Source organism: Pseudomonas sp. B7(2017) (assembly GCF_002112745.1).
In the GTDB taxonomy this organism is placed as follows: Bacteria; Pseudomonadota; Gammaproteobacteria; order Pseudomonadales; family Pseudomonadaceae; genus Aquipseudomonas; species Aquipseudomonas ekonensis.
Genome location: NZ_NEIP01000004.1, coordinates 388,763 through 445,414, shown reverse-complemented (window position 1 = coordinate 445,414; position 56,652 = coordinate 388,763). Strand labels below are relative to the sequence as shown.

Sequence of the window (56,652 nt, the reverse complement as noted above, 5' to 3'; positions counted from 1 at the left end):
CCCGGCAGCACGCCGATCAGGGTGGTGCACACGCCCATCAGCAGCAGCGAGGCCACCAGCGTCGACTTGCGCCCGATGCGGTCGCCGAAATGGCCGAACAGCGCCGAGCCCAGGGGGCGGGCGAGGAACGCGATGCCGAAGGTGAGGAAGGCCGACAGCATCTGCGCCGTGCCGGAGGTCTGCGGAAAGAACACCGGTCCGATCACCAGCGCGGCGGCGGTGGCGTAGACATAGAAGTCGTAGAACTCGATGGCGGTGCCGATGAAGCTCGCCGTGGCCACGCGGGCGGTTGAGTTGGCCGGCTGGGCGGCGTCGGTTTCGCGGTAAGCGGTATGGGTCGTCATGCGGTGATCCCTGACAGTCATGAGCTCCATTGGAGCGAATTATTATGGTCGAACACCCAGGGATGTGGGATGGGGCGCGAGCGCTGTTTCAGGTAGGAACAGTCGTCGGTGTGGTGCGGACATTGCCGGTGGTCAGGCCGGAACCTGTCGGTTGCCGGGTAGGCGCGCGGTTCGGCGGGGCTGGGTAAGCGCCCCGATTATAGGAAGCCGGCTAACGATCAAACAAGAGGACAAGATCCTGAAGGGAGTCTGGCCCCTGTGGTGGTCAGACCGGCGCCGTTGCCGCGCTGGTGTGCCAGATCAGCACCTTGCTCACCCGGTTTTCCTCGGTTTCGAGGATCTCCAGCCGGTAGCGGCCGATCTTCAGGCACACCGCGCTTTCCGGGATGCTTTCCAGGGCTTCGGTCACCAGGCCGTTGAGGGTGCGCGGCCCGTCGCTCGGCAGGTGCCAGCCCAGGCACTTGTTCAGTTCGCGGATCGAGGCGGCGCCGTCGATCACCATCCGTCCGTCGGCCTGGGGGTGGATGTGCGGGTTGTCGAGGCTGTGCTCGCTTTCGAATTCGCCGACGATCTCTTCCAGGATGTCTTCCAGGGTGACGATGCCGAGCACTTCGCCGTACTCGTCCACCACCATGCCCAGGCGCCGCTGCTGCTTGTGGAAGTTCAGCAACTGCAGTTGCAGCGGGGTGCTTTCCGGCACGAAGTACGGCTCGTAGCTGGCGGCCAGCAGGGCGTCGCGGGTCAGTTGGCCGTTGTCCAGCAAGTGGCGGATCTGCCGGGTGTTGAGCACCGCTTCCACCTGGTTGATGTCGCTGTGGAACACCGGCAGGCGGGTGCGTTTGTTGTGGCGCAGTTGCTCGGTGATCTCCTCGATCGAGTCGTCGAGGTTGATGCCGTCGACGTCACTGCGGGGCACCAGGATGTCATTGACGGTGATGTTGTCCAGCGCGTGGATGCCCGCGACCGGGTGGGGCCGGCCGGCGGGGTGGTCTGTGGCCTCGCGGTCCGCCGGGGTGTCGTCCTCGCTCTGCTGCACGACCTGGGCCTTGCGTTCCAGCGGCCGCATCAGCAACCGGCTGGCGGCGGCGAACAGCCAGGCGAGTGGGTAGACGATCTTCAGCGGCACCGGCAGCAGCGCGTTGCCGAACGACAGCACGGCGTCGGGGTAGCGGCGGGCAAGGGTGCGCGGGAAGTGGTCGGCGAAGATCAGCAGCGCCGCGACGGCGCCGAGGCTCGCCGCCCAGGGGCCGTTCTCTGCGCAGAGAAAGATCGCCAGCAGCGTCGCCAGCACCACGGCCAGGGTTCGGCACAGGGTGTTGCAGAAGATCAGGCTGTCGAGCGGAAATGCGAGTCTGGCCAGCGGCTTGTCGCTGGCGCGGGACGCGGTGCGCTGCGCCAGCAGGTGCTGCTGTGCGGTTTCGACGGCGGTGAACAGGCCCGACCACAGAATCAGCAGGATGAACGCCGCGATCATAGGCCCTATGGGCAAACCGTCCATTTATGTCGCCCGTCAGATGTGCAGGATGTATTCGCGGACCAGTTTGCTGCCGAAGTACGCAAGCATCAGCAGGCAGAAACCGGCCAGGGTCCAGCGGATCGCCTTGTGGCCGCGCCAGCCCAGGCGGTTGCGGCCCCACAGCAGCACGCTGAACACGATCCAGGCCAGGCAAGCCAGCAGAGTCTTGTGCACCAGGTGCTGGGCGAACAGGTTCTCGACGAACAGCCAGCCGGAGATCAGCGACAGCGACAGCAGCGTCCAACCGGCCCACAGGAAGCCGAACAGCAGGCTTTCCATGGTCTGCAGCGGCGGGAAGTTGCGGATCAGCCCGGACGGGTGCTTGTGCTTGAGCTGATGGTCCTGCACCAGCAGCAGCAAGGCCTGGAACACCGCGATGGTGAACATGCCATAGGCGAGGATCGACAGCAGGATGTGGGCCAGGATGCCTGGCTCTTCGTCGATCACCTGCACCGTGCCGGTCGGGGCGAACTGGGCCAGCAGCACCGTGACGGCGCCGAGGGGGAACAGCAGCACCAGCAGGTTCTCCACCGGGATCCGCGAGCAGGCCAGCAGGGTCAGGGCGATGACGGCGGCGGCGATCAGGCTCGAGGCGCTGAAGAAGTCCAGGGCCAGGCCGACCGGGGTCAGCAGATGGGCGAGCAGGCTGGCGCCGTGGGCCAGCACGGCCAGCACGCCGAGCGTGACCAACCGGCGCTTGTCGGCCTTGGCGCCGGTGGCCAGGCGGGTGCCCTGATAAAGGGTCGCAGCGGCGTACAGAAGGGCGGCGGCGAGGGTAGTCAGCAAACTGGGTGACAAGGGGAGCATAAGTCCTGTTAGGCAAGCCCGAAAGGCGCTGAGTGTGGCATAGATCGGCCACGGCACGAAAGACCGCATGACCCGACGGCGAGGTGTCCGCCGGCCGCAGTCTTCGCTATAATCCGCCGCCTGCCCACGCCGCAGGCTCGCCGGCCACCTGTTTGATTCCGGTTCGGGCCGCCATTATCCCGGTCTACACAGGGCCTGAAAGGATCGCGCAATGTTTGAAAACCTAACCGACCGTCTCTCGCAGACGCTGCGCCATGTCACCGGCAAGGCGAAGCTGACCGAGGACAACATCAAAGACACCCTGCGCGAAGTGCGCATGGCGTTGCTCGAAGCCGACGTCGCCCTGCCGGTGGTCAAGGACTTCGTCAATTCGGTCAAGGAACGCGCCGTCGGCACCGAGGTGTCGCGCAGCCTGACGCCGGGCCAGGCGTTCGTGAAGATCGTCCAGGCCGAGCTCGAAAGCCTGATGGGCGCGGCCAACGAAGACCTGAACCTGAGCGCGGTGCCGCCGGCCGTGGTGCTGATGGCCGGCCTGCAGGGCGCCGGCAAGACCACGACCGCCGGCAAGCTGGCGCGCTTCCTCAAGGAGCGCAAGAAGAAGTCGGTGATGGTCGTGTCGGCGGACGTCTACCGCCCGGCCGCGATCAAGCAGCTGGAAACCCTGGCCAACGACATCGGCGTGACGTTCTTCCCGTCCGACCTGAGCCAGAAGCCGGTCGACATCGCCCAGGCGGCTATTAAGGAAGCGAAGCTCAAGTACATCGACGTGGTCATCGTCGACACCGCCGGCCGCCTGCACATCGACGAAGAGATGATGGTCGAGATCAAGGCGCTGCACGCCTCGGTCAAGCCGGTGGAGACCCTGTTCGTGGTCGACGCCATGACCGGCCAGGACGCCGCCAACACGGCCAAGGCCTTCGGCGATGCGCTGCCGCTGACCGGCGTGATCCTGACCAAGGTCGACGGTGACGCCCGGGGCGGCGCCGCGCTGTCGGTGCGCTCGATCACCGGCAAGCCGATCAAGTTCATCGGCATGGGCGAGAAGAGCGAAGCGCTCGAGCCGTTCCATCCTGAGCGGATCGCCTCGCGGATCCTCGGCATGGGCGACGTGCTCAGCCTGATCGAGCAGGCCGAGCAGACCCTCGACAAGGAAAAGGCCGACAAGCTGGCCAAGAAGCTGAAGAAGGGCAAGGGCTTCGACCTCGAAGACTTCCGCGACCAGCTGCAACAGATGAAGAACATGGGCGGCCTCGGCGGGCTCATGGACAAGCTGCCGAACATCGGCGGCGTGAACCTGTCGCAGATGGGCAACGCCCAGAACGCGGCGGAGAAGCAGTTCAAGCAGATGGAGGCCATCATCAACTCCATGACCCCGGCCGAGCGTCGCGACCCCGAGCTGATCAGCGGCTCGCGCAAGCGCCGGATCGCCTTGGGTTCCGGCACCCAGGTGCAGGACATCGGCCGCTTGATCAAGCAGCACAAGCAGATGCAGAAGATGATGAAGAAGTTCTCCGCCAAGGGCGGGATGGCGAAAATGATGCGCGGCCTGGGCGGCATGATGCCCGGCGGCGGCATGCCCAAGCTCTGAAGAATCCGCGCCGGTCGTCGTACCGGCGCTGAACCCGCAAGGACGCGGGATCCACGGCAAACCCGCATACGGCGGGAGCCGACCGGCCGTTCTCAACGACGGCTCTACCGCAAATCTGCACGGCATGCCACAGGCGCCGGAAAAAGTCATTTGCAAAAGTCCGGATATTCCTTAGAATATGCGGCCTTTCGGGCACCCATGCCCGCTGTGCATTTAGATTTGCAGCACCGACTACAGGAACGATGTTCACATGCTAACAATCCGTCTTGCCCTTGGCGGCTCCAAAAAGCGCCCGTTTTACCACCTGACCGTAACCGACAGCCGCAACCCGCGCGACGGTTCCCACAAAGAACAGGTTGGTTTCTTCAACCCTGTTGCCCGTGGTCAGGAAGTTCGTCTGTCCGTAAACGAAGAACGCCTGAACTACTGGCTGAGCGTTGGCGCACAGCCATCTGAGCGCGTTGCTCAGTTGCTGAAGGAAAAAGCCAAGGCAGCAGCCTGAGCAATATGAACGCGACGCCAGAAAAAGCGGACGACCTGATCGTCGTCGGCAAGATTTTTTCGGTTCACGGCGTTCGCGGCGAGGTGAAGGTCTTTTCCTTTACCGATCCGATTGAAAACCTGTTGGGTTACCGCAACTGGACGCTTCGGCGCGAAGGCGTGGTCAAACAGGTCGAGCTGGTCAGTGGCCGTTCCACTCAAAAGGATCTGGTCGCCAAGCTCAAAGGCCTCGACGATCGTGATGAAGCCCGTCTTCTGAGCGGTTACGAGATTTGCATCCCGCGAAGCCTTTTGCCCGACCTGACTGCCGACGAGTACTACTGGTACCAGTTGGTGGGTCTGAAGGTCATCAACCAGGACGAACAGCTGTTCGGCAAGGTTGATCACCTGTTGGAGACCGGCGCGAACGATGTAATGGTGGTCAAGCCCTGCGCAGGCAGCCTGGATGATCGCGAGCGGTTGTTGCCCTATACGGAGCAATGCGTGCTGGCCATCGACCTTGAGGCAGGCGTGATGAGGGTGGAATGGGACGCGGATTTCTAAGCGATGGCGAGCCTGCGCGTAGAAGTCATCACGTTGTTCCCCGAGATGTTCTCGGCCATCAGTGAGTACGGCATCACCAGTCGTGCGGTCAAGCAGGAGCTGTTGCAGCTGACCTGCTGGAATCCGCGGGATTACACGACGGATCGGCATCACACTGTGGACGATCGCCCGTTTGGCGGTGGTCCGGGCATGGTGATGAAGATCAAGCCCCTGGAAGACGCCCTGGTTCAGGCCAAGGCAGCGGCAGGGGAAGCGGCGAAGGTGATTTACCTGTCTCCGCAAGGCCGTCAGCTGACTCAGCCGGCGGTTCGCGAGCTGGCGAAAGAGGATGCATTGATCCTGATTGCCGGCCGTTACGAAGGCATCGACGAGCGTTTCATTGAAGCTCATGTCGATGAAGAGTGGTCGATCGGTGACTATGTACTGTCTGGCGGCGAGCTGCCGGCCATGGTGCTGATCGACGCGGTTACACGACTGCTGCCCGGAGCTTTAGGGCATGCGGATTCCGCCGAGGAGGATTCCTTTGCGGATGGTCTGCTGGATTGCCCGCACTACACCCGACCGGAGGTGTATGCGGATCAGCGTGTTCCCGACGTGTTGCTGAGTGGCAATCACGCGCACATCCGGCGTTGGCGTTTGCAGCAGTCCCTTGGTCGGACCTATGAACGACGCGCCGATCTTCTGGAAAGCCGCTCGCTTTCTGGAGAAGAGAAGAAGCTGCTCGAGGAATACATCCGCGAGCGGGACGATAGTTAACAACGTATCGATGGTAGATCCGACGATTTACCTTAGGAGCACAGCATGACCAACAAAATCATCCTTGCACTCGAAGCAGAGCAGATGACCAAAGAGATCCCTACCTTTGCACCGGGCGACACCGTTGTCGTTCAGGTTAAAGTGAAGGAAGGCGACCGTTCCCGTCTGCAGGCGTTCGAAGGCGTTGTCATCGCCAAGCGTAACCGCGGCGTGAACAGTGCGTTCACCGTTCGCAAAATCTCCAACGGTGTTGGCGTAGAGCGTACTTTCCAGACCTACTCCCCGCAGATCGACAGCATGGCTGTCAAGCGTCGCGGTGACGTACGTAAAGCCAAGCTGTACTACCTGCGCGACCTGTCGGGTAAAGCAGCCCGCATCAAGGAAAAACTGGCTTAATCCAGTCTCCGATGCAGAAAAAAGCAGCCTACGGGCTGCTTTTTTGTTGTCTGTCGTTTATCCACAACCCCGCAATCCCAGGCCGTACCCATGACTTCCCGCCAGCAAGAAATCGAACGCCGCACAGAGCTTTCCGTGACCCGCGTGACCAAGGCGGTCTTCCCGCCGACCACCAACCACCACAACACCCTGTTCGGCGGCACCGCCCTGGCCTGGATGGACGAGGTGTCGTTCATCGCCGCCACCCGGTTCTGCCGCCTGCCGCTGGTGACCGTGTCCACCGACCGCATCGACTTCAACCATGCCATCCCGGCCGGCTCCATCGTCGAGCTGGTGGGTCGTGTGGTCAAGGTTGGCAACACCAGCCTCAAGGTCGAGGTGGAGGTGTTTGTCGAAAGCATGAGCTGCGACAGCCGGGAGAAGGCGATCCATGGCCAATTCAGTTTTGTCGCCATCGATGACGACAAGCGGCCGGTGCCGGTGCTGTCGGGGTTTGCCGACTGAGCCGACTGGCTCGGCGGTTGCCCGTTTCGCTGCCCGTTCATGGGCTTGACGGTTCCTTGAAGGGGCGGGCTATGAAAGACTAGCGGCCATTTTTGACGACCACTCTTTATTTGCGCGCACCATGCCAGCCATCGACCATCCGCTGATTGACCAGTTCCTCGACGCCCTGTGGCTGGAAAAAGGCCTGTCCGACAACACCCGCGATGCGTACCGCAGCGATTTGGCGCTGTTCAACGGTTGGTTGCAGGAGCAGCGCCTGGAGCTGATCGACGCCGGTCGCGAGCTGATCCTCGATCACCTGGCCTGGCGCCTGGAGCAGAACTACAAGCCTCGCTCCACCGCGCGCTTTCTCTCCGGCGTGCGGGGGTTCTACCGTTATCTGCTGCGGGAGAAACTGATCGCGGTGGATCCGACCCTGCGGGTCGACATGCCGCAATTGGGCAGGCCGTTGCCCAAGTCGCTGTCGGAGGCCGACGTCGAGGCGCTGCTGGCCGCTCCGGACTTGAGCGAACCCATCGGCCAGCGCGACCGCGCCATGCTGGAGGTGCTCTACGCCTGCGGTTTGCGGGTGACCGAGCTGGTCAGCCTGACGCTGGAACAGGTCAACCTGCGCCAGGGTGTGCTGCGGGTGATGGGCAAGGGCAGCAAGGAGCGTCTGGTGCCGATGGGCGAGGAGGCCATCGTCTGGGTCGAGCGCTACCTGCGCGACGGCCGCAACGACTTGCTCGGCGGGCGCCCCAGCGACGTGCTGTTCCCCAGCCAGCGCGGCGAACAGATGACGCGCCAGACCTTCTGGCACCGGATCAAGCACCAGGCCCAGGTCGCCGGGATCGGCAAGTCGCTGTCGCCGCACACCCTGCGCCACGCCTTCGCCACCCATCTGCTCAACCACGGCGCGGACCTGCGGGTGGTGCAGATGCTGCTCGGCCACAGCGACCTGTCCACGACCCAGATCTACACCCACGTCGCCCGCGCGCGGCTGCAAGACCTGCACGCCAAGCACCACCCGCGGGGTTGACCGGGGCCTTCTGCGGTCGTCATCGCCAGCAGGCTGGCTCCCACAGCGCGCGCGCCGCAGACACTGTGGGAGCGGGCTTGCCCGCGAAGGCGTCGGTGCAGTCGACACCGTCGCTGTCCAAGCCACAGGTTTCGGGTCGGGCCGACGTCTTGCGACAGGCGCATTCGGCCACGGAGGCCTTATGTGTTAGGCTTTGGCGGTTTGTACGATGAACGGTTATGACCCGGTGCCGCGGCACGGGCGTTCTGGCCGTTCCATCTGTCCGCCTTCAGGAGTTCCCATGCGTCTGACCCAGATTTTCGCGGCCGCCGCCCTCGCGTTGGCCAGCACCTTTGCCGTCGCCGACGATGCGGCGGAGAAAGCCATTCGCCAAAGCCTGGAAAACCTCCAGCTCGACGTGCCGGTCGACACCATCAGCGCCAGCCCGCTGCCCGGCCTGTACGAGGTCAAGCTCAAGGGCAGCCGCGTGCTGTACGCCAGCGCCGACGGCCAGTACATCGTCCAGGGCTACATGTTCCAGCTCAAGGACGGCAAGCCGGTCAACCTGACCGAGAAGACCGAGCGCCTGGGCATCTCCAAGCTGATCAACGCGATCCCTGTGGCCGAAACCGTGGTCTACCCGGCCGTGGGCGAGACCAAGTCGCACATCACCGTGTTCACCGACACCACCTGCCCGTACTGCCACAAGCTGCACGCCGAAGTGCCGGAGCTGAACAAGCGCGGCATCGAAGTGCGCTACGTGGCGTTCCCGCGCCAGGGCCTGGGCTCGCCGGGCGATGAGCAGCTGCAGGCGGTGTGGTGCTCCAAGGACAAGAAGTCGGCCATGGACAAGATGGTCGACGGCAAGGAGATCAAGGCCGCCAAGTGCGATAACCCGGTCTCCAAGCAGTTCGCCCTCGGTCAGTCGATCGGCGTGAACGGCACACCGGCCATCGTATTGGCCGACGGACAGGTCATTCCGGGCTACCAGCCTGCGCCGCAAGTCGCCAAACTGGCGCTGGGCGCGAAATAAGTCCGCATCGTCACGGTTCGCCGTGACGAGCGTGGCCCGGCGGCGACATGGCCGGGCCGTCAACAGAGAGCCGCGATTGCGCGGTTGTTTTCACGGCCGGCCTCGCGTCGGCCGTTTCATGGGGAGTTCACAGTGAAACCGGTCAAAGTAGGCATCTGTGGGTTAGGGACCGTCGGTGGCGGAACCTTCAACGTACTTCAGCGCAACGCCGAGGAAATCGCTCGTCGTGCCGGGCGTGGGATCGAAGTGGCACAAATTGCCATGCGCACGCCAAAGCCTCAGTTCCAGACGACCGGTATTGCGATTACCAACGATGTCTTCGAAGTGGCCACGAACCCTGAGATCGACATCGTCATAGAGCTGATGGGCGGCTACACCGTTGCCCGCGAGCTGGTACTCAAGGCCATCGAGAATGGCAAGCATGTGGTCACCGCGAACAAGGCTCTGATTGCCGTTCACGGTAATGAAATTTTCGCCAAGGCACGCGAGAAAGGCGTGATCGTGGCATTTGAAGCGGCGGTAGCCGGTGGCATTCCGGTGATCAAGGCGATCCGTGAAGGCCTGTCCGCCAACCGTATCAACTGGGTCGCCGGGATCATCAACGGCACCGGCAACTTCATCCTCACCGAAATGCGCGAGAAGGGCCGCACCTTTGAAGACGTGCTGGCCGAGGCCCAGGCGCTGGGCTACGCCGAAGCCGATCCGACCTTCGACGTCGAAGGCATCGACGCAGCGCACAAGCTGACGATCCTGGCGTCCATCGCGTTCGGCGTTCCGCTGCAGTTCGACAAGGCGTACACCGAGGGCATCACCAAGCTGACCACCGCCGACGTGAACTACGCCGAAGCGCTGGGCTACCGCATCAAGCACCTGGGCGTGGCGCGCAGCACCGCGGCCGGCATCGAATTGCGCGTCCACCCGACGCTGATTCCGGCCGACCGCCTGATCGCCAACGTCAACGGCGTGATGAACGCGGTGATGGTCAACGGCGACGCCGCCGGCTCGACCCTGTTCTACGGCGCCGGCGCCGGCATGGAGCCGACCGCTTCGTCGGTGATCGCCGATTTGGTGGACGTGGTCCGCGCCATGACCTCCGACCCGGAAAACCGCGTGCCGCACCTGGCCTTCCAGCCGGACTCGCTGTCGGCCCATCCGATCCTGCCGATCGAAGCCTGCGAAAGTGCGTACTACCTGCGCATCCAGGCCAAGGACCATCCGGGCGTGCTGGCCCAGGTGGCGAGCATCCTGTCGGAGCGCGGCATCAACATCGAGTCGATCATGCAGAAAGAGGCCGAGGAACACGATGGCCTGGTGCCGATGATCCTGCTGACCCACCGCGTGCTGGAGCAGCGCATCAACGATGCGATCGCCGCCCTCGAAGCCCTGGCGGGCGTGGTCGGTCCGGTCGTGCGGATCCGTGTCGAATCCCTGAATTAACAGCAGCGGCAAGCGGCAAGTCGCAAGCGGCAAGTCAAAGGCAGTTCGGCTTTTCCTTGTTGCTTGCAGCTTGAAACTCGCGGCTCAAACCGAAGGTTTGAAAACATGCGTTATATAAGTACCCGCGGCCAGGCACCGGCCCTGAATTTCGAAGACGTCCTGCTGGCCGGCCTCGCCACCGACGGCGGCCTGTACGTCCCGGAAAACCTGCCACGCTTCACCCAGGAGGAAATCGCTTCCTGGGCCGGCCTGCCGTACCACGAGCTGGCTTTCCGCGTCATGCGGCCGTTCGTCACCGGCAGCATCGCCGACGCCGATTTCAAGAAGATCCTCGAAGAGACCTACGGTGCGTTCGCCCACAGCGCCGTCGCGCCGCTGCGTCAGCTGAACGGCAACGAGTGGGTGATGGAGCTGTTCCACGGCCCGACCCTGGCCTTCAAGGACTTCGCCCTGCAACTGCTCGGCCGCCTGCTCGATCACGTGCTGCAAAAGCGCGGCGAGCGCGTGGTGATCGTCGGCGCCACCTCCGGCGACACTGGTTCGGCCGCCATCGAAGGCTGCAAGCGCTGCGAGAACGTCGACATCTTCATCCTGCACCCGCACAACCGCGTGTCCGAAGTGCAGCGCCGGCAGATGACCACGATCCTGGGCGACAACATCCACAACATCGCCATCGAAGGCAACTTCGACGACTGCCAGGAGATGGTCAAGGCCAGCTTCGCCGACCAGGGCTTCCTCAAGGGCACGCGCCTGGTGGCGGTGAACTCGATCAACTGGGCGCGGATCATGGCCCAGATCGTCTACTACTTCCACGCGGCCCTGCAGTTGGGCGGACCGGCGCGTTCGGTGTCGTTCTCGGTGCCGACCGGCAACTTCGGCGACATCTTCGCCGGTTACCTGGCGCGCAACATGGGCCTGCCGATCAACCAGCTGATCGTCGCCACCAACCGCAACGACATCCTGCACCGCTTCATGAGCGGCAACCAGTACGTCAAGGAAACCCTGCACGCCACGCTGTCGCCGTCGATGGACATCATGGTGTCGTCGAACTTCGAACGCCTGCTGTTCGACCTGCACGGTCGCAACGGCGCCGCGATCGCCGGCCTGATGGACGCGTTCAAGCAGGGCGGTGGTTTCAGCGTTGAACAGGAACGCTGGACCGAGGCGCGCAAACTGTTCGATTCGCTGGCGGTGGACGATGCGCAGACCTGCGAGACCATCGCGCAAGTGTTCGAGCAGACCGGCGAAGTGCTGGACCCGCACACCGCCATCGGCGTCAAGGCCGCACGGGAATGCCGCCGCAGCCTGGACATTCCGATGGTGATCCTGGGCACGGCGCACCCGGTGAAGTTCCCGGATGCGGTGGAAAAAGCCGGTGTAGGAAAAGCTCTCGAACTGCCTGCACATCTTTCTGATTTGTTTGAAAGAGAAGAGCGCTGCACCGTCCTGCCGAACGAGCTGAAATCCGTGCAGGCCTTTGTCAGCCAGCATGGCAACCGCGGCAAGCCGCTGTAGGCCCGAAAAGCTGTCACATTTTGAAGCCCGTCCGATGACGGGCTTTTTCATTCCTGCGTGCCACACTGCCCGGGTTTTCGCCCCAGCAAAGGACGGGTGAGTCGATCACGAAGGAAGTGGCAATGCTGTTCTACAGAAAAATGATGTCGGCGCTCGGCAGCCTGTGCCTGATGGCGCTGCTGGCCGGGTGCCAGGAAGGGAAGGCGGCGCAGCTGGCCATGCACGAGGGGGATGCTCCGCCGCCCGCCGCCCTTGAACTGGACCCCGCCGAGCGCCAGTGGATCCGCGATCATCCCGAAGTGGCGGTCGCGTCGGTGCAGTACCCGCTGTACCTGTTCCAGGACGAGCACGGTCACTGGAGCGGCTTGAACAACGATGTGCTCCAGCGCATCGGCGCGATGACCGGATTGGTGTTCGTCCATCGCGAATCGTTTTCCACCGAGCAGATGCTGGAGCGGCTGAAAAGCGGCGCGGCGGACATCAGCACGACACTGGCGATGAACGACGAGCGCAAGGCGTTCCTGGATTTCAGCCACGCCTTCGGCGGGGCGGGCTGGGTGTTTGTCGGAAAGGCCGGCGCGCCGCTGCTCACATCGCTGGAGCAGTTGGCCGGCCGGGTGCTGGTGTTGCCCGCCCGGCATGCCCTGGAGGAGGCGATCCGCCGGGAGTATCCGGCCATCCGGGTACGCTCGGTCAAGACCTACGCCGAAGCCCGGGCGCTGGTGGAGAGTGGAGAGGCGCATGCCACCATCGAGAACGAGATCGGCGCCCAACTGTACCCGTCGGGGCTGCTCAAGGTGGGCGGCGTCGTCGAGGGACGCTGGGAGGCGGATCACTTGGCGTTGCGCAAAGGCCAGCCCGAGCTGCGCGGTATTCTCAACAAGGCCCTGGAGGCCTTTCCCGCCCAAGAGCTGCGGGCCATCCGCCTGAGGTGGCTGGGCGGAATCGCGCCGCCGCCCAAGTCCGGCTTCTGCTATCCGCTCAGTTGGTGGGGATGCTGGCTCATGTTCTTCGTGGGCGTTTTCGGCGTGCTGTCGATGGTCTGGAACCGCCGGCTGAGCGCTGTGATCCGGCAGCGCCGGGACGTCGAGCGGCATCTGGGCGACCAATTGGCCTTTCAGCGGGCCTTGATCGATGCCATGCCCGATCCGGTGTTCGTGCGGGATCCGGAAGGGCGCCTGGTCATGTGCAACAAGAGCTACGAGGAGAGCCTGTCGACCCGATTCGACCGGGTGCAGGGGCGCCGGCTGATCGACGTGGACACCTTGCCGGAATCCACCGCCCGGATGCTGCATGACGAATTCATGGCGCAGATGGGGTCGCGCAAGACCCGCTTCAGCAAACGCCGGCTGCTGTTCAAGGGCGGTCTGAGGGACATCTATCAATGGACTGTGCCGTTCTACGGCGTCGATGGCCAGTTGCGAGGCCTTGTGGGCGGTTGGACAGACATCAACCAGCGCAAGGCGGAGGGCGGGTCGGGATGCCCGTGAAAAACTAGGAAACGTCCTATAAAACGCGACCACTTTTCTGATGGGCGTCTGAAGGGGGGCTGCCCTAGAGTGGACGGCACATGCGGTGAGAGTCCGCGATTGTTGCCCGGAGGTCGTCCATGCGCGCACTCAAGATCCTGATACTCGAACACAATCCTTTCCGGTTGATGGCCCTGCACCAGATGCTCAACGCCGTCGGCATCTACGATGTGCTGACGGCACCGTCGCTCGCCTCGGCGCTCCGTTCGCTCAAGTGTCGGGGCCCGGTCGACATCGCCATCTGCGATCCGCAGCTCAAGGGCGGCGACGGCCTGGCGCTGATCCGCCACCTCGCGGTCGAGAAGCGGGCGCGGGGGCTGATACAGCTGGGCAATGTCGCGCCGAGCCTGTCGGCGGACCTCGACGCGCTGTTCAAGGCCCACGAACTCGTCTTGTTGGGGCGGTTGCAGTCGCCGGTGTCGGCGGTGCTGATGCGGGGGCTGCTGGACCGTTACCTCCAAACGGCAAGGCAATCGGCGAGCGCCTGAGCGGGCGGTTATGTTCCTGTCATCTTCGCCGCGCATGCTCTGATGCATTGACGATGCGCAGGTCCGGAGGTTCTGCCGGCAGAACTTTCTTCCCGGATCGCGGGTCATTCACGGTGTACACGCCCAAGGCACTTCGCTGCCGGACGAACGAGTGGAGATCCATATGGAAAGTATCAGTCTTTTGCTGGGCGAGGCGCTGAGCCCCTATCAGGTGACGGTAACGCCGAGCGGTCAGAACGGCGATTGCCAGGTGACGCTGCAGAACCCCGAGGGCACCGTCGTGCTGAAGCGCGGATTCAACCGGGCTCAGTTGGGCGACAGGCGCCAGCTCACGGACGTCGTCGACGGCCTGCACCGCGACCTGCTGATCGCCGAAGGGCGGCTGGAGCCCTGCGTCATCGCAGCCTTGCGCAATGCTGGCGGGGTTCGTCCTCCGGCGATCTGAGCGCCTAGGCAATTTTGTGGGAACCTTCCTGCGTTCCTGTCAGTCAGACCCCATGTCAGCAGGATCAAGCATTGTGCTCCGGTGCTTGTCGCCTGCTGTCACGAGGCTTTGTTGAAGGCCACGTTTGACCCCGAGATGGCTCCCCACTTCTCGGGGTTTCTTTTTGCCCGCCGTTCAGGGTGCCGACTGCTGCCGGAAGAACAGCCGTGCCTGCTCCAGGTAGTCTTCGCGCCTGTCAGGATCCAGCCAGTCGGCGTACAACCGGTTCAGGTGCTCATGGGGGAGGGTTCGCAGCAACTGGTCGATCTCGGCGATCGCCTGCCGGCCCTGGGTGGTGTCGGTGCAGCCGACGTGGCTCGACAGGTACTTGTCCGCGCCGAGGATCGGAAAGAACAGCAGTTCGTCTTCGTCGATGCCGGCCTGGCGGGCCTGGTAGCGGATTTCCGGCCAGTAGCCCAGCACCACCTGCAACCGGCCCAGGCGCTGCATGGACAGCAGGCTGCTCACGGCATCGTTGCCGTAATGCGGGGTCAGGGCATTGGCCGGAGCCTGCCGCAGCAGGGTGTCGAGGTAATCGCCATAGCTGCGCTCGGCCACCACGCCGACCTTCCTCTCGCCGCTGGCCAGCAGTGCCGTCAGGTCGACTGCGCCGTCGGCCAGGAACGGCGTCAGCACCTCGCGGTCCCGGCGCCGAACCACCAGACCGTTGCTGACCGCCCGGACGGCCGGTATGGAGAAGGCGATCCACTGTGCCCGCTCCTTGTTCCACAGCATCGAGGGGTCGCACGCGAAGGGGTGCTCATGCAGCATCTGCAGGCCGCGGGCGCGGTTGACCCGCATCAGCGTGTGTTCGTACTGCGGCATGCCGGCGATCAGCATCGGCATCAATTGATCGATCACGCCCTGGCCCTTCTTCGGGCCTTCGAAGATGGTCAGCGGCGGCAGGTCGCGCAACAGCCAGATCAACGTGGGTTTGGCCTGGGCCCACGCCGGGAGCGCCAGCAGGAAAAGCAGGCCGAACAACCGCCACGTCCACCAGTGGCGGGCGCGGTTGTGCGTTCGGTTCATCCGGGGCTTCAGCTTAAATGGCTCCGTCTTCGCGCAGCCGGGCGATCCGTTCGTCGTCGTAGCCAAGACCCTTGAGCACCTGTGCGTTGTGTTCACCCAACTGCGGCCCGACCCATTCGGCGGTGCCGGGCGTTTCAGACAGTTTCGGCACGATGCCCGGCATCTTGAAAGGCTTGCCGTCCGGCAGGCGGGCCTGCAGGAACATTTCCCGGGCCAGGTACTGCGGATCGCTGAACATGTCTTCGGCGCTGAAGATGCGGCTGGCGGGGACCTCGGCCTCGTTCAGCTTCTCCAGCACCAGGGCCAGCGGCAGTGAATTGACCCAGCGGTCGATCACGCCGTACAGCTCGTCGCGGCGGCTGTCGCGGCCGTCGTTGCTGGCCAGCGTCGGGTCGTCGGCCAGGTCGTCGCGGCCGATGATTTGCATGAAGCGCTTGAAGATCGCATCGCCGTTGGCGCCGATCTGCACATGCTTGCCGTCGGCGCTGGTGTGGATCGACGAGGGGGTGATGCCGGGCATGATGTTGCCGGTGCGCTCGCGGATGAAGCCGAACACGTCGAATTCCGGCACCATGCTTTCCATCATGGCGAAGATCGCCTCGTACAGCGCCACATCGACCACCTGGCCGAGGCCGCCGTTGACCTCGCGGTGACGCAGGGCCATCAGGGCGCCGATCACGCCCCACAAGGCCGCGATCGAGTCGCCGATGGAAATGCCGGTGCGCACCGGCGGCCGGTCCTCGAAACCTGTGATGTAGCGCAGGCCGCCCATGGACTCGCCCACCGCGCCGAACCCCGGCTGATCCTTCATGGGGCCGGTCTGGCCGAAGCCGGACAGACGCACCATCACCAGTTTGGGGTTGAGCGCGTGCAGGGTGTCCCAGCCCAGGCCGAGTTTTTCCAGCACACCGGGACGGAAGTTCTCGATCAGGATGTCGGCCTCGCCCAGCAGCTGCTTGAGGATCGCCAGGCCGTCCGGGTGCTTGAGGTTCAGGGTCAGGGACTGCTTGTTGCGCGCCTGGACGAACCACCACAGCGACGTGCCTTCATACAGCTTGCGCCACTTGCGCAGCGGATCGCCGCCGTCCGGCGATTCGACCTTGATCACGTCGGCGCCGAACTCGCCGCAGATGCGCGAGGCAAAGGGGCCGGCAATCAATGTACCCAACTCGATGACTTTCAGACCGCTGAGCGGTTTGCTGGAGAACGGCATGCTGAATCCTGTAGGACAAGGCGTGGCGGATACAGCGTTTTAACATAGCCGGCCGTCAGACGCGCAAGGTTGATCGCCATCAATTCGTGGATTGCCTGCGGCATCGGTTAGACTGGCCGACTTTCCACGTCTCAAGAAGCCCGTCCATGGCCCAGCCGTCCACCACCTACAAATTCGAACTGAACCTCACCGACCTCGACCGCAACGTCTACGAGAGCGTGAAGCAGACCATCGCCCGTCACCCTTCGGAAACCGAGGAACGCATGGCCGTTCGGCTGTTGGCCTACGCCCTCTGGTACAACGAGAACCTGTCGTTCGGCCGTGGTCTGTCGGACGTGGATGAAGCTGCGCTGTGGGAAAAGAGCCTGGACGACCGCATCCTGCACTGGATCGAAGTCGGCCAGCCAGACGCCGAGCGCCTGACCTGGTGCTCGCGCCGCACCGAACGCACCAGCCTGCTGGCCTACGGCAGCCTGCGCGTGTGGGAAGGCAAGGTGGTGCCGGCGGTCAAGACGCTGAAGAACGTCAACATCGCCGCCGTGCCGCAGGAGGCGCTGGAAGCCCTGGCCACCGACATGCCGCGTGCGATCAAGTGGGACGTGATGATCAGCGAGGGCACGGTGTTCGTGACCGACGACCGCGGTCAGCACGAAGTCCAGCTGACCTGGCTGCTCGGCGACCGCGGCTGAGGCCTTACCGCTTCGCAATTTCCCACACATTCAAGAGAAACAGCTGTCACCCCATGCGTATCGAACCTCGCCCGTTGCCTGAAACCCTGCCTTTTCTCGGTGATCTGCCGCCGCTGCTGACCCGTCTGTACGCGGCGCGGGGCGTGCAGTCCGAGTCGGAACTGGACAAGAGCCTGGCGCGGCTGATTCCGTTCCAGCAGCTCAAGGGCATCGATGCGGCGGTGGATCTGCTGGTGACGGCGCTGGACCTTCGGCAGCGGATCCTGATCGTCGGCGACTTCGACGCCGACGGCGCGACCGCCAGCACCGTGGGCGTGCTGGGCCTTCGTCTGTTGGGGGCGGCCCATGTGGATTACCTGGTGCCGAACCGTTTCGACTACGGCTACGGCCTGACCCCGGAAATCGTCGAGGTGGCCAAGACCCGCGAGCCGCACCTGCTGATCACGGTGGACAACGGCATCTCCAGCGTCGACGGTGTGGCGGCGGCGAAGCGGGCCGGGTTCAAGGTGCTGATCACCGATCACCACTTGCCCGGCGACGAGCTGCCGCAGGCCGACGCGCTGGTCAACCCGAACCAGCCCGGCTGCGAATTCCCGAGCAAGGCGCTGGCCGGGGTCGGGGTGATTTTCTATGTGCTGATGGCCTTGCGCGCACGCCTGCGCAGCCTCGGCCGCTACGACAGCCAGCCGCAGCCGAACATCGGCGAACTGCTGGATCTGGTGGCGCTGGGCAGCGTCGCCGACGTGGTGCCGCTGGACGCCAACAACCGGATCCTGGTGCACCAGGGGTTGGAGCGGATCCGCGTCGGGCGCGCGCGGCCGGGGATCAAGGCGATCCTGGAAGTGGCCAAGCGCGATGCGTCGCGCATCACCTCCACAGACCTTGGCTTCATCGTCGGCCCGCGCCTCAACGCGGCCGGCCGACTGGACGACATGAGCCTGGGCATCGAGTGCCTGCTGACCCAGGACGCCGCGCTGGCCCGGGAAATGGCCGCGCAGTTGGACGGCATGAACCAGGACCGCAAGTCCATCGAGCAGGGCATGCAGCGCGAAGCCATGGCCCAGCTCAAGGACCTGCCGGTGGAGTCGATGCCGTTCGGCCTGTGCCTGTTCGACCCGGAATGGCACCAAGGGGTGATCGGCATCCTCGCCTCGCGGATGAAGGAGCGCTATCACCGCCCGACCATCGCCTTCGCCGATGCCGGCGACGGTCTGCTCAAGGGCTCGGGCCGTTCGGTGCAGGGCTTTCACATCCGCGATGCCCTGAGCGTGGTGGCGGCGCAGCATCCGCACTTGATCACCAAGTACGGCGGCCACGCGATGGCGGCGGGCCTGACCTTGCCGCAGGAGCACTTTCCGCTGTTCGCCGAAGCGTTCGACGCGGAGGTGCGCCGACAGCTCCGTGAAGAGGACCTCACCGGGCGCCTGCTGTCGGACGGCACGCTGGCGGTGGAGGAGTTCCACCTGGAGCTGGCCCGCGCCTTGCGCCATGCCGGCCCCTGGGGGCAGCACTTCCCGGAGCCGCTGTTCCATGGCGTGTTCCAGTTGGTCGAGCAGCGGGTGGTCGGCGAGCGGCACCTCAAGGTGGTGCTCAAGAGCGAATGCGGTTCGGTGAAGCTGGACGGCATCGCGTTCGGCATTGACCGTGACATCTGGCCGAACCCGACCATCAAGTGGGTGGAACTGGCCTACAAGCTCGACCTCAACGAGTTCCGCGGCAATGAGACCGTGCAACTGATGATCGCCCACATCGAACCGCGTTAAGCCCAGCGCCAGCAGGCTGGCTCCCACAGCAACCGTGCCGTGCACAGGGTTGTGGGAGCGGCGGCCGGGCGGGGCGGCACCGAATCGCTCGCAACTCCGCCATCCTCCCCGGATGTCGTCTAGGCTCTAAACACTGCTTGATTGGCCTTGTGACGTCTTGTCGAGTTTTTTGCCCGCGGGGGCGGGTGCTGCATCCTTTCCTGTCACTCGTCGACTTTTCAAACAGAACCCTGGAGCCTGCCCACTGAATTGAGAGGTGCCCCATGAGTCTGCTGCTTGAGCCCTTTACCCTTCGCCAACTGACCTTGCCCAACCGCATCGCCGTGTCGCCGATGTGCCAGTACTCCAGCGTCGACGGCCTGGCCAACGACTGGCACCTGGTGCACCTCGGCAGCCGTGCGGTGGGCGGCGCCGGCCTGGTGTTCACCGAAGCCACGGCCGTCACCGCCGACGGCCGGATCACCGCGCAGGACCTCGGCCTGTGGAACGACGAGCAGATCGAACCCCTGCAACGCATCACCCGGTTCATCACCGCCCAGGGCGCCGTGGCCGGCATTCAGCTGGCCCATGCCGGGCGCAAGGCCAGCACCTTCCGCCCGTGGCTGGGCAAGCACGGCAGCGTCAAGCCGGCGGACGGCGGCTGGACGCCGGTGGGGCCGTCGCCGATCGCGTTCGACCCGCAGCACACCCAGCCCCGGCAGCTCGATGAAGGGCAGATCGCCGAGGTCGTCCAGGCCTTCGTCGCGGCGGCCAAACGAGCGTTGGCGGCGGGGTTCAAGGTGGCCGAAGTGCATGCCGCCCACGGCTATCTGTTGCATCAGTTCCTGTCGCCGTTGAGCAACCAGCGCCGGGATCAGTACGGCGGCTCGTTCGAGAACCGTATCCGCCTGGTGCTGCAAGTCACCGAGGCCGTGCGGGCGGTGTGGCCGCAAGAGTTGCCGGTGTTCGTTCGGGTGTCGGCCACCGATTGGGTGGAGGACGGCTGGAACCCGGACGAAACCGTGGAGCTGGCGCGGCGCCTCAAGGCCCTGGGCGCTGATCTGGTCGATGTGTCGTCGGGCGGCACCGCCGCGAACGCCGAGATCCCCGTGGGGCCCGGCTACCAGACCCGGTTTGCCGAACGGGTGCGTAAGGAGTCGGGGATATCCACAGGCACCGTGGGCATGATCACCGAACCGGCCCAGGCCGAGCACATCCTGCGCACCTGTCAGGCCGACATCATCTTCCTCGCCCGCGAATTGCTGCGCGACCCGTACTGGCCGCTGCACGCCGACGACGACCTGGGCGGGCGCAAGGCGACCTGGCCGGCGCAGTACCAGCGCGCGACGCACCGCGACCAGCCGATCCACGAGTCTGACCTGCGGGATTGATCGCCGGTTCGCTCCGGCCTATAAAGACCCGCCGCAGGTACGGCGGGTTTTTTCTGGCCTGCCGAAACGTGAACACAAAGGATTGAGCCCCGCATGCTGAACGAACGCGCCTTGACCGAAGACGATCTGCCGCTGCTGGCGCTGATCGACCGCACCGAACTGATCGAACAGTGCTATCGCCTGGAGAACGGCGAACTGGTGCTGTACCCGGTGCACTACGACATGCGCGGCTGGCCGGAGGGCGAGGCGCAGCGCGATGCCGTGACGCTGACGGAATGCTTCAGGCGCGGCGGCTGGTTCTACGGGGTGTTCGACGGGCAGGTGCTGGTGGCGGCGGTGGTTGTGGATAACCGGGTCATCCGCAACGGGGACTTGCGCATGCGCCAGTTGAAGTTCCTGCACATCAGCCATGGTTGGCGGGGGCGCGGGCTGGGGTCGCGGCTGTTTGCCCTGGCTTGCGGGCAAGGGCGGGAAACGGGGGCGCAGGCGCTGTACGTGTCGGCCACCGAGTCGCGCAATACCGTGGAGTTCTATCTGCGCCAGGGGGGTCGGCTGGTGAAGCGGCCGGATCCTGAACTGTTCGAGCTTGAGCCGCTGGACATTCACCTGTATCGCCCGCTGGACTGAGTCGGCTGTGAGGGCCCTATCGCGGGCAAGCCCGCTCCCACAGGTCATGTGGGAGCACAACAGGGGTGAGTATCCCCCGGTCACTGTGGGAGCAACTGTGTTGATCCTGCTCTGCGGAGCCTGGACTGCCGCCATCGCCAGCAGGCTGGCTCCCACAGGGATCCCGGTCGTGCGCAAAATCCCTGCACACCCAAAAAAGCCTGTGGGAGCGGGCTTGCCCGCGATGGCGCCGGTCAGGGCGCCGCAAAGCCTCAGGTGTACTTGCGCTTGTCCGGCGCCGGCGGGAAGTACTGGTACAGCCAGGTCTCGCTCAGCGTGCGGTCGTTGGTGCGGATGAACAGGCGCAGTTCCACCGGATCCACGCTGTCGTTGGTCGGGTACCAGTCGAACAGGATCCGGTAGCCCTTGATGTCGTCCAGCGCCAGCACGCTGAAGTCCTGCACCTTGCCGTTGGAGCAGGTCACCACCGGTTCGATCCCGGTGCCCTGTGGCAGGCGCTCCAGGCCGCCGCCGGTGAAGTCCACGGCGAAGCGGCGGGCCCAGACCTCAGGGTAATGCTCGCCCGGGGCCCAGCCCTCGGTGAAGCCGCCCATGCCGGAACGGGTGGCGTGCACCCGCGCCAGCGGCGTGCCGACCGGCGGCAGGGCGCTCCAGTAGAGTTTGTAGCCGTAGTTCAGCGAGTCGCCGGCGGCCACCGGTTTCTTCGGTGTCCAGAAGGCCACGATGTTGTCCATGGTCTCGCCGGTGGTCGGGATCTCCAGCAGATCGACCGAGCCTTCGCCCCAAGGGGTCGTCGGCTCGACCCACAGGCTCGGGCGACGGCTGTACCAGTCCACGGTGTCCTGGTAGTTGGCGAACTCGTGGTCGGTCTGCACCAGGCCGAAGCCTTTCGGATCCTTGTCGGAGAACGCGTTGAACTGCAGGGTCGCCGGGTTGTTCAGCGGACGGCAGATCCATTCGCCGTTGCCGCGCCACATGGCCAGGCGATCCGAGTCGTGGATCTGCGGGTGGATGGTGTCGCACATGCGCCGCTCGTGGGTGCCGCAGCTGAACATGCTGGTCATCGGCGCAATGCCCAGTTGGTCGATGGCGGTGCGGGCGTTGACGTGGGCGTCGACCTCCATCACCACGCGCTCGGCCTGGCAATCGATGTCGAAGCGGTAGGCGCCGGTGGCGCTCGGCGAATCGAGCAGGGCGTAGACCACGAAACGGGTGGCGTTCTGGTCAGGGGTCTCGAACCAGAATTTGGTGAAGTCAGGGAATTCTTCGCGCTTCTTGGCGTAGGTGTCGATGGCCAGGCCTCGGGCCGACAGGCCGTATTGGCCGGTGGCGTCCACCGCGCGGAAGTAGCTGGCGCCGAGGAACGACACCACGTCGTGGCGGTCCAGCTCCGGCGCCTTGAACAGCTTGAAGCCGGCGAAGCCCAGGTCACCCTTGAGCTGCTGGGTGTCGACCGAGGTGTTCTCGTAGTTGAACAGCGACGGCCGGAAGTGCACCTCGCGGGCCATGCGGGTCTTGGTGTCGACGCTGTACATGCGCACCGGTTGACGGAAACCCATGCCGACGTGGAAGAACTGCACGTCGAGCTGGCCCTTGTTGTCCTTCCACAAAGAATGCTCGCCGTCGTAGCGGATGGCGTTGAAGTTCTGCGGGGTCATGGTCGCCAGGGTCGGCGGCAGCACTTGCTTGGTGTCCTGGTAGGCGCTGCTGGCCAGTTGCTTGGCCTGACGTTTGAGCGTCTCGAAATCGAAGGCCTGGGCCTCGCCGTCGGCGGCGCCGCTGCCGCTGGCGGCCCAGGCGCGGGCAGCCAACAGGCCGCTGGCGGAAAGGCCGGTGTAGGCCGCAATGGCCATGGACGCTTTGAGCAAATTCCTGCGGTGCATAAGTACAACCTGTCGTGGGCAATCCCGCGCCTTTCCTGGCACGTGCTGGATCAGAGATGAGGGTTCGGACAAGCCTTCGGCCAAACGCTGCGGACTATAAACAGATGCGCGCTAGCTTAAACCGTTCGCTTGAATTGCAAAATTCGTTGATAGCACGGCGCTAGCGTCTCAATGAAACAAGACGTTACGGTTAATTTATCCGACAGGGTTTTCTGATTTAGAGGGCATTTCTGCTTTTTTCGATTAATTACTCTAAAAACCGCTTTCCAGCGCCGATTAAATTTCTATCCTAGGGGCATGGCCGGCCACGATCCGTCGGGCCGGCGGGGGCTCAGATCGCTCCTGAAGGGAGCAGGGCGATGCGGTTTTCAGGAAATTCTTTGACGTATTGGAGAAGGACATCGTCCATGGCAAAAGCACAAGGCATCACCGAAATGTTGGGCATCTTTCCCTGTCTGGGCAGCCGGCGAAGGCGCAGGCTCAGCTCCGAGGAACTGAAACTGGTGGAGCGCTACCGCGAGCTGTCGGAAAGCGACCGGATCGCGATGCGCTACCTGGTGGACGCGATGCGCAGCGTTTCGCGGTTTTGAAACAGGAAATTGTGGCGAGGGAGCACGCTCCCTCGCCACAGGCATCCAACGGCAAACGCCGATGTTTTCAGCGCCCCACCTTCCACGCATCCCCGGCCGGTGCCTTGCCGTGGTCGTACGGCTTGCCGATCCACATGTACAGCAGGCCCAACCCCACCACGATGGCGGTGCTGAGCACCATCGCGTAGTTGATGTACCACGCCGCGTCCGGCGTGCGCGGCCAGGCCATGTTGACGATGGCGCCGACGCCGTACACCAGCGCGCCGATGTTCACCGGCCAGCCCCAGGCGCCGAGGGTGAACTTGCCGCTCGGCTTCCAGCCTTTGGTCCGCGCGTACAGCGCCGCCAGCACGATCATCTGGAACGCCAGGTAGATGCCGATGGCGGCGAAGCTGACGATGGTGGCCACGGCGTCTTGCAGGAAGAAGCCCAAGGCGATGATCAGGCCGGGCAGGACGCCGGACACGAACAGCGCCGCCACCGGAACCTGGGTCGTGGGAGAAATTCGTTTCAGCAGTCGGCTGCCGATCACCATCTCGTCACGGGCGTAGGAATACAGCAGACGGCTCGCCGCCGCTTGCAGGCTGATGACGCAGGAGATGAAGGAAATCATCACCACGCCCATCACCACTTTCGAGCCCACCGGGCCGAAGGCGTTGTTGAGGATGGTGGTGACCGGGTCCTTGTCGGTGCCGTTGATCACCGCCTGCATGTCCGGCACGGCGAGGATCAGCGCAAGGCAGGCGAACATCGCCGCGATGCCGCCGATGTAGATGGTCATGCGCATGGCCACCGGGATCCGCTTGCTCGGGTTCGGCGTCTCTTCGGCGACGTCGCCGCAGGCCTCGAAGCCGTAGTAGAGGAACATCCCCGCCAGCGAGGCGGTGAGGAAGGCCGGCAGGTAGGAGCCGTCGACGCTGATGGCGAACGTGTCGAACAGCACGCCGAGCGGCTGGTGGCGTTCGAAGATCAGCAGGTACACGCCGACGATCACCGCGCCGACCAGTTCGCAGAGGAAGCCGAACATGGCGATGCGCGCCAGGGCCTTGGTGCCGCTGAGGTTGACCAGCGTGGCGAACAGCGTCAGCGCCAGGGCGATCACGATGTTGGTGTTGTTGCTCGGCTCGAAGCCCATCATGGCCGCCAGGTAAGGGCCGGCGCCCACCGCCACCGCCGCGATGGTCACGCACAGGGCGATGGAGTAGATCCAGCCGACCATCCACGCCCATTTCTTGCCCACCAGGCGCCGGGCCCACGGGTAGACGCCGCCGGAGATCGGGAACTGCGAGACCACCTCGCCGAAGATCAGGCACACCAGCAACTGGCCGCAGCCCACCAGCAGGTAGGCCCAGAACATCGGCGGCCCGCCGGCCGCCAGGCACAGGCCGAACAAGGTGTACACGCCGACGACCGGCGACAGGTAGGTGAAGCCCAGGGCGAAGTTTTCCCACAGGCTCATGCTGCGTTTGAAATTGGAGGTGTAGCCCAGCTGACGCAGCTGTTCGGCATCGCTGTCGGCGATGGCGGTGGAGAGATCGGGTGACGCGCTCATGGGTGTTCGCTCCGCAGGATCGGCAGATTCCGGATGGCCGAAGCCGTGGCGGGGCCGTGCAGGCGCCGCCCGGATCGGTGGTTATTGTTTTGGGTGTTGCGGTGAAGTCAGGTGGTGCGTTGAAACCGTGGCGCCGTCATCGCCAGCAGGCTGGCTCCACATTGTTCGGCAGTGACTTGAAAAGCAGCATTCAACCAAGATCCCTGTGGGCGCTAGCCTGCTGGCGATGGCGTCATCCCTGGCGCCGCAGGGCAGTGGCTTGCTCAAGGGACTGCATTTCAACGATGGGAGCAGCGCTGCGACGAATCGACCGGCGTGTCAGTGCTTGAACATCACATGCCGCACGGTGGTGTAGTCCTCCAGCCCGTACATGGACATGTCCTTGCCGTACCCGGACAGTTTCTGACCGCCATGGGGCATTTCGCTGACGAGCATGAAGTGGGTGTTGACCCAGGTGCAGCCGTACTGCAGTCGCGCCGACAGGCGATGGGCGCGGCCGACGTCCGCCGTCCACACCGAGGACGCCAGGCCGTAGTCCGAATCGTTGGCCCACTCCAGCGCCTGGGCCTCGTCGGTGAACTTAGTCACCGACACCACCGGCCCGAACACTTCGCGGCGCACGATTTCGTCGTCCTGCTGCACGTCGGCCAGCACGGTCGGCTCGAAGAAGAAGCCGTTGCCCTCGACCTTCTTGCCGCCGGTGACCAGCCGGATGTGCGGCTGAGCCACCGCGCGCTCGACGAACCCGGCCACGCGGTCGCGGTGCTGGGCGGTGATCAGCGGGCCCAGCTCGGTGGCCGGATCGCTCTGCAAGCCATGCTTGATAGTGCTGACCGCGGCGCCGAGCTTCTCGACGAACTTGTCGTAGATGCCTTGCTGCGCGTAGATGCGGCATGCGGCGGTGCAGTCCTGGCCGGCGTTGTAGAAGCCGAAGGTGCGGATGCCCTCGACGGCGGCGTCGATGTCGGCGTCGTCGAAGATGATCACCGGGGCCTTGCCGCCCAGCTCCATGTGCATGCGTTTAACGCTCTCGGCGGTGTCGCTGATGATGTGGGCGCCGGTGGCGATGGAGCCGGTCAGCGACACCATGCGCACTTTCGGGTGGGTGACCAGCGGCTGGCCGACGCTCGGGCCGCGGCCGAACACCAGGTTGAGCACGCCGGCCGGGAAGATGTCCGACGCCAGCTGGGCCAGGCGCAGCGCGGTCAGCGGGGTCTGCTCCGACGGCTTGAGCACCACGGTGTTGCCGGCGGCGAGGGCCGGGGCGATCTTCCAGGCGACCATCATCAGCGGGTAGTTCCACGGCGCGATGGAGGCGATCACGCCCACCGGGTCGCGGCGGATCATCGAGGTGTGGCCGGGCAGGTATTCGCCGCCGGCCGAGCCGCTCAGGCAACGGCTGGCGCCGGCGAAGAAGCGGAACACGTCGGCGATCGCCGGGATCTCGTCGTTGAGGGCGGCGCTGTAGGGCTTGCCGCAGTTGTCCGATTCCAGTTTCGCCAGTTCCTCGCCGTGGGCTTCGATGGCGTCGGCCAATTTGAGCAGCAGCAGCGAACGGTCTTTCGGGGTGGTCTGCGACCACGCGGCGAAGGCGGCGTCGGCGGCGCGCACGGCGGCATCGACCTGGGCCTCGGTGGCTTCGTTGATCTCCGCCAGCACCTCGCCGAGGGCGGGGTTGAGCACCGGTTGCGCCGGGCCTTCACCGGTGACGAGTTGGCCGTTGATCAGGAGTTGCGTTTGCATGGTCATGTCCTCTCTAGCACCTTTGTCGTTCTGCTGAATCCGAAGGATTCCTTGTGGAAGGGATGTGTCTGTCACGTGCTCATTTGCCGCCGCTGCCCGCCACGCTCTCACCGCCCCGGGTCAGGTAGTAGGCCCCCAGGATCGGCAGCATGGTCACCAGCATCACCAGCATCGCCACGACGTTGGTCACCGGCACGTCCCGCGGGCGGCTGAGCTGGTTGAGCAGCCACAGCGGCAGGGTGCGTTCGTGGCCTGCGGTGAAGGTGGTGACGATGATTTCGTCGAACGACAGGGCGAACGCCAGCATGCCGCCGGCGAGCAGGGCCGAGCCCAGGTTGGGCAGGATGATGTAGCGGAAGGTCTGCCAGCCGTCGGCGCCCAGGTCCATCGACGCCTCGATCAGGCTGTGGGACGTGCGGCGCAGGCGGGCGATGACGTTGTTGTAGACGATCACCACGCAGAAGGTCGCGTGGCCGGTGACGATGGTGAACATCCCAGGCTCGATCCCCAGCGTCTTGAAGGTCGCCAGCAGCGCGATCCCGGTGATGATCCCCGGCAGCGCGATCGGCAGGATCAGCATCAGCGAAATGCCCTGCTTGCCGAAGAAGTCCCGGCGGTACAGTGCCGCCGACGCCAGGGTGCCGAGCACCAGCGCGATCAGCGTGGCGATGGCCGCGATCTGCAGCGACAGCTTGATCGCCTCCAGCACGTCGGGCCGCCCGAAGGCCACGCTGAACCAGTGCAGGGTGAAGCCCTTGGGCGGAAAGCTGAACGCCGCGTCTTCGGTGTTGAAGGCGTAGAGAAAGATGATCAGGATCGGGAAGTGCAGGAACGCCAACCCGCCCCAGGCGGCTGCGCGCAAGCCCAGGGACGCTTTTTCAGAGTGCATCGAAGGCCCCCAGGCGTTTGACGATGGACAGGTAGACTGCGATCAGCACGATCGGCACCAGGGTGAACGCCGCGGCCATGGGCATGTTGCCGATGGCGCCTTGCTGGGCGTAGACCATGCTGCCGACGAAGTAGCCCGGCGGGCCCACCAGCTGCGGCACGATGAAGTCGCCCAGGGTCAGGGAAAACGTGAAGATCGAGCCGGCCGCGATGCCCGGCACCGACAGCGGCAGGATCACCTGCATGAAGGTCTGGCGCGGCTTGGCGCCGAGGTCGGCGGAGGCTTGCAGCAGCGACGGCGGCAGGCGTTCCAGCGAGGCCTGGATCGGCAGGATCATGAACGGCAGCCAGATGTAGACGAACACCATGAAGCGGCCCAGGTGAGAGGTGGACAGCGTGCTGCCGCCCACGCCGGGAATGCCGAGGATCACCTGCAGCAGCGGTTCCAGCCCCAAGTGCTGGACGAACCATTGCGCCACGCCGCCCTTGGCCAGCAGCAGCGTCCAGGCGTAGGCCTTGACGATGTAGCTGGCCCACATCGGCATCATCACCGCGATGTAGAAGAACGCCTTGGTCTTGCCGGTGGTATAGCGCGCCATGTAGTAGGCGATCGGGAACGCCACGACCGCACTGGCCACCGACACGGCGATCGCCATGCTCAGGGTGCGCAGGATGATGTCGAAGTTCGACGGCTGGAACAGCGCCGCGAAGTTGGCCAGGGTCAGGTCGGGGGTGACCGCCATGGTGAAGTCGTCGAAGGTGTAGAAACCCTGCCACAGCAGCACCAGCAGCGAGCCGAGGTAGATCGCGCCGAACCACAGCAGCGGGGGCACCAGCAGCAGCGACAGGTACAGGTTGGGCTTGCGGTACAGCAGGTTGGATACCCTGCGCAACGGCGCCGTCTGGGGGAGAACCATGGTGTTCATCTCACACCCCGCCCGCGACGGTGTCGTGCAGCGGGATCATCGCTTCCCGCGCCCACCGTGCGCTGATGCGCTGGCCGGTGCGGTGCTGCGCGCCCGTGTCGGTCCACTGGCTGTTGGCCTGGCTGACGCTCAGGGTCTGGCCGTTGTCCAGTTTCAGCTCATAACGGGTGGCGCTGCCCTGGTACTGGATGTCGTGGAGCAGGCCGCTGACTTCGATCTCGTGGCCGGCCAGCGGCCCTTCGGCGAAGCGCACGTGCTCCGGGCGGATCGAGAACGGCTGCGGATGGCCGCTGAGCTGGCGGGCCAGGTCGCCGCGGATCACGTTGGAGGTGCCGACGAATTCGGCGACGAAGGTGGTGGTCGGTTTCATGTACAGGTTGCGTGGTGTGTCGACCTGTTCGATCCGGCCCTTGTTGAACACCGCCACGCGGTCGGACATCGACAGCGCTTCGGTCTGGTCGTGGGTGACGAAGATGAAGGTGATGCCGAGCTGGCGCTGCAGCTTTTTCAGCTCGCTCTGCATCTGCTCGCGCAGCTTGAGGTCGAGGGCGCCCAAGGGCTCGTCGAGCAGCAGCACCCGGGGGCGGTTGACCAGGGCGCGGGCGAGGGCGACGCGCTGGCGCTGGCCGCCGGACAACTGCACCGGCTTGCGCTCGCCGTAGCCGCCGAGGGCGACCATCTCCAGGGCCTCTTCGGCGCGCTGGTGGCGTTCGGCCTTGCTCACGCCCTTGACCTTCAGGCCGTAGGCGACGTTGTCCCGCACGTTCATGTGCGGAAACAGCGCGTAATCCTGGAACACGGTGTTGACGTCGCGTTGGTACGGCGGCAGCCCGGCGGCTTCGGCGCCGTGGATGCGGATCGAGCCGGCGCTCGGCTGCTCGAACCCGGCGATCAGGCGCAGGCAGGTGGTCTTGCCCGAGCCTGAAGGGCCGAGCATGGAAAAGAACTCGCCGTCCTGGATATCGATGGAGACCCGGTCAACGGCCTTCACGTCGCCGAAGGTGCGGGAAACGTTGGTGAACTGGACTGCAAGCGTCATGGTGCGGTACTCCGGGAAGGCGAGGGCCGTCGCAGCGGCCCTGCCTGGACTTCTGAAGAGTCTGAATCTTGAAGGGCATCGCGGGCAGGCCCGCCCCCTACAGGGGGATGCGGCTGGGTGTAGGCGCGAGCCTGCCGGCGACGGGGCTCAGCGGCCGCCCATGATCGCGATGTAGTCCTGGGTCCAGCGGCTGTACGGCACGAACTTGCCGCCCTCGGCCTGCGGGGTCTTCCAGAAGGCGATCTTGTCGAACTGGTCGAAGCCGTTGGTCTTGCAGCCTTCGGCGCCGAGCAGTTCGCTTTCCTTGCACGCCGCCGGCACCGCCGGCAACGAGCCGAACCAGGCGGCCACGTCGCCCTGGACCTTCGGCTGCAGCGACCAGTCCATCCACTTGTAGGCGCAGTTGGGGTGCTTGGCCTCGCTGTGCAGCATGGTGGTGTCGGCCCACCCGGTGGCGCCTTCTTTCGGGATGGTCGAGGCGATCGGCTGCTTGTCGGTCGTCAGCCCGTTGACCTGGTACGGCCAGGAACTGGACGCCGCCACGCCTTCGTTCTTGAAGTCGCTCATCTGCACGGTCGCGTCGTGCCAGTAGCGGTGGATCAGCTTCTGCTGGGCGCGCAGCAGTTCAAGCACGGCCTTGTACTGCTCTTCGGTGAGCTGGTACGGATCCTTGATGCCCAGCTCAGGCTTGGCGGTCTTGAGGTACAGCGCCGCGTCGGCGATGTAGATCGGGCCGTCGTAGGCCTGCACGCGGCCCTTGTTCGGTTTGCCGTCGGGCAGGTTCTGTTCGGCGAACACCACGTTCCAGCTGGTCGGTGCGGTCTTGAACACGTTGGTGTTGTACATCAGCACGTTCGGGCCCCACTGGTACGGGGTGCCGTAGGTCTGCTGGCCGACCACGTACCAGGGCGCATCCTTGAGGCGCGGGTCGAGGTTCTTCCAGTTCGGGATCAGCGCGGTGTTGATCGGCTGCACACGCTTGCCGACGATCAGCCGCAGGGAGGCGTCGCCGGACGCGGTCACCAGGTCGTAGCCGCCCTTGGCCATCAGGCTGACCATCTCGTCGGAGGTGGCGGCGGTCTTCACGTTGACCTTGCAGCCGGTTTCCTTCTCGAAGCCGGTCACCCAGTCGTAGGCCTTGTCGCTTTCGCCGCGCTCGATGTAGCCCGGCCAGGCGACGATGTCGAGCTGGCCTTCGCCGGCGCCGACGGCCTTCAGCGGCTCGGCGGCCTGGACGCCGGCACTGGCCAGCAGGGCCGTGGTGATTGCACTGAGCAGTGCGGTCTTGTGCACGAACATGGTGAACCCTCTTCTTCAAATTATGGTCGGGGCAGTGGTGAACGCGGTGACGCATGCCGTGATCGGCTTGTTATTAGCGTAGTCAGAGATGCTGTCCGTGACGGGCCATGATGTGCCGCACCACGCTGTAGTCCTGCAGCGAGTCGCTGGATAAGTCTTTGCCGTAGCCGGAGCGTTTCAGGCCGCCGTGGGGCATTTCGCTGACCAGCATGAAATGGCTGTTGATCCAGGTGCAGCCGTATTGCAGCCGGGCGGCGACCTGCATGGCCTTGTCCAGGTTCTGCGTCCACACCGACGAGGCCAGGCCGTATTCGGAGTCGTTGGCCCAGTCCACCGCCTGCGCCAATTCGTCGAAGCGGGTCACGGTCACCACCGGGCCGAACACTTCGCGCTGGACGATCTCGTCGCTCTGCCGGCAGCCGGCCAGCAAGGTCGGCTGATAGAAGAAGCCGGGCCCGGAATGCACCGCCGCGCCGGTCACCCGCTCGATGTGCGGCTGGCCGAGGGCGCGTTCGACGAAGCTGGCCACCCGGTCGCGCTGGCGGGTGCTGATCAGCGGGCCGATCTCGTTGTCGGCGTCGCGCTTGCCGGCGAAGCGCAGGTTGCCGACGGCGGCGCCGAGTTCGGCCACCAGCTTGTCGTGGATGCCGGCCTGGGCGTAGATCCGGCAGGCGGCGGTGCAGTCCTGGCCGGCGTTGTAGTAGCCGTAGGTGCGCACGCCTTCGACCACGGCCTTGAGGTCGGCGTCGTCGCAGACGATCACCGGGGCCTTGCCGCCCAGTTCAAGGTGCGTGCGTTTGAGGGTCTTGGCGGCGGCCTGAAGGATTTTCTGCCCGGTGACGATGTCGCCGGTCAGCGACACCATGCGCACTTTCGGGTGGCCGACCAGATGGCTGCCGACCCCTTCGCCGCCGCCGCAGATGATGTTGATCACCCCGCGCGGCAGGATCTCGGCCAAGGCCGGCGCCAGCGCCAGGATCGACAGCGGCGTGTGCTCCGACGGCTTGAACACCAGCGTGTTGCCGGCGGCCAGGGCCGGGGCGATCTTCCACGCGGCCATCATGATCGGGTAGTTCCACGGCGCAATCGATGCCACCACGCCGAGCGGGTCGCGGCGCACCATGCTGGTGTAGCCGGGCATGTACTCGCCGCTGAGCTGGCCGGTCTGGCAGCGCACGGCGCCGGCGAAAAAACGGAACACATCGACGGTGGCGCTCAAGTCGTCCTGGCGGGCCAGGTGCAGCGGCTTGCCACAGTTCAGGGCTTCGAGGCGGGCGAGGTGGTCGGCGTGCCTTTCGACGGCGTCGGCGATGGCCAGCAGCAGGCCGGAGCGTTGCTGCGGGGTGGTGCGCGACCATTCCCCGAAGGCACGGTGGGCGGCGAGGATGGCGGCCTCGACCTGCTCGGTGCTGGCCTCGGCGATCTGGGTCAGGACTTCGCCGGTGGCCGGGTTGAGGATCTGTTCGACGAAACCCTGGCCTGCGACCAGTTCGCCGTCGATCAGCAACGCGGTACACATTGGGGTCTGCGCGCCAGCCATTTTCCGTGATCTCTTTTCTTGTGGGTTCATGGCACTCCCTGTGACCGGGAGCCGAACGTCTTATGGATGAAGCAAGACTAGTGCGCGGCTCCGGGGTCGACAAATTCTAAATACTGAAGGTGGCATTCGATTAAATAGATGGCTTGCGCCCGCCGTGGGGCTGCTCGCGGGCCACGGTGAGGAACGGGTCGACCAGCGCCGGCCGGGCGGTGCCGCGGCGCCAGGCCAGGCCGACGTCGAGGGTCTGGCTGAGGTCGGCGATGGGGCGGGCTTCGATGATGTCGCCCTCCAGCGACCACGGGCGGTAGGTCATGTCGGGCTGGATCGACACGCCGAGCCCCGCCGCCACCAGGCTGCGCACCGCCTCGGTCGAGGCGGTCCTGAGGGTGACCTTGGGCTGCAGCCCGGCGCCGCGCCACAGGCGCTGGGCGCTGCGGTCCATCTCGTCGACGTTCAGCTGGATCAGCGGTTCGCCGGCCACGTCGGCCAGGTTGATGCTGTCGTGTTCCAGCAACGGGTGCTGGGCCGGCAGCCAGAGACGGTGGGGTGAGTGGGTCAGCACCTCGGTCTGCAAGGCGTGGCGGTCTTCCAGGTTGGACAGGATCAGCACGCCCACGTCGATTTCGCCGCTGACCAGCAAATGCTCGATGTACGGCCGCTCGTCCTCCATCACCCGGATCTCGACATTGGGGTAGGCGCGCTGGAAGCGGGTGAGCAGATCCGCCAGGTAGTAGCCGGCCACCAGGCTGGTCACGCCGACGGTCAGTTGCCCGGCAACCTGGTCGGTGCTCTGCTGCAGGCTGCGCTTGGCGTTGTCCACGGTGGCCAGGATCAGGTGCGCCTGACGCAGGAACTGGTGGCCCTGGTGGGTCAGGGTCATGCCCTTGGCGTGGCGGTTGAACAGGCTGACGCCGATCTCTTCCTCCAGTTGCTGGATGGCCAGGGTCAGGGTCGACTGGGAAATGAACGCGGTCTGGGCGGCGGCGGAGATCGAGCCGGTCTCGGCCACGGCGATGAAATGGCGGATCTGACGCAGGGTCATCATGGCGGCGTACCCGGTGGGCTGTTTTTATCGATGGTTCCGAGTGTATATCGGTTTTCGCGAAGGGAGACTGCCCGGCACGCAACATCCGGAAGCACACTCGGGGGCCGGTGCCGGGCACTTTCGAACTAGGCTCAAGGCCTCACCGATCTGGAAAGTCCCTGTTTTGGAGGCGGAACATGAACACCCGTGGATTGCTCGATCAACTGCTCAAGTCCGGTCAGGCGCTGCTGCAGGACAAGGCCGGCGCAGGGCAGGGCAAAGCGGCGGCCGGCGGACTCGGCGGCCTGCTGTCCGGCGCGGGCGGCGGGGCACTGGCCGCCGGCGCCATGGGCCTTTTGCTGGGGAGCAAGAAGGCGCGCAAGGTCGGCGGCAAGGTCGCGCTCTACGGCGGCCTCGCCGCGCTCGGCGTGATTGCCTACAAGGCCTACGGCAACTGGAATGCCCAGCAGGGCCGGGCGCCGGAAACCGAACCGCAGACCCTCGACCGCCTGCCGCCGGCCCAGGCCGAGCAACACAGCCAGGCCATCCTCAAGGCCCTGGTCGCCGCCGCCAAGGCCGACGGCCATGTCGATGAGCGCGAGCGTCAGTTGATCGAAGGCGAATTCGCCAAGCTCGACAACGACCAGGCCCTGCGCCACTGGCTGCACGCCGAACTCAACAAACCCCTCGACCCCGCCGACATCGCCCGCGCCGCCGGCACGCCGGAGATGGCGGCGGAGATGTACATCGCCAGCGTGATGATGGTGGACGAGGAGAACTTCATGGAGAAGGCGTACCTGGACGAACTCGCACGGCAGTTGGGGCTGGAGCCGGGGTTGAAGCTGGAACTGGAGAGGCAGGTTCGCCAGATCCCGCTGTAGGAATTTCGGGCCGGCCACCGCGAACCTAGGGGCGATGGCCGATCCATCGCCCCTTTTTGCCACTCCGCCACTGGTGCGCCTGCCCCCGCTTGCCGGAAAGTCCGTCCCAATGCCTGTACCGATTCAGCGTCGGCAGGCCTGAGCGTGGCAAAGCGTCTTATAAATGAAACACCGCCCTCAGCTATACTCCCCCGCATTTCGACCTAGGCACGAGGAATCACTGTGAAGAACTGGACGTTGCGCCAACGCATTTTGGCGAGCTTTGCGGTGATTATCGCCATCATGCTGCTCATGGTGGTCGTCTCGTACTCGCGCCTGCTGAAGATCGAGGCCAGCGAAAACAGCGTGCGCGACGACGCGATTCCCGGCGTCTACTACAGCTCGATGATCCGCGGCGCCTGGGTCGACAGTTACCTGCAGACCCAGGAACTGCTGGGCCTCAAGGAAGGCGAAGGCGTCAGCGCCGAAGACGCGGCGGACTACAAGACGTTCGAAGCCCGCCTGCAGGAGCAGATGACCAACTACCGCAACACCGTGACCACCGACGAAGACCGGATCGAGTTCACCGCCTTCGAGAAGGACCACGACAACTACATGAAGATCCAGGACGCCGTGCTGGATCTGCACAAGCGCAACCTCGAGGCCGAGGCGGTCAAGCTGTTCAACGAGAAGCTGACCCCGGCATGGGTCGGCGGGCGCATGAAGCTCAACGACATCATCGGCGAGAACAAGAAAGTCGCCGACCAGGCCATGAACAACATCGACGACGCGGTGGCGGCGGCCAAGGTCAGCATGTTCGTGTCGCTGCTGGTGGCGGTGCTGGCCGCCGGCCTGTGCGGCCTGTTGCTGATGCGCGCGATCATGGCGCCGATGAGCCGCATCGTGGACATCCTCGAGGTCATGCGCACAGGCGATCTGAGCACCCGCCTGAACCTGGACCGCAAGGACGAGTTCGGCGCGGTGGAGACCGGCTTCAACGACATGATGACCGAGCTCACCGCGCTGGTGTCCCAGGCCCAGCGCTCGTCGGTGCAGGTCACCACTTCGGTGACCGAGATCGCGGCCACCTCCAAGCAGCAGCAGGCCACCGCCACCGAAACCGCCGCCACCACCACCGAGATCGGCGCGACCTCGCGGGAGATCGCCGCCACCTCGCGCGACCTGGTGCGCACCATGACCGAGGTCTCCACCGCCGCCGATCAGGCGTCGGTGCTGGCCGGCTCCGGCCAGCAGGGCCTGGCGCGCATGGAAGACACCATGCATTCGGTGATGGGCGCCGCGGACCTGGTCAACGCCAAGCTTGCGATCCTCAACGAGAAGGCCGGCAACATCAACCAGGTGGTGGTGACCATCGTCAAGGTCGCCGACCAGACCAACCTGCTGTCCCTCAACGCGGCCATCGAGGCCGAGAAGGCCGGCGAATACGGCCGCGGCTTCTCGGTGGTCGCCACCGAAGTGCGGCGCCTGGCCGACCAGACCGCCGTCGCCACCTACGACATCGAACAGATGGTGCGCGAGATCCAGTCGGCGGTGTCCGCCGGGGTGATGGGCATGGACAAGTTCTCTGAGGAAGTGCGCCGGGGCATGGCCGAGGTGCAGCAGGTCGGCGAGCAGCTATCGCAGATCATCCATCAGGTGCAGGCGCTGGCGCCGCGGGTGCTGATGGTCAACGAAGGCATGCAGGCCCAGGCCACCGGCGCCGAACAGATCAACCACGCGCTGGTGCAGCTGGGCGACGCCAGCAGCCAGACCGTCGAGTCGTTGCGCCAGGCCAGTTTCGCCATCGACGAACTGAGCCAGGTGGCCGTAGGCCTGCGCGGCGGCGTCTCGCGATTCAAAGTCTGATGAGCGAAGTCACCGCCAAACGCAGCGTCGCGCCGGCGGCGAGGCAGGCGCTGTTCCTGCTGTTCCGCATCGGCGAGGAACGCTACGCCTTGCGCGCCACCGAAGTGGCGGAGGTGCTGCCGCGCCTGCCGCTGAAGCCGATCGCCCGGGCGCCGCAGTGGGTGGCCGGGGTGTTCGCCTACCGCGGCGTGGTGGTGCCGGTGATCGACCTCAGCGCCCTCACGTTCGGTCGCAGCGCCGAGGCCCGCACCAGCACACGGCTGGTGCTGGTGCATTACCGCCCTGACGAAAATCAGCCGGCGCGCAAGCTCGGGCTGATCCTGGAGCAGGCCACCGACACCCTGCGCTGCAACGCGGACGAGTTCCAGCCATACGGCCTCGACAACCGCCAGGCGCCCTACCTGGGCCCGGTGCGTGAGGATGCCCAGGGTTTGGTGCAATGGGTGCGGGTGGCCGACCTGCTGGACGACAGCGTCCGTGGGCTGCTGTTTCCGACGCCGCCGCTGGATCCGGCGCGGCTCGAGGAGGCCCCATGAGCGGCGACCAACGGTTCTTCGGCTTCCTCAAGGAACGCATCGGCCTGGACGTGGCGTCGGTGGGGCCGGCCATCATCGAGCGGGCCGTGCGCCAGCGCATCACCCTGTCGCAGTCGGCAACCGCCGAGGAGTACTGGCAGACCCTGCAAGGTTCGCGGGACGAGCAGCAGGCGCTGATCGAAGCGGTGATCGTGCCCGAGACGTGGTTCTTCCGTTACCCGGAATCCTTCGCCACCTTGGGCAAGCTGGCGCGCAAGCGCCTGGCCGACCTCAACGGCATGCGTGCGCTGCGCATCCTCAGCCTGCCCTGTTCGACGGGGGAGGAACCCTATTCGATCGCCATGGCCTTGCTCGACGCGGGGCTCAAGCCCCATCAGTTCAAGGTCGACGGCATGGACGTCAGCCCGATGTCGGTGGAAAAGGCCCGGCGGGCGCTGTACGGCAAGAACTCCTTCCGCGGCCAGGACCTGGCGTTCCGCGACCGCCATTTCTGCCCGGAGCATGAGGGTTACCGGGTCAATGACCTGGTGCGCGAACAGGTGCGCTGGCAGACGGGCAACGTGCTCGACCCGACGTTGCTGGCCGGCGAGCCGCCGTTCGATTTCGTGTTCTGCCGCAACCTGCTGATCTACTTCGACCAACCGACCCAGCGGCTGGTGTTCGAAGTGCTCAAGCGCCTGACCCACGTCGACGGCGTGCTGTTCATCGGCCCGGCCGAGGGCAGCCTGCTGGGCCGGTTGGGCATGCGTTCGATCGGCATCCCGCAGTCGTTCGCCTTCAGCCGTCAGGACGATCCGCAGCCCGAACCCTTGCCGGCCACGTTCGCGCACCCGTTGCCTGTGCCTTTGCCGGTGCGCCAGCCGATCCGCAGCGCCCCTGCCGCGCCGGCGCGCCCGCGGCCGTTCGCCCCGGTGACGCCGTTGCCGGTGGCCGGCAAGGGTGTGCCTTCCGATGCGTCGGCCTTGCTGGCGGACATCGCCGGCCTGGCCAACGAAGGCAAGAGCGCCGAGGCCCGCGCCGCGTGCGAGCGCTACCTGCGCACCCACGAGCCGGTGGCCCAGGTGTTCTACTGGCTCGGCCTGCTCAGCGACGTCGCCGGCAACGCCCTCGAAGCCCAGGGCCATTACCGCAAGGCGCTGTACCTCGAACCGCAGCACCCTGAAGCCCTGATGCACCTGGCCGCCTTGTTGCAGGCCCAGGGCGACGGCGCAGGCGCCAGACGATTGCAGGAGCGCGCGGCCCGCAGCGCCGGCTCCGCCGACAGTGAGCGTAAACGATGATCCCGTCCGACACCTTGAACGTCACCCATGAAGACGCCCGGGCCATCGACGATTGCTGGAACCGCATCGGCATCCATGGCGACAAGTCCTGCCCGCTGCTGGACGAACACATCCATTGCCGCAACTGCTCGGTGTATTCCGCCGCCGCCACGCGCCTGCTCGACCGCTATGCGCTGCAGCAGGACGAACGCGACCCGGTGGCGACCACCGTCGAATCCGAACTCAAGACCCGTTCGCTGCTGATGTTCCGCCTCGGCGAAGAATGGCTGGGCCTGGCCACCCGCAGCCTGGTGGAGGTGGCGCCGCTGCAGGCGATCCATTCCCTGCCGCACCAGCGCTCCCGGGCCTTGCTCGGGGTGGCCAACGTGCGCGGGGCGCTGGTGGCGTGCCTGTCGCTGGTGGAGCTGCTCGACCTCGAGGCCGGCGCCGCCCCGGCCACCGGCGCACGGGTCATGCCGCGCATGCTGATCATCGCCGCCCAAGGGGGACCTGTGGTGGTGCCGGTGGACGAAGTGGACGGCATCCATGCCATCGACGAACGCCTGCTCGAGGCCGCTTCCCGCTCCGGCGCCCAGGCCGGCGCCAAGTACACCCGGGGCGTGCTGCCCTTCAAGGGCCGCAGCCTGCGTTGGCTGGATGAAGAACAGCTGCTGTCCGCCGTGACCCGGAGCCTCACATGACCCCCGAGCAAATGCGCGACGCCTCCCTGCTGGAGCTGTTCAGCCTAGAAGCCGAGGCCCAGACCCAGGTGCTCAGCGCCGGGCTGCTGGCACTGGAGCGCAATCCGACCCAGGCCGACCAGCTGGAGTCGTGCATGCGCGCGGCCCACTCGCTCAAGGGCGCGGCGCGGATCGTCGGCATCGACAGCGGCGTCAGCGTCGCCCATGTGATGGAAGATTGCCTGGTCAGCGCCCAGGAAGGGCGGCTGTTCCTGCGCCCGGAACACATCGACGCGCTGTTGCAGGGCACCGACCTGCTGATGCGCATCGCCCACCCGACCAACGCCCCGCAGCCCGCCGACATCGACGCCTACGTGGCGTTGATGGGGCGCCTGATCGACCCGGCGGGCGCGCCGGTGGTTTCAACCCCGCCGCCCATGGCCGAACTGCTGCTTGAGCCGCCCGTGGCGCCGGTGATCTCTGCACCGGTTCCGGAGCCCCAGCCCGAGCCGGTGGAGCCCGAGTCGGCCCCGATCCCGGCCCCGCGCAAGGGCAAGCGCACGGCCGAAGGCGGCGAGCGGGTGCTGCGGGTCACCGCCGAACGCCTGAACAGCCTGCTGGACCTGTCGAGCAAGTCCCTGGTGGAGACCCAGCGGCTGAAACCGCACCTGGCCACCATGCAGCGCCTCAAACGCATGCAGAACAACGGCCTGCGGGCGTTGGAAAGCCTCAACGTGCACCTCAAGGAACATGCGCTGAGCCTGGAGGCCCAGGAAGCGCTGGAAGATGCGCGGCGCCTGCTGGCCGAATCGCAGCAGTTGCTGGCGGAGAAAAACGCCGAGCTCGACGAGTTCGCCTGGCAGGCCAGCCAGCGCGCCCAGGTCTTGTACGACACGGCGCTGGCCTGCCGCATGCGGCCGTTCGCCGACGTGCTGTCCGGTCAGGTGCGGATGGTGCGGGACCTGGGCCGCAGCCTCGGCAAGCAAGTGCGGCTGGAGGTCGAGGGCGAGAAGACCCAGGTCGACCGCGACGTGCTGGAGAAGCTCGAAGCGCCGCTGACCCACCTGCTGCGCAACGCCGTCGACCACGGCATCGAGACCCCGGCGCAGCGCCTGTTGGCGGGCAAGCCGGAAGAGGGCCTGATCCGTCTGCGCGCCTCTCACCAGGCCGGGCTGCTGGTGCTGGAGCTGAGCGACGACGGCAACGGCGTGGATCTGGACAAGGTGCGCCGCAGCATCGTCGAGCGTCAGCTGTCGCCGGCCGAGACCGCCGCCCAGTTGAGCGAAGAAGAGCTGCTGACGTTCCTGTTCCTGCCGGGGTTCAGTCTGCGGGACACCGTCACCGAGGTCTCCGGCCGCGGCGTCGGCCTCGACGCGGTGCAGCACATGGTGCGCCAGTTGCGCGGCGCGGTGGTGCTGGAGCAGGTGGCGGGCGAGGGCAGCCGTTTCCATCTGGAGGTGCCGCTGACCCTGTCGGTGGTGCGCAGCCTGGTGGTGGAGGTCGGCGATGAGGCCTACGCCTTTCCGTTGGCGCACATCGAGCGCATGTGCGACCTGGCGCCGGAAGACATCGTGCAGGTCGAGGGCCGCCAGCACTTCTGGCACGAAGGCCGTCATGTCGGCCTGGTCGCCGCCAGCCAGTTGCTGCAGCGTCCGGCCAGCCAGAACAGCGGCGACACCCTCAAGGTGGTGGTGATCCGCGAGCGCGACACCATCTACGGCGTGGCGGTGGAGCGCTTCATCGGCGAGCGCACGCTGGTGGTGCTGCCGCTGGACGAACGTCTGGGCAAGGTGCAGGACATCTCGTCCGGGGCATTGCTCGACGACGGTTCGGTGGTGCTGATCGTCGATGTCGAGGACATGCTGCGGTCGGTGGACAAGCTGCTCAACACCGGGCGCCTGGAGCGCATCGCCCGCCACGGCGGCCAGGCGGCGGAAGCGGCGCGCAAGCGTATCCTGGTGGTCGACGACTCGCTGACGGTGCGCGAACTGCAGCGCAAGCTGCTGCTCAACCGCGGCTACGACGTGGCGGTGGCGGTCGACGGCATGGACGGCTGGAACGCCCTGCGCTCCGAAGACTTCGACCTGCTGATCACCGACATCGACATGCCGCGCATGGACGGCATCGAACTGGTCACCCTGCTGCGGCGCGACAACCGCCTGCAGTCGTTGCCGGTGATGGTGGTGTCCTACAAAGACCGCGAAGAGGACCGGCGCCGCGGGCTGGACGCCGGGGCCGACTATTATCTGGCCAAGGCCAGTTTTCATGACGACGCCCTGCTCGATGCAGTGGTCGAACTCATCGGAGGGGCGCGGGCATGAGGATCGCAATCGTCAACGACATGCCCCTGGCGGTGGAGGCACTGCGCCGGGCGCTGGCGTTCGAGCCGGCGCACCAGGTGGTGTGGGTCGCCGGCAACGGCGCCGAGGCGGTGCGGCTGTGCGCGGAGAACACCCCGGACCTGATCCTGATGGACCTGATCATGCCGGTGATGGACGGCGTCGAGGCCACCCGGCGGATCATGGCCGAAACCCCGTGCGCCATCGTCATCGTCACGGTCGACCGGCAGCAGAACGTGCATAGGGTGTTCGAGGCCATGGGCCACGGCGCGCTGGATGTGGTCGACACCCCGGCCCTGGGCGCCGGCAACGCCCAGGAAGCGGCGGCGCCGCTGCTGCGCAAGATCCTCAACATCGGCTGGCTGATCGGCGAGCGGACCACCCGTTCCCGCCCGGCGCAGCCGCCCCAGCGCAGCTCTGCGTCGTGCAAGCGGCTGGTGGCCATCGGCTCGTCCGCCGGCGGGCCGGCGGCGCTGGAAGTCCTGCTCAAGGGCCTGCCGCGCAACTTTTCCGCCGCCATCGTGCTGGTGCAGCATGTCGACCAGGTGTTCGCCGCCGGCATGGCCGAATGGCTGGCGAGTGCCAGCGGCCTGGACGTGCGCCTGGCCCGTGAGGGCGAGCCGCCGCAGGCCGGCGCGGTGCTGCTGGCGGGCACCAATCACCATATCCGCCTGCTCAAGAACGGCACGCTGGCCTACACCGCAGAGCCGGTCAACGAGATCTACCGGCCCTCCATCGACGTGTTCTTCGAGAGCGTGGCCAACTTCTGGAACGGTGACGCCATCGGGGTTTTATTGACCGGAATGGGACGCGACGGGGCCCAAGGGCTTAAGCTCATGCGTCAGCAGGGTTATTTGACCATCGCCCAGGATCAGCAAAGCAGTGCGGTGTACGGCATGCCCAAGGCCGCGGCGGCGATCGACGCGGCCGTGGAAATCCGTCCGCTGGAAAAGATAGCGCCACGGTTGCTGGAGGTTTTCCCCAAATGAATCCATGTTTCAGCAATCCCGGCTCCCGCAGTATTCAGGTGACCGCCCATGAATGACTTACAGATCGATGACATCAAGACCGACGAGAACGCCGCCATGGTGTTGTTGGTGGACGATCAGGCGATGATCGGCGAAGCCGTGCGCCGCGGGCTGTCGAACGAAGAGAACATCGACTTCCACTTCTGCTCCGACCCGCACCAGGCGGTGGCCCATGCGGTGCGGATCAAGCCGACGGTGATCCTCCAGGACCTGGTGATGCCCGGCCTCGACGGCCTGAGCCTGGTGCGCGAATACCGCAACCACCCGGCGACCAAGGACATCCCGATCATCGTCCTGTCGACCAAGGAAGACCCGCTGATCAAGAGCGCGGCGTTCTCGGCCGGGGCCAACGACTATCTGGTGAAGCTGCCGGACAACATCGAGCTGGTGGCGCGCATCCGCTACCACTCGCGCTCCTACATGACCCTGCTGCAGCGCGACGCGGCCTACCGCGCCCTGCGGGTCAGCCAGCAGCAACTGCTCGACACCAACCTGGTGCTGCAGCGGCTGATGAACTCCGACGGCCTGACCGGGCTGTCCAACCGTCGGCACTTCGACGAGTACCTGGAACTGGAATGGCGCCGCTGCCTGCGCGACCAGAGCCAGTTGTCGCTGCTGATGATCGACGTCGATTACTTCAAGTCCTACAACGACACCTTCGGCCACGTCGAAGGCGACGAAGCCCTGCGCAAGGTGGCCACGGCGATCCGCGAGGCCAGCGCGCGGCCGTCGGACCTGCCGGCGCGCTACGGCGGCGAGGAGTTCGCCCTGGTGCTGCCCAACACCTCGCCGGGCGGTGCGAGGCTGGTGGCGGAGAAGCTGCGCCAGACCGTCGCGGCCCTGAAGATCCCGCACATCGCACCGACCGAAGGGTCGAGCCTGACCATCAGCATCGGCCTGGCGACGATGGTGCCGGAGGCGGGCAGCGACTGCCGCCTGCTGATCTCGGCGGCGGACCGGGGCCTTTACCAGGCCAAGAACAACGGGCGCAACCAGGTGGGGATCGAGTAACCCCCGCCAGCCCGCATCGCCAGCAGGCTGGCTCCCACAGGCATTTCGGCCGGAAGCGGAGTCTGCGGTCACTGCGCAACACTGTGGGACCGAGCCTGCTCGCGATGGCGGCGCATGGGTCGTTGCGTTGGCGACTGCACACCGCTTTCGGGCTGCGCAGGCCGCTGTCAAGCGAATTGAGGTTACAGCCGCCGGACGGGCTGCCGCGCCAGCCCGATTACGTTATACTCGCCGGCTTTCAAAAGTTCGCCAACGAGTGCTGCCTGTCATGGAAATCAACCCGATCCTGAACACTATCAAGGACCTGTCCGAGCGCTCCGAAACCATTCGGGGGTATCTTTGACTACGATCAAAAGCATGAGCGTCTGACCGAGGTCAACCGCGAGCTTGAAGATCCGAGCGTCTGGAACAAACCCGAATACGCCCAGGAGCTGGGCCGCGAGCGCGCCGCCCTGGCGCAGATCGTCGAGACCCTGGACGGACTGTCCGGCGGCCTGGCCGATTGCCGCGACCTGCTGGACATGGCCGTCGAAGAGAACGACGAAGGCGCCGTAGGTGACGTGGTCACTGAACTGGCCCGCCTCGAAGACTCCCTGGCCAAGCTGGAATTCCGCCGCATGTTCAGCGGCGAAATGGACATGAACAACGCCTACCTGGACATCCAGGCCGGTTCCGGCGGCACCGAGGCCCAGGACTGGGCCAACATCCTGCTGCGCATGTACCTGCGCTGGGCCGACAAGCGCGGCTTCGACGCGACCATCATGGAACTGTCCGCCGGCGAAGTCGCCGGGATCAAGGGCGCCACCGTGCACATCAAGGGCGAATACGCCTTCGGCTGGCTGCGCACCGAGATCGGCGTGCACCGTCTGGTGCGCAAGAGCCCGTTCGACTCCGGCAACCGTCGCCACACCTCGTTCTCGGCCGTGTTCGTCTCGCCCGAGATCGACGACAAGGTGGAGATCGAGATCAACCCGGCCGACCTGCGGATCGACACCTACCGCTCCTCCGGCGCCGGCGGCCAGCACGTGAACACCACCGACTCGGCGGTGCGGATCACCCACGTGCCGACCAACACCGTGGTCAGCTGCCAGAACGAACGTTCCCAGCACGCCAACAAGGACACCGCCATGAAAATGCTGCGGGCCAAGTTGTACGAGCAGGAAATGCAGAAGCGCAACGCCGCTTCCCAGGCCCTGGAAGACAGCAAGTCCGACATCGGCTGGGGTCACCAGATCCGTTCGTACGTGCTCGATGCTTCGCGGATCAAGGATCTGCGCACCAACATCGAACGCAGCGACTGCGACAAAGTGCTCGACGGCGACATCGACGAATACCTGGAAGCGAGCCTGAAGTCCGGGCTGTAAGAGACGTAACACAGGGTTCGGCTGATTTCTGTCCGATCCCTGTGGAAGCCAGCCCTGCTGGCGATCCCCGGTCCGCAAGGCCCGGGGGCAACGAACCTGTGATGGAAAATTTGAAGACATGAGCGACCAACAACCCGATTCGCAAGCCCTGCAACAGGAAGAGAACTCCCTGATCGCCCTGCGCAAGGAAAAGCTTGCCGCCGAGCGCGCCAAGGGCAACGCCTTCCCGAACGACTTCCGCCGCGAGAACTACTGCGATGCCTTGCAGAAACAGTACGCGGACAAGACCAAGGAAGAGCTGGCAGAGGCTGCAATCCCGGTCAAGGTCGCCGGTCGCATCATGCTCAACCGTGGCTCGTTCATGGTGATCCAGGACATGACCGGCCGCATCCAGGTCTACGTCAACCGCAAGACCCTGTCGGAAGACACCCTGGCGGCGGTCAAGACCTGGGACATGGGCGACATCATCGCCGCCGAAGGCACCCTGGCCCGTTCCGGCAAGGGCGACCTGTACGTCGAGATGACCGATGTGCGCCTGCTGACCAAGTCCCTGCGCCCGCTGCCGGACAAGCACCACGGCCTGACCGACACCGAGCAGCGCTACCGTCAGCGCTACGTCGACCTGATCGTCAACGAAGACGTGCGCCAGACCTTCCGCGTGCGTTCGCAGGTCATCGCCCACATCCGCAGCTTCCTGATGAAGCGCGACTTCCTCGAAGTCGAGACGCCGATGCTGCAGACCATCCCGGGCGGCGCCGCGGCCAAGCCGTTCGAAACCCACCACAACGCGCTGGACATGGAAATGTTCCTGCGCATCGCGCCAGAGCTGTACCTCAAGCGCCTGGTGGTCGGCGGTTTCGAGAAGGTGTTCGAGATCAACCGCAACTTCCGCAACGAAGGCGTCTCGACCCGTCACAACCCTGAATTCACCATGTTGGAGTTCTACCAGGCCTACGCCGACTACGAAGACAACATGGACCTGACCGAAGAACTGTTCCGCGAGCTGGCGCAGCTGGTTCTGGGCAGCACCGACGTGCCGTACGGCGACAAGGTGTTCCACTTCGGCGAGCCGTTCGCCCGCCTGTCGGTGTTCGACTCGATCCTCAAGTACAACCCCGAGCTGACCGCCGATGACCTGAACGACATCGACAAGGCCCGTGACATCGCCAAGAAGGCCGGCGCCAAGGTGCTGGGCTTCGAAGGCCTGGGCAAGCTGCAGGTGATGATTTTCGAAGAGCTGGTCGAGCACAAGCTGGAGCAGCCGCACTTCATCACCCAGTACCCGTTCGAAGTGTCGCCGCTGGCGCGCCGCAACGACGAGAACCCGAACGTCACCGACCGCTTCGAGCTGTTCATCGGCGGCCGTGAGATCGCCAACGCCTACTCCGAGCTCAACGACGCGGAAGACCAGGCCGAGCGCTTCATGGCCCAGGTGGCCGACAAGGACGCCGGCGACGACGAGGCCATGCACTACGACGCCGACTTCGTCCGCGCGCTGGAGTACGGCATGCCGCCGACGGCCGGTGAAGGCATCGGCATCGACCGCCTGGTGATGCTGCTGACCAACTCGCCGTCGATCCGCGACGTGATCCTGTTCCCGCACATGCGGCCGCAAGCGTAAACGTTTCACTTAAAAAACCGCCTCGAACAGGCGGTTTTTTATTGCCTGTCTGGTACAAACGTATCAAATGGTTACTTTTGAAAAGAACAACAGAGGAATACCTGCCGTGATCGGTGCAATGGCTCAAGAGGGTGCAGCGGGAATCGCCGTTGCGGTCGCTGAAAGTGTTCAGTACCAGGGTCGCAAGGCCAGCCGACAGGGCAGCGAGCAGCGCCGGCAGGACATTCTCGACGCGGCGATGCGCATCGTCGTGCGCGACGGCGTGCGTGCCGTGCGCCACCGTGCGGTGGCGGCCGAGGCCGGCGTGCCGCTGTCGGCCACCACTTATTACTTCAAGGACATCGATGACCTGCTCACCGATACCTTCGCCCAATACGTCGAGCGCAGCGCGGCCTACATGGCCAAGCTGTGGATCAACAACGAAGGCCTGCTGCGCGAGATGGTGGTCAGCGGCGACGGCAGCCCCGAGTCGCGCTCGCAACTGGCCGACGACATCGCCCGGCTGATGGCCGACTATGTGCACCGGCAACTGGTCAACCGCCGCGAACACCTGATGGCCGAGCAGGCGTTCCGCCAGGAGGCGCTGCTCAACCCGCGCCTGGCGGAACTGGTGCGTTCCCACCAGCAGATCCTGCTGCAGGGCACCTGCCAGCTGTTCCAGGTGCTGGGTTCCCGGGAACCGCAGCAGGATGCCAAAGTGTTGACGGCGATTATCGGACGGATGGAATATCAGGGCCTGCTCAACGGTGTCGAGCCATTGGCCGAAGAGGACATGCTCGGCATCCTGACGCGGTACATGCATCTGGTGCTGGCGTCGGTGTGACGCAATCCCCTTGTAGGAGCGAGCCTGCCCGCGATGACGGTGCGACAGGCAGCAGCGATGTTGAATGCAGCGACGCGTTCGCGGGCAAGCCCGCTCCCACAGACGTTTTTTACAGGAGTTTCGGGTGGACGATTACCAGCAGACGATACGCACGCTGTCCGATCGCATTGTGCTGGCGCAGACACCGATCCGCGTCCTCGACGCGGTCAAGTGGGACGAGAACGTGCGCAAGGGTTTCCTCAAGGCCAAGGGCAAGGAACTGCCGGCAGTGGACCGGGACTACTACCTCAACCGGCCGCTGACCTTCGATTCGAGCAAGGTCAAGCTCGAGTTCCAGAACATCGAGCGCGACATCACCCGCCAGCTCGGCCAATTCAGCCCGGTGGGGCAGATCATGCGCCGCATGTGCAAGGAGTACCGCATGGTGGTGCGCATGCTCGAAGCGCGCGGCACCGAGGACTTCGGCCTGATTTCCCAGGAACTGTACGGCGCCGCGTCCGATGCGTTCCATGCCGGCGATCCGACCCTGGCCGACCTCGGCCTGATGATGTCCGACTACCTGAACAACATCGACGGCCGCGGCGACCTGAAGGACGAGCCCAAGACCCTCACCGCCAAGGACGCCGTGCACCTGCTGCAGACGCGCCTGAACAAAGTGTTCGGCGAAGCCGAGGAAACCATCCGGGTGTTCGAGTCCGACGGCATCGTCGCCGACGCGGCGGCGGGGGCCGACTACATCAAGATCCGCACCGACGCGATGTTCAACGGCCGCGACGTCCGGGCCCTGGAAGTGCATGAAGGCCTGGTGCACGTCGGCACCACGCTCAACGGCCTGAACCAGCCGATCTGCACCTTCCTGGCCAAGGGCCCGCCTTCGTCGACGGTGACCCAGGAAGGCCTGGCGATCCTGATGGAAATCATCACCTTCGCCTCCTACCCCAGCCGCCTGCGCAAGCTCACCAACCGCACCCGCGCCATCCACATGGTGGAGGAGGGCGCGGACTTTCTGCAGGTCTTCGAGTTCTTCCGCGAGCAGGGCTTCGAGATGGCGGAAAGCTACGGCAACGCGAGCCGGGTCTTCCGGGGTTCGGTGCCGACCGGTCTGCCATTCACCAAAGACTTGTCCTACCTCAAGGGCTTCATCATGGTTTACAACTACATTCAGTTGGCCGTGCGCAAGGGCAAGCTCGAGCAGATCCCGCTGCTGTTCTGCGGCAAGACCACGCTGGAGGACATGCGCACCCTGCGCCAACTGGTGGACGAAGGCCTGGTGGTGCCGCCCAAGTACCTGCCGGAGCAGTTCCGTGACCTGAACGCGCTGTCGGCGTGGATGTGCTTCTCCAACTTCCTCAACCATTTGAGCCTGGACCGGATCGAGGCGGACTACTCCAACATCCTATAGGGCAAACACAATACCTGTGGGAGCTGGCTTGTCGGATCGCCGCACCGCAGCGATTGCATTCTGTCAGTCATTATTGATGTTGGCTGACCCACCGCCATCGCTGGCAAGCCAGCTCCCACAGGGTTATTTGTTCTTCTCTGAATCGTTCGCCAATTTCCTTCGCGAGGTTTCACCGGATGAGAATCCTCGGCATCGTCTGCCTGCTCCTGACCCTCGGCGGGTGCAGTTCGCTGCTGTTCTACCCCGAGCGCGGCCAGTTGTTCACCCCGCAGAAGGCCGGGCTCGACTACCGCGACGTGACCCTGACCACCGCCGACGGCCTGCGCCTGCACGCCTGGTGGCTGCCGGCCAAGGCCGGGGTCGAGGTCAAGGGCACGGTGCTGCACCTGCACGGCAACGGCGGCAACCTGCCGATGCACCTGGGCGGCAGTTGGTGGCTGCCGAAGAACGGCTATCAGGTGCTGCTGGTGGACTACCGCGGCTATGGCCTGTCCGAAGGCGAGCCGTCGCTGCCGGCGATCTACCAGGACATCGACGCCGCCTTCGCCTGGCTGGACCGCGCGCCCGAGGTCAAGGGCAAGCCGCTGGTCGTGCTGGGCCAGAGCCTGGGCGGCGCGATGGCGGTGCACTGGCTCGTGCGGCATCCGGAACGCCAAAAGCAGCTCAAGGCCCTGGTGCTCGACGGCGTGCCCGCCAGCTACCGCAGCGTCGGCCAGTATGCGCTGAGCACCTCGTGGATGACCTGGCCGTTCCAGGTGCCGCTGTCGTGGCTGGTGCCGGACGGCGACAGCGCCATCCGTTCGATGGAGAAGCTCGACGGCGTGCCGAAGCTGATCTACCACAGCATCGACGATCCCCTCGTGCCCCTTTCCAACGGCATCCGTCTGTATCAAGCTGCGCCGCCGCCCCGTGTGCTGCAGCTGACCCGCGGCGGCCACGTGCAGACCTTCGGCGACCCGGTGTGGCGGCAGGTGATGCTGCGTTACCTGGACGACCCCGAACACTTCAACGGCCTGCGCCGCCTCGGCGAGATCCCCAACTATCCGCCGTCCCCGAAAACCGAAGACGAACCCCCAGAGAGTCCGCAATGAGTGAAGAACGTAACGCCATCCCGCTGATCATCACCGGTATCTGCAGCATCCTCGGCACCGTCGGTGCCCTGTGGTACTACGGCTACCTGCACTTCGCCAAACCCGAGGATGCGCTGCTGCTCAACGACTTCACCATGCTCAAGACCATCCCCGGCGAGGATTACCGGGTGTCGCTGGAACCGGCGCCGCAAGTGGCGCAATGCATCGACGGCGTGCTGGTGCTGTTCGACACCGAACAGAAAGGTCTGACCGGTGTGCTGGTCAACAACAAGAAGAAAGCGGTGCGCTGCATGGGCCAGGAAACTCCGCAGCAACTGCAGCAATAACGGTCTCACAGCCTCTTGTGGCGAGGAAACCGGGAAACGAAAAGCCCCGCCTGATCGCTCAGGCGGGGCTTTTCGCATCAGCGTGCGACGCTTAGTTCGCGCTCACCGCCGAACGCGGCAGCACCGGCTGGTTGTCGTTGGAGATGGTCACTTCCACCCGACGGTTCATCGCCCGGCCCGAGACGCTGCCGTTGTCCGCCACCGGGTATTCCTTGCCGTAGCCCTGGGTCACGATGCGCGACGGATCGACGCCCATCTTGATCAGCGCCACCTGCACCGAGGTCGCCCGGCGTTCGGACAGCGACTGGTTGTAGCCCGCAGTGCCGGTGCTGTCGGTGTAGCCCTCGACGATCACCTTGCGGTCGGGGTTCTCCTGGAGGAACTGCGCCAGCTTGTTGATGTTCATCAGGCCGCTGGACTTGAGCTCGGCCTTGTTGGTGGCGAACAGCACGTCGCCGAAGGTCACCAGGGTGCCGCGATCGGTCTGTTTGGCGTTGAGGCTGTCCTGAAGCTGTTTGATCTGCTGGTCGCGGGCGTCCAGGCGGGCCTGGGCGCGCTGGGCCGCGGCGTTCTTCAGGTTGGCTTCGGCGGTGCGCAGGGCGATGGTCTGCTTGGCCACTTCCACGCGCTGGTTGGTGAGGTAGGCCAGTTGGTCGACCTTGGCCGCGTCTTGCTTGTCCAGGTAGGCCTTGTCGGCCTTGTCCAGGTAGTCGCTGGCCTCTTTGGTCTCCAGGGCGGCGACCTTGCTGGCCTGCGGGTTGGCCTGCAGGCCTGCGTAGTTGGTGCGCGCCTGTTCCAGGTTCGGGTTCGGCGGGGTGGAGCACGCCGCCAGGGCAACGCTTGCGGCCAGCAGAGCAGGGATCATCAGTTGATTACGCATGTTCGTTCGTCCTTCTGTCGATAAGAGATTCAGCCTTGCGGTCGGGATGCGCGCTTACTGCACGGTGCGCTGACTTTCCTGACGCAGTTCCTGAACGCCCTTCTGGGAGTCCTTCACGGCCTGCTCGGCCTTCATCGCCTGGGCCTTGCGCTCGGCGACCCGGGCGTCCCACTCGGCCTGTTCGGCCAGGGTGCGGGCCTGATCGTATTTCTTGTCGTGCATGGCGATTTCAGCCTGCTTGAGCTTGTCCTGGGCCTGCTTCATTTCCACGGCGGCGAATTCGGTGCCGCCGGCGCTGACCGCGCTGTTGACCGCCGATTGGGTGACGGCGTACTGCTCGGTCGGCGGGTTGCCGGCGCAACCGGCCAGCACGACGCCGGCGCCCAGGGCCAGGGCGACCAGTTTCAGGCTGCGCAGAGGGGTGGACGAGGTTTGGGTCTTCATGGTCTTCAACTCCATTGTTCAACTCCTTGGATAACGCTGAATCCATCCTGGACGAGGAGTCGCATGCGTCGTGTCGGAGCGCGTTCTGAAACGCTCGTCCCAGGCGTGGTTACCTGTTCCGACCGGGCGCATTTTTTAAAAGTTCAGAAAAGATGGCCCATCGCCAAAAAAAATTTGACCGAACGGGCAGGGCTCTAAAGCGGGAACTTTGGCGGTGTCTGGCGGTATGGGCGGGCCGATTGCCGTCCGAAAAGCGAGAGCGGGCTTGCTTGCCATGCGCTGTGTCAGCCACGACTGAAGGAGCCAGAAAGGGCGCTTTCGCGGGCAAGCCCGCTCCCACAGTTTTCGGGGGGGGGCACACATTTCCCTGTGGGAGCCAGCCTGCTGGCGATAGCGTCAGGCCTGAGACCGCAGGCCCAGGTCAAGACCGTTGCTCCCACAGGATGAGCTGTGCGGGATCAGTGCTTCGGCTTGCCGGCGGCGGACAGATCCTGCAGATGCCGGCGCGACAAGGCGAGGAAACGCGGCGTCGGGCCGACGTCCTCGTACAGCGGATCGCCTTCCTCGTCGGTGGCGACCACCGTCGAGCCCTTCACGTACGGCAGGCTCGCCTCGAACTCTTCGAGGGCGGCGCCGATCAGTTCGCCGAGCAGTTCCTCGGGATGCCGCTTGGGGTACATTTCGGCGATGGCGGCCAGCCGCGCGGCGGCCTCCACGTCCAGGCGGATGGTGTAGCCGGTGTCGGTCAGGCGACCCTTGGCGGTTTCTTCCCAATGCTGGGCAAGTTCTCGGATTTTCATGATGACCTCATGGCGCACCCGCTCGTGGCAGGTTCTGGTGAGTGTCCGGCGGGGCCGGCGGCAAGCCGTTGTGGGGCCTGTTGTTGAGGTTAGCTGGCGGGCGCGGGGTTGCGTGGCCCTTCGTCGTCTGCTTGTAAGTCGCGCCGCAGAGCGGCACTCTCTGACCATTCGCTCGCTTTTTAGCCGCCTGGACGACTGCTGGAGAACTGCCGATGACCGATATCGATGCACGCTTGCGCGAAGATGTTCACCTGCTCGGAGAGCTGTTGGGCAACACCATCCGTGACCAGTACGGCGAGGGTTTCCTCGACAAGATCGAGCAGATCCGCAAGGGCGCCAAGGCCGACCGGCGCGGTTCGATGGACGCCGAGCTCAGCGCCAGCCTCGATCAGCTGAGCGAAGCCGAACTGCTGCCGGTGGCGCGGGCGTTCAACCAGTTCCTCAACCTGGCCAACATCGCCGAGCAGTACCAGTTGATCCATCGCCGCGAGGCGTCGCAGGCCGCGCCGTTCGAATCCCGGGTGCTGCCGGAGCTGTTGGCCCGCCTGCGCAGCGAAGGCCACAGCGCCGAGGCCCTGGCCCGCCAGCTGGCGCGGTTGGAGATCGAACTGGTGCTCACGGCCCACCCGACCGAAGTGGCGCGGCGCACGCTGATCCAGAAGTACGACGCGATCGCCGCGCAGTTGGCGGCCCAGGATCATCGCGACCTGACCGACGCCGAGCGCGGGCAAATCCACAACACCCTGCAACGCCTGATCGCCGAAGCCTGGCACACCGAAGAGATCCGCCGCACCCGACCCACGCCCGTAGACGAAGCCAAATGGGGCTTCGCGGTGATCGAGCATTCGCTGTGGCAGGCGATCCCCAACCACATGCGCAAGGCCGACCAGGCGCTGCACGCCGCCACCGGCCTGCGCCTGCCGTTGGAGGCCGCGCCGATCCGCTTCGCTTCATGGATGGGCGGCGACCGCGACGGCAACCCCAATGTCACCGCCGCCGTCACCCGTGAGGTGCTGTTGCTGGCGCGCTGGATGGCGGCCGACCTGTACCTGCGCGACGTCGACCGCTTGGCCGCCGAGCTGTCGATGCAGCAGGCCAGCGATGAACTCAAGGCCCGCGCCGGCGACAGCGCCGAGCCGTACCGCGCCGTGCTCAAGCAACTGCGCGAACGCCTGCGCGCCACGCGCAACTGGGCCCATGCGGCGCTGACCGCCGCCACCCCGGCGCCGGCGGACGTGCTGCACGGCAACCGCGAACTGCTTGATCCGCTGGAGCTGTGCTACCGCTCGCTGCACGAATGCGGCATGGGCGTGATCGCCGACGGGCCGCTGCTCGACTGCCTGCGCCGGGCGGTGACGTTCGGCCTGTTCCTGGTGCGCCTGGACGTGCGCCAGGACTCGTCGCGGCACAGCGCGGCCATGACCGAAATCACCGATTACCTGGGCCTGGGCCGCTACGAGGAATGGGGCGAGGAGCAGCGCATCGAGTTCCTGACCCGCGAACTGAACAACCGCCGGCCATTGCTGCCGGCCCACTTCAAGCCCTCGGCGGACACCGCCGAAGTCCTCGCCACCTGCAAGGAGATCGCCGCTGCGCCGGGCGCCTCGCTGGGTTCCTACGTCATTTCCATGGCCGGCGCCGCGTCCGACGTGCTTGCGGTGCAACTGCTGCTCAAGGAAGCCGGCGTGCTGCGGCCGATGCGCGTGGTGCCGCTGTTCGAGACCCTGGCCGACCTCGACAACGCAGGTCCTGTGATCGAGCGGCTGCTGCAACTGCCGGGTTACCGCGCACGGTTGCAGGGGCCGCAGGAAGTGATGATCGGCTACTCCGACTCGGCCAAGGACGCCGGCACCACCGCTGCCGCGTGGGCCCAATACCGCGCCCAGGAGCGGCTGGTGGAGATCTGCCGCGAACAGCAGGTCGAACTGTTGCTGTTCCACGGCCGTGGCGGCACCGTCGGCCGCGGCGGCGGCCCGGCCCACGCGGCGATCCTGTCGCAGCCGCCGGGATCGGTGGCGGGGCGGTTCCGCACCACCGAGCAGGGCGAAATGATCCGTTTCAAATTCGGCCTGCCCGACATCGCCGAACAGAACCTCAACCTCTATCTGGCGGCGGTGCTCGAAGCGACCCTGTTGCCGCCGCCGCCCCCGACCCCCGAATGGCGGCACCTGATGGACGAACTGGCCGCCGACGGCGTCAAGGCCTACCGCGCTGTGGTGCGGGAAAATCCGCAGTTCGTCGAGTACTTCCGCCAATCCACACCGGAGCAGGAGCTGGGGCGCTTGCCGCTGGGCAGCCGCCCGGCCAAGCGCCGGGCCGGCGGCATCGAGAGCCTGCGGGCGATCCCGTGGATCTTCGGTTGGACCCAGACGCGGCTGATGCTGCCGGCCTGGCTCGGCTGGGAGACCGCGCTGAACAACGCCCTGGCCCGGGGCGAAGGGGATCTGCTGGCGCAGATGCGCGAGCAATGGCCGTTCTTCCGCACCCGCATCGACATGCTGGAGATGGTGCTGGCCAAGGCGGACGCCGACATCGCGCTGTCCTATGACCAGCGGCTGGTCGAGCCGTCGCTGCTGCCGCTGGGTGCGCACTTGCGCGACCTATTGTCGCAGGCGTGCGCGGTCGTGCTCGGGCTGACCGGTCAGTCGCAGTTGCTGGCGCACAGCCCCGACACCCTGGAATTCATCCGCCTGCGCAACACTTACCTCGATCCGCTGCATCTATTGCAGGCCGAACTGCTGGCCCGTTCCCGGCGCCAGGAAGTGGTGCAGGGCAGCCCCGTGGAACAGGCGCTGCTGGTGTCTGTGGCGGGGATCGCCGCCGGTCTTCGAAATACCGGCTAAGGTTTTCTGCGTGGGGCGGGGGCTCCCGCAGCGGTTCGCGGGGGCCGTCTGGCGCACACGGAAAAGGTGCGGTCAGGCGACAGTTAATGATGGGGTTGCGACTTGGGACACTGCGGCGCAACGTCGCGGCAGGGGCCGGTTTCTCCGACTTTTGGTGTCTTGTGTGGGCGCAGCCTGCTGTGTATCTTGATCAGCCTTTGGCCGTTTGGGCGGCCGCGACCCTATTTTCAAGATTGGCCCCACGAGGCGAATCCGTTGTTTTTTATATAAAAAATTGAGGAGCACATCGATGCGCGTCATTCTGCTGGGAGCTCCCGGGGCCGGTAAAGGTACTCAGGCTAAGTTCATCACCGAGAAATTCGGCATTCCGCAAATCTCCACCGGCGACATGCTGCGTGCGGCGGTCAAGGCCGGCACCGAGCTGGGCCTCAAGGCCAAGGGCATCATGGATGCCGGCGGCCTGGTGTCGGATGACCTGATCATCGCGCTGGTCAAGGATCGCATCGCTCAGTCTGACTGCGCCAACGGCTTCCTGTTCGACGGTTTCCCGCGCACCATTCCTCAGGCCGAAGCCCTGGTCACCGCCGGCGTCGAGCTGGACGCCGTGGTCGAGATCGCGGTCGAAGACGAAGAGATCGTGCAGCGCATCGCCGGCCGCCGCGTCCACGAGGCCAGCGGCCGCGTGTACCACATCGTCTACAACCCGCCGAAGGTCGAAGGCAAGGACGACGTCACCGGCGAAGAGCTGGTGCAGCGCAAGGACGACACCGAAGAGACCGTGCGCCATCGCCTGTCGGTCTACCATTCGCAGACCAAGCCGCTGGTGGACTTCTACCAGAAGCTGTCTGCCGCCCAGGGCAAGCCGAAGTACAGCCACATCCCTGGCGTCGGTTCGGTCGAGGCCATCACCGCCAAGGTGCTGGCGGCCCTGAGCTGAAAAAACGGCTCAGCTGCATCATCCACGGCCCGCTTGCGGGCCGTAGTTGTTTATACTGGCGCCCTTTTTCCCCTCCTGATTGACGGACACACCGATGAGCACCCTGCTGGCCCTGGACACCGCGACTGAAGCCTGCTCCGTCGCCTTGCTGCATGACGGCAAGGTCACGAGCCATTACGAGGTGATCCCGCGCCTGCATGCGCAGAAACTGCTGCCGATGATCCAGCGGCTGCTGGCCGACGCTGGCACCACCCTGCAAGCGGTGGACGCCATTGCCTTCGGCCGCGGGCCCGGCGCCTTCACCGGCGTGCGGATCGCCATCGGCGTGGTGCAGGGGCTGGCGTTCGCCCTGGAGCGTCCGGTGCTGCCGGTCTCCAACTTGGCGGTGCTGGCGCAGCGGGCCTACCGCGAGCACGGCGCAAGCCAGGTCGCGGCAGCCATCGATGCGCGCATGGACGAGGTGTACTGGGGCTGCTACCGCGAGACGGCAGGGGAGATGCGCCTGGTCGGCGCCGAAGCGGTTCTGCCGCCGGAAGCCGCAGCGCTGCCGGCCGATGCCGCGGGTGAATGGTTCGGCGCGGGCACCGGTTGGGGCTACGGCGAGCGCATCGCCGTCAGCCCGAGCGGCTCTGACGCCGGCATGCTGCCCCATGCCGAAGACCTGTTGACCCTGGCCCGGTTCGCCTGGGCGCGCGGCGAAGCCATTGCGCCGGACGACGCTCAGCCGGTCTACCTGCGCGACAAGGTCGCCACCCCCAAGGCCCGCTGACTCACGCCCAAGTCAGCGGCTCAGGTAACGACTGCAGAAGCCAGCCTGCTGGCGATGGTGTCGGCAGGCACGCACCGATAGGAGGGGCGAGCCCGTTCCTGTGCTGCCAATCGTCAGTTTCTAACCCCGCGCTTTAAACCTTTTGTCTTTTATGTGTTCT

51 protein-coding genes and 1 pseudogene (1 of these 52 running past the window's edge) are annotated in these 56,652 nt (G+C 65.4%); 35 read left to right on the top strand and 17 right to left on the bottom strand.

Annotated features, from left to right (window positions below):
- The 3 genes from CAG29_RS11225 to CAG29_RS11215 form a co-directional block, all read right to left on the bottom strand.
- Positions 1-344 carry the beginning of an MFS transporter gene (locus CAG29_RS11225; protein ID WP_085694435.1) on the bottom strand. The gene continues 973 nt to the left of window position 1, outside the view, so the window shows 344 of its 1,317 coding nt (coding positions 1-344); its start codon is at positions 342-344; its stop codon lies off the left edge, out of view.
- Positions 345-609: 265 nt separating this feature from the next.
- Positions 610-1,842 (bottom strand): transporter associated domain-containing protein, encoded by a 1,233-nt coding sequence (locus CAG29_RS11220; protein ID WP_085694434.1) that lies wholly within the window; start codon positions 1,840-1,842, stop codon positions 610-612.
- Between the two features lie 12 nt (positions 1,843-1,854).
- Positions 1,855-2,667 (bottom strand): inner membrane protein YpjD, encoded by an 813-nt coding sequence (locus CAG29_RS11215; RefSeq protein WP_085581231.1) that lies wholly within the window; start codon positions 2,665-2,667, stop codon positions 1,855-1,857.
- A 211-nt stretch (positions 2,668-2,878) separates the two neighbouring features.
- On the opposite strand from CAG29_RS11215, the gene ffh reads away from it, so the two are divergent.
- The 13 genes from ffh to CAG29_RS11150 all read left to right on the top strand — a co-directional run bounded on the left by ffh (position 2,879) and on the right by CAG29_RS11150 (position 14,399).
- Complete coding sequence (gene ffh / locus CAG29_RS11210; RefSeq protein ID WP_085581233.1) at positions 2,879-4,255, top strand: signal recognition particle protein; 1,377 nt, start codon at positions 2,879-2,881, stop codon at positions 4,253-4,255.
- Between the two features lie 250 nt (positions 4,256-4,505).
- Positions 4,506-4,757, top strand: a complete 252-nt coding sequence (rpsP, locus tag CAG29_RS11205) for a 30S ribosomal protein S16 (RefSeq protein ID WP_085581235.1) — start codon at positions 4,506-4,508, stop codon at positions 4,755-4,757.
- Between the two features lie 5 nt (positions 4,758-4,762).
- A complete protein-coding gene (rimM, locus tag CAG29_RS11200; protein WP_085581237.1) occupies positions 4,763-5,299 on the top strand; it encodes a ribosome maturation factor RimM in 537 nt (178 codons plus the stop codon).
- A 3-nt stretch (positions 5,300-5,302) separates the two neighbouring features.
- Complete coding sequence (gene trmD, locus CAG29_RS11195; protein WP_085581239.1) at positions 5,303-6,055, top strand: tRNA (guanosine(37)-N1)-methyltransferase TrmD; 753 nt, start codon at positions 5,303-5,305, stop codon at positions 6,053-6,055.
- A gap of 45 nt (positions 6,056-6,100) precedes the next feature.
- On the top strand, positions 6,101-6,451 hold the full coding sequence (rplS, locus tag CAG29_RS11190) for a 50S ribosomal protein L19 (RefSeq protein ID WP_063322826.1): 351 nt from the start codon (positions 6,101-6,103) through the stop codon (positions 6,449-6,451).
- Between the two features lie 90 nt (positions 6,452-6,541).
- On the top strand, positions 6,542-6,955 hold the full coding sequence (locus tag CAG29_RS11185; RefSeq protein WP_085694433.1) for an acyl-CoA thioesterase: 414 nt from the start codon (positions 6,542-6,544) through the stop codon (positions 6,953-6,955).
- A gap of 121 nt (positions 6,956-7,076) precedes the next feature.
- Positions 7,077-7,973 (top strand): site-specific tyrosine recombinase XerD, encoded by an 897-nt coding sequence (gene xerD, locus CAG29_RS11180; protein ID WP_085581243.1) that lies wholly within the window; start codon positions 7,077-7,079, stop codon positions 7,971-7,973.
- A 280-nt stretch (positions 7,974-8,253) separates the two neighbouring features.
- Entirely contained in the window at positions 8,254-8,985 is a 732-nt protein-coding gene (gene dsbC / locus CAG29_RS11175; RefSeq protein ID WP_085581245.1) for a bifunctional protein-disulfide isomerase/oxidoreductase DsbC, read from the top strand.
- Positions 8,986-9,117: 132 nt separating this feature from the next.
- Positions 9,118-10,422 carry a homoserine dehydrogenase gene (locus CAG29_RS11170; protein ID WP_085581247.1) on the top strand — a complete coding sequence of 435 codons (1,305 nt, stop codon included), beginning with the start codon at positions 9,118-9,120 and terminating at the stop codon, positions 10,420-10,422.
- 105 nt (positions 10,423-10,527) lie between these two features.
- Entirely contained in the window at positions 10,528-11,937 is a 1,410-nt protein-coding gene (thrC, locus tag CAG29_RS11165; protein ID WP_085581249.1) for a threonine synthase, read from the top strand.
- A gap of 122 nt (positions 11,938-12,059) precedes the next feature.
- Positions 12,060-13,427 carry a transporter substrate-binding domain-containing protein gene (locus CAG29_RS11160; protein WP_085581252.1) on the top strand — a complete coding sequence of 456 codons (1,368 nt, stop codon included), beginning with the start codon at positions 12,060-12,062 and terminating at the stop codon, positions 13,425-13,427.
- A 119-nt stretch (positions 13,428-13,546) separates the two neighbouring features.
- Entirely contained in the window at positions 13,547-13,954 is a 408-nt protein-coding gene (locus tag CAG29_RS11155; protein WP_085581254.1) for a response regulator, read from the top strand.
- A 163-nt stretch (positions 13,955-14,117) separates the two neighbouring features.
- A complete protein-coding gene (locus tag CAG29_RS11150) occupies positions 14,118-14,399 on the top strand; it encodes a DUF3509 domain-containing protein (protein ID WP_085694431.1) in 282 nt (93 codons plus the stop codon).
- 174 nt (positions 14,400-14,573) lie between these two features.
- Here the strand turns inward: CAG29_RS11150 and CAG29_RS11145 are convergent, their stop codons facing one another.
- Both CAG29_RS11145 and CAG29_RS11140 read right to left on the bottom strand, forming a co-directional pair.
- Positions 14,574-15,467 (bottom strand): TIGR02285 family protein, encoded by an 894-nt coding sequence (locus tag CAG29_RS11145; RefSeq protein ID WP_085656074.1) that lies wholly within the window; start codon positions 15,465-15,467, stop codon positions 14,574-14,576.
- 13 nt (positions 15,468-15,480) lie between these two features.
- Positions 15,481-16,680 carry a CaiB/BaiF CoA-transferase family protein gene (locus tag CAG29_RS11140; RefSeq protein ID WP_085581260.1) on the bottom strand — a complete coding sequence of 400 codons (1,200 nt, stop codon included), beginning with the start codon at positions 16,678-16,680 and terminating at the stop codon, positions 15,481-15,483.
- A gap of 146 nt (positions 16,681-16,826) precedes the next feature.
- Here CAG29_RS11140 and CAG29_RS11135 point away from each other — a divergent pair, with 146 nt between their 5' ends.
- The 4 genes from CAG29_RS11135 to CAG29_RS11120 all read left to right on the top strand — a co-directional run bounded on the left by CAG29_RS11135 (position 16,827) and on the right by CAG29_RS11120 (position 21,129).
- Positions 16,827-17,369 (top strand): YaeQ family protein, encoded by a 543-nt coding sequence (locus CAG29_RS11135; RefSeq protein WP_085581262.1) that lies wholly within the window; start codon positions 16,827-16,829, stop codon positions 17,367-17,369.
- 53 nt (positions 17,370-17,422) lie between these two features.
- Positions 17,423-19,132: a single-stranded-DNA-specific exonuclease RecJ gene (gene recJ, locus CAG29_RS11130; protein ID WP_085581264.1), complete on the top strand. Its 1,710-nt coding sequence runs from the start codon at positions 17,423-17,425 to the stop codon at positions 19,130-19,132.
- A gap of 263 nt (positions 19,133-19,395) precedes the next feature.
- Complete coding sequence (locus CAG29_RS11125) at positions 19,396-20,502, top strand: NADH:flavin oxidoreductase/NADH oxidase (protein ID WP_085637443.1); 1,107 nt, start codon at positions 19,396-19,398, stop codon at positions 20,500-20,502.
- A gap of 93 nt (positions 20,503-20,595) precedes the next feature.
- Positions 20,596-21,129 carry a GNAT family N-acetyltransferase gene (locus CAG29_RS11120; RefSeq protein WP_085694429.1) on the top strand — a complete coding sequence of 178 codons (534 nt, stop codon included), beginning with the start codon at positions 20,596-20,598 and terminating at the stop codon, positions 21,127-21,129.
- 251 nt (positions 21,130-21,380) lie between these two features.
- Here CAG29_RS11120 and CAG29_RS11115 read toward each other — a convergent pair whose 3' ends face one another.
- Complete coding sequence (locus tag CAG29_RS11115; protein ID WP_085581270.1) at positions 21,381-23,012, bottom strand: glucan biosynthesis protein D; 1,632 nt, start codon at positions 23,010-23,012, stop codon at positions 21,381-21,383.
- Between the two features lie 407 nt (positions 23,013-23,419).
- Between CAG29_RS11115 and CAG29_RS11110 the strand changes: the two genes are divergently transcribed.
- Positions 23,420-23,602 carry a hypothetical protein gene (locus CAG29_RS11110; RefSeq protein ID WP_085581272.1) on the top strand — a complete coding sequence of 61 codons (183 nt, stop codon included), beginning with the start codon at positions 23,420-23,422 and terminating at the stop codon, positions 23,600-23,602.
- 67 nt (positions 23,603-23,669) lie between these two features.
- On the opposite strand, the gene CAG29_RS11105 is transcribed toward CAG29_RS11110, so the two are convergent.
- From CAG29_RS11105 to CAG29_RS11070, 8 genes are all read right to left on the bottom strand, one after another.
- Positions 23,670-25,154, bottom strand: coding sequence for an APC family permease (locus CAG29_RS11105; protein WP_085581275.1), 1,485 nt, complete (start codon positions 25,152-25,154; stop codon positions 23,670-23,672).
- 318 nt (positions 25,155-25,472) lie between these two features.
- Positions 25,473-26,897, bottom strand: a complete 1,425-nt coding sequence (locus tag CAG29_RS11100; protein ID WP_085633986.1) for a gamma-aminobutyraldehyde dehydrogenase — start codon at positions 26,895-26,897, stop codon at positions 25,473-25,475.
- A 79-nt stretch (positions 26,898-26,976) separates the two neighbouring features.
- Positions 26,977-27,786 (bottom strand): ABC transporter permease, encoded by an 810-nt coding sequence (locus tag CAG29_RS11095; protein ID WP_085581276.1) that lies wholly within the window; start codon positions 27,784-27,786, stop codon positions 26,977-26,979.
- Positions 27,776-28,711 (bottom strand): ABC transporter permease, encoded by a 936-nt coding sequence (locus CAG29_RS11090; RefSeq protein WP_085581277.1) that lies wholly within the window; start codon positions 28,709-28,711, stop codon positions 27,776-27,778. Before CAG29_RS11090 ends, CAG29_RS11095 begins: the two co-directional genes overlap by 11 nt.
- A 1-nt stretch (position 28,712) precedes the next feature.
- Positions 28,713-29,750, bottom strand: a complete 1,038-nt coding sequence (locus CAG29_RS11085) for an ABC transporter ATP-binding protein (RefSeq protein WP_085581278.1) — start codon at positions 29,748-29,750, stop codon at positions 28,713-28,715.
- A gap of 147 nt (positions 29,751-29,897) precedes the next feature.
- Positions 29,898-31,049 (bottom strand): putative ABC transporter substrate-binding protein YdcS, encoded by a 1,152-nt coding sequence (gene ydcS / locus CAG29_RS11080; protein WP_085581280.1) that lies wholly within the window; start codon positions 31,047-31,049, stop codon positions 29,898-29,900.
- A gap of 82 nt (positions 31,050-31,131) precedes the next feature.
- Complete coding sequence (locus CAG29_RS11075) at positions 31,132-32,619, bottom strand: gamma-aminobutyraldehyde dehydrogenase (protein ID WP_085694426.1); 1,488 nt, start codon at positions 32,617-32,619, stop codon at positions 31,132-31,134.
- Between the two features lie 100 nt (positions 32,620-32,719).
- Complete coding sequence (locus tag CAG29_RS11070) at positions 32,720-33,634, bottom strand: LysR family transcriptional regulator (protein ID WP_085581284.1); 915 nt, start codon at positions 33,632-33,634, stop codon at positions 32,720-32,722.
- A gap of 176 nt (positions 33,635-33,810) precedes the next feature.
- Between CAG29_RS11070 and CAG29_RS11065 the strand changes: the two genes are divergently transcribed.
- The 14 genes and pseudogenes from CAG29_RS11065 (at position 33,811) to CAG29_RS11000 (ending at position 49,819) form a co-directional block, all read left to right on the top strand.
- Positions 33,811-34,494, top strand: coding sequence for a tellurite resistance TerB family protein (locus CAG29_RS11065; protein ID WP_085633973.1), 684 nt, complete (start codon positions 33,811-33,813; stop codon positions 34,492-34,494).
- Between the two features lie 222 nt (positions 34,495-34,716).
- On the top strand, positions 34,717-36,339 hold the full coding sequence (locus CAG29_RS11060; RefSeq protein WP_085581288.1) for a methyl-accepting chemotaxis protein: 1,623 nt from the start codon (positions 34,717-34,719) through the stop codon (positions 36,337-36,339).
- Entirely contained in the window at positions 36,339-36,875 is a 537-nt protein-coding gene (locus CAG29_RS11055; protein ID WP_085581290.1) for a chemotaxis protein CheW, read from the top strand. Before CAG29_RS11060 ends, CAG29_RS11055 begins: the two co-directional genes overlap by 1 nt.
- The gene (locus CAG29_RS11050; protein ID WP_085637428.1) at positions 36,872-38,155 is read left to right on the top strand and encodes a CheR family methyltransferase; all 1,284 of its coding nucleotides are present in this window, start codon (positions 36,872-36,874) and stop codon (positions 38,153-38,155) included. The genes CAG29_RS11055 and CAG29_RS11050 overlap by 4 nt, the downstream gene beginning before the upstream one ends.
- Positions 38,152-38,835, top strand: a complete 684-nt coding sequence (locus CAG29_RS11045; RefSeq protein WP_085581294.1) for a chemotaxis protein CheW — start codon at positions 38,152-38,154, stop codon at positions 38,833-38,835. Before CAG29_RS11050 ends, CAG29_RS11045 begins: the two co-directional genes overlap by 4 nt.
- The gene (locus CAG29_RS11040) at positions 38,832-41,135 is read left to right on the top strand and encodes a hybrid sensor histidine kinase/response regulator (RefSeq protein WP_085581296.1); all 2,304 of its coding nucleotides are present in this window, start codon (positions 38,832-38,834) and stop codon (positions 41,133-41,135) included. The genes CAG29_RS11045 and CAG29_RS11040 overlap by 4 nt, the downstream gene beginning before the upstream one ends.
- The gene (locus tag CAG29_RS11035) at positions 41,132-42,142 is read left to right on the top strand and encodes a chemotaxis response regulator protein-glutamate methylesterase (protein ID WP_085581298.1); all 1,011 of its coding nucleotides are present in this window, start codon (positions 41,132-41,134) and stop codon (positions 42,140-42,142) included. The genes CAG29_RS11040 and CAG29_RS11035 overlap by 4 nt, the downstream gene beginning before the upstream one ends.
- 48 nt (positions 42,143-42,190) lie before the next feature.
- Positions 42,191-43,220 (top strand): annotated as a pseudogene (locus CAG29_RS11030) (diguanylate cyclase domain-containing protein); the annotation flags it as partial.
- A gap of 240 nt (positions 43,221-43,460) precedes the next feature.
- A protein-coding gene (gene prfB / locus CAG29_RS11025) for a peptide chain release factor 2 (protein WP_139831342.1) occupies positions 43,461-44,556 on the top strand; the annotation gives its coding sequence in 2 pieces (ribosomal slippage) (positions 43,461-43,532 and positions 43,534-44,556; 1,095 coding nt in all).
- A 118-nt stretch (positions 44,557-44,674) separates the two neighbouring features.
- Complete coding sequence (gene lysS, locus CAG29_RS11020; protein WP_085581302.1) at positions 44,675-46,177, top strand: lysine--tRNA ligase; 1,503 nt, start codon at positions 44,675-44,677, stop codon at positions 46,175-46,177.
- 118 nt (positions 46,178-46,295) lie between these two features.
- Positions 46,296-47,000, top strand: coding sequence for a TetR/AcrR family transcriptional regulator (locus CAG29_RS11015; RefSeq protein ID WP_085581304.1), 705 nt, complete (start codon positions 46,296-46,298; stop codon positions 46,998-47,000).
- Between the two features lie 124 nt (positions 47,001-47,124).
- Positions 47,125-48,402 carry a flavohemoglobin expression-modulating QEGLA motif protein gene (locus tag CAG29_RS11010; protein WP_085581306.1) on the top strand — a complete coding sequence of 426 codons (1,278 nt, stop codon included), beginning with the start codon at positions 47,125-47,127 and terminating at the stop codon, positions 48,400-48,402.
- A gap of 176 nt (positions 48,403-48,578) precedes the next feature.
- Entirely contained in the window at positions 48,579-49,493 is a 915-nt protein-coding gene (locus CAG29_RS11005; protein ID WP_085694423.1) for an alpha/beta hydrolase, read from the top strand.
- Positions 49,490-49,819 carry a hypothetical protein gene (locus CAG29_RS11000; protein WP_085632037.1) on the top strand — a complete coding sequence of 110 codons (330 nt, stop codon included), beginning with the start codon at positions 49,490-49,492 and terminating at the stop codon, positions 49,817-49,819. The genes CAG29_RS11005 and CAG29_RS11000 overlap by 4 nt, the downstream gene beginning before the upstream one ends.
- A 91-nt stretch (positions 49,820-49,910) precedes the next feature.
- Here the strand turns inward: CAG29_RS11000 and CAG29_RS10995 are convergent, their stop codons facing one another.
- The 3 genes from CAG29_RS10995 to CAG29_RS10985 form a co-directional block, all read right to left on the bottom strand.
- Entirely contained in the window at positions 49,911-50,699 is a 789-nt protein-coding gene (locus CAG29_RS10995) for an OmpA family protein (protein ID WP_085581312.1), read from the bottom strand.
- Positions 50,700-50,753: 54 nt separating this feature from the next.
- Complete coding sequence (locus CAG29_RS10990; protein WP_085581314.1) at positions 50,754-51,158, bottom strand: DUF4398 domain-containing protein; 405 nt, start codon at positions 51,156-51,158, stop codon at positions 50,754-50,756.
- A gap of 443 nt (positions 51,159-51,601) precedes the next feature.
- Positions 51,602-51,943, bottom strand: coding sequence for a pilin assembly protein (locus CAG29_RS10985; protein WP_085581317.1), 342 nt, complete (start codon positions 51,941-51,943; stop codon positions 51,602-51,604).
- A 212-nt stretch (positions 51,944-52,155) separates the two neighbouring features.
- Here CAG29_RS10985 and ppc point away from each other — a divergent pair, with 212 nt between their 5' ends.
- The 3 genes from ppc to tsaB all read left to right on the top strand — a co-directional run bounded on the left by ppc (position 52,156) and on the right by tsaB (position 56,492).
- A complete protein-coding gene (gene ppc, locus CAG29_RS10980) occupies positions 52,156-54,786 on the top strand; it encodes a phosphoenolpyruvate carboxylase (protein WP_085581319.1) in 2,631 nt (876 codons plus the stop codon).
- Between the two features lie 289 nt (positions 54,787-55,075).
- Complete coding sequence (adk, locus tag CAG29_RS10975; protein WP_085581321.1) at positions 55,076-55,723, top strand: adenylate kinase; 648 nt, start codon at positions 55,076-55,078, stop codon at positions 55,721-55,723.
- A gap of 94 nt (positions 55,724-55,817) precedes the next feature.
- Positions 55,818-56,492 (top strand): tRNA (adenosine(37)-N6)-threonylcarbamoyltransferase complex dimerization subunit type 1 TsaB, encoded by a 675-nt coding sequence (gene tsaB, locus CAG29_RS10970; protein WP_085694421.1) that lies wholly within the window; start codon positions 55,818-55,820, stop codon positions 56,490-56,492.
- The last annotated feature ends 160 nt before the right edge of the window (positions 56,493-56,652 follow it).

Bases quoted from the DNA above. Each gene is read 5' to 3' on its own strand.
- CAG29_RS11100 (WP_085633986.1), bottom strand. From the start codon at position 26,897: ATGCAAACGCAACTCCTGATCAACGGCCAACTCGTCACCGGTGAAGGC.
- CAG29_RS11110 (WP_085581272.1), top strand. From the start codon at position 23,420: ATGGCAAAAGCACAAGGCATCACCGAAATGTTGGGCATCTTTCCCTGT.
- ydcS (WP_085581280.1), bottom strand. From the start codon at position 31,049: ATGTTCGTGCACAAGACCGCACTGCTCAGTGCAATCACCACGGCCCTG.
- rplS (WP_063322826.1), top strand. From the start codon at position 6,101: ATGACCAACAAAATCATCCTTGCACTCGAAGCAGAGCAGATGACCAAA.
- CAG29_RS11085 (WP_085581278.1), bottom strand. From the start codon at position 29,750: ATGACGCTTGCAGTCCAGTTCACCAACGTTTCCCGCACCTTCGGCGAC.
- CAG29_RS11055 (WP_085581290.1), top strand. From the start codon at position 36,339: ATGAGCGAAGTCACCGCCAAACGCAGCGTCGCGCCGGCGGCGAGGCAG.
- CAG29_RS11045 (WP_085581294.1), top strand. From the start codon at position 38,152: ATGATCCCGTCCGACACCTTGAACGTCACCCATGAAGACGCCCGGGCC.
- CAG29_RS11005 (WP_085694423.1), top strand. From the start codon at position 48,579: ATGAGAATCCTCGGCATCGTCTGCCTGCTCCTGACCCTCGGCGGGTGC.
- ffh (WP_085581233.1), top strand. From the start codon at position 2,879: ATGTTTGAAAACCTAACCGACCGTCTCTCGCAGACGCTGCGCCATGTC.
- CAG29_RS10990 (WP_085581314.1), bottom strand. From the start codon at position 51,158: ATGGAGTTGAAGACCATGAAGACCCAAACCTCGTCCACCCCTCTGCGC.
- tsaB (WP_085694421.1), top strand. From the start codon at position 55,818: ATGAGCACCCTGCTGGCCCTGGACACCGCGACTGAAGCCTGCTCCGTC.
- CAG29_RS11145 (WP_085656074.1), bottom strand. From the start codon at position 15,467: ATGAACCGAACGCACAACCGCGCCCGCCACTGGTGGACGTGGCGGTTG.
- lysS (WP_085581302.1), top strand. From the start codon at position 44,675: ATGAGCGACCAACAACCCGATTCGCAAGCCCTGCAACAGGAAGAGAAC.
- CAG29_RS11040 (WP_085581296.1), top strand. From the start codon at position 38,832: ATGACCCCCGAGCAAATGCGCGACGCCTCCCTGCTGGAGCTGTTCAGC.
- CAG29_RS10985 (WP_085581317.1), bottom strand. From the start codon at position 51,943: ATGAAAATCCGAGAACTTGCCCAGCATTGGGAAGAAACCGCCAAGGGT.
- recJ (WP_085581264.1), top strand. From the start codon at position 17,423: ATGCGTATCGAACCTCGCCCGTTGCCTGAAACCCTGCCTTTTCTCGGT.
- CAG29_RS11070 (WP_085581284.1), bottom strand. From the start codon at position 33,634: ATGATGACCCTGCGTCAGATCCGCCATTTCATCGCCGTGGCCGAGACC.
- CAG29_RS11090 (WP_085581277.1), bottom strand. From the start codon at position 28,711: ATGAACACCATGGTTCTCCCCCAGACGGCGCCGTTGCGCAGGGTATCC.
- CAG29_RS11215 (WP_085581231.1), bottom strand. From the start codon at position 2,667: ATGCTCCCCTTGTCACCCAGTTTGCTGACTACCCTCGCCGCCGCCCTT.
- CAG29_RS11115 (WP_085581270.1), bottom strand. From the start codon at position 23,012: ATGCACCGCAGGAATTTGCTCAAAGCGTCCATGGCCATTGCGGCCTAC.
- CAG29_RS11120 (WP_085694429.1), top strand. From the start codon at position 20,596: ATGCTGAACGAACGCGCCTTGACCGAAGACGATCTGCCGCTGCTGGCG.
- CAG29_RS11065 (WP_085633973.1), top strand. From the start codon at position 33,811: ATGAACACCCGTGGATTGCTCGATCAACTGCTCAAGTCCGGTCAGGCG.
- CAG29_RS10995 (WP_085581312.1), bottom strand. From the start codon at position 50,699: ATGCGTAATCAACTGATGATCCCTGCTCTGCTGGCCGCAAGCGTTGCC.
- CAG29_RS11125 (WP_085637443.1), top strand. From the start codon at position 19,396: ATGAGTCTGCTGCTTGAGCCCTTTACCCTTCGCCAACTGACCTTGCCC.
- CAG29_RS11155 (WP_085581254.1), top strand. From the start codon at position 13,547: ATGCGCGCACTCAAGATCCTGATACTCGAACACAATCCTTTCCGGTTG.
- adk (WP_085581321.1), top strand. From the start codon at position 55,076: ATGCGCGTCATTCTGCTGGGAGCTCCCGGGGCCGGTAAAGGTACTCAG.
- ppc (WP_085581319.1), top strand. From the start codon at position 52,156: ATGACCGATATCGATGCACGCTTGCGCGAAGATGTTCACCTGCTCGGA.
- CAG29_RS11050 (WP_085637428.1), top strand. From the start codon at position 36,872: ATGAGCGGCGACCAACGGTTCTTCGGCTTCCTCAAGGAACGCATCGGC.
- dsbC (WP_085581245.1), top strand. From the start codon at position 8,254: ATGCGTCTGACCCAGATTTTCGCGGCCGCCGCCCTCGCGTTGGCCAGC.
- CAG29_RS11035 (WP_085581298.1), top strand. From the start codon at position 41,132: ATGAGGATCGCAATCGTCAACGACATGCCCCTGGCGGTGGAGGCACTG.
- CAG29_RS11185 (WP_085694433.1), top strand. From the start codon at position 6,542: ATGACTTCCCGCCAGCAAGAAATCGAACGCCGCACAGAGCTTTCCGTG.
- rimM (WP_085581237.1), top strand. From the start codon at position 4,763: ATGAACGCGACGCCAGAAAAAGCGGACGACCTGATCGTCGTCGGCAAG.
- thrC (WP_085581249.1), top strand. From the start codon at position 10,528: ATGCGTTATATAAGTACCCGCGGCCAGGCACCGGCCCTGAATTTCGAA.
- CAG29_RS11220 (WP_085694434.1), bottom strand. From the start codon at position 1,842: ATGGACGGTTTGCCCATAGGGCCTATGATCGCGGCGTTCATCCTGCTG.
- CAG29_RS11095 (WP_085581276.1), bottom strand. From the start codon at position 27,786: ATGCACTCTGAAAAAGCGTCCCTGGGCTTGCGCGCAGCCGCCTGGGGC.
- xerD (WP_085581243.1), top strand. From the start codon at position 7,077: ATGCCAGCCATCGACCATCCGCTGATTGACCAGTTCCTCGACGCCCTG.
- CAG29_RS11105 (WP_085581275.1), bottom strand. From the start codon at position 25,154: ATGAGCGCGTCACCCGATCTCTCCACCGCCATCGCCGACAGCGATGCC.
- trmD (WP_085581239.1), top strand. From the start codon at position 5,303: ATGGCGAGCCTGCGCGTAGAAGTCATCACGTTGTTCCCCGAGATGTTC.
- CAG29_RS11135 (WP_085581262.1), top strand. From the start codon at position 16,827: ATGGCCCAGCCGTCCACCACCTACAAATTCGAACTGAACCTCACCGAC.
- CAG29_RS11075 (WP_085694426.1), bottom strand. From the start codon at position 32,619: ATGAACCCACAAGAAAAGAGATCACGGAAAATGGCTGGCGCGCAGACC.
- CAG29_RS11015 (WP_085581304.1), top strand. From the start codon at position 46,296: ATGGCTCAAGAGGGTGCAGCGGGAATCGCCGTTGCGGTCGCTGAAAGT.
- CAG29_RS11140 (WP_085581260.1), bottom strand. From the start codon at position 16,680: ATGCCGTTCTCCAGCAAACCGCTCAGCGGTCTGAAAGTCATCGAGTTG.
- CAG29_RS11160 (WP_085581252.1), top strand. From the start codon at position 12,060: ATGCTGTTCTACAGAAAAATGATGTCGGCGCTCGGCAGCCTGTGCCTG.
- rpsP (WP_085581235.1), top strand. From the start codon at position 4,506: ATGCTAACAATCCGTCTTGCCCTTGGCGGCTCCAAAAAGCGCCCGTTT.
- CAG29_RS11150 (WP_085694431.1), top strand. From the start codon at position 14,118: ATGGAAAGTATCAGTCTTTTGCTGGGCGAGGCGCTGAGCCCCTATCAG.
- CAG29_RS11000 (WP_085632037.1), top strand. From the start codon at position 49,490: ATGAGTGAAGAACGTAACGCCATCCCGCTGATCATCACCGGTATCTGC.